The sequence below is a fragment of the Kribbella yunnanensis genome (genome assembly GCF_039529655.1).
Lineage (GTDB): Bacteria > Actinomycetota > Actinomycetes > Propionibacteriales > Kribbellaceae > Kribbella > Kribbella yunnanensis.
Map to the genome: position 1 here is coordinate 210,424 of NZ_BAAANF010000010.1, position 57,671 is coordinate 268,094.

The window sequence follows — 57,671 nt, forward strand, 5'->3', positions numbered from 1 at the left end:
GTGAAGGTCGGCTTTTCTTTGGCGACGAACGACGCGACCGCGTTCTTGTGATCCTCGGTGTCGCCGGTCAGCTGCATCTTCTCGGCTTCGAAGACGAGCGCCTCGGCCAGCGTGTGTGTCGCCGAGTAGGCGAGCGACTGGCGCACCGATGCGTAGGCAACCGTCGGCCCGACAGCGAGCTTCGCGGCGAGCTCAGCAGCGGCCGCCTCCAAGCCCTCAGCCGGCACCACCGACGTCGCCAGGCCAAGCTCGAGCGACTCCGCAGCCGGCACGGTCCGCGGGAAGTAGAGCAGCTCCAGAGCCTTCGCCTGACCGATCAGCCGCGGCAGCGTCCACGAGATCCCGGTGTCGCACGACAGCGCGATCCCGGTGAACGCGAGGTTGAACCCGGCCGTATCCGCCACGATCCGGAAGTCGCACGCGAACGCGATCGACGCGCCCGCCCCGGCCGCCACCCCGTTGATCGCAGCGATCACCGGCTTCGGCATCTCGGCCAGCGCGAGCGCGATCGGCGCGAAGTGATCCGGCACCGTGCTCCAGAGCGCGTCCGTGTCGTTCGCCTGCAGCAGCCCGATGTGCTCCTTCAGGTCCTGCCCGACGCAGAACGCCCGCCCGGTCCCCGTCAGCACCACGACCCGTACGGCGTCGTCCGCGGCCGCAGCCTGGATCGTGTCGCGCAGCAGCACCTTGGTCGGGGTGTCGAGCGCGTTCATCGCGTCCGGCCGATTCAGGGTGATGGTGGCGACACCTTCGGACACGCCGTACGTGACAGAGTCACTCATCGTGGTCAGCTCCTTGACGGTGGGTGAGGAAATTCAGTGCGTTGTCAGGCAGTCGTCGACGAAACGCCCGGCCGCGGGGCTGAGTCGTTCCGCGTGGAAATCGAAGTATGCGGCGGCCCGCGTGCCGGCCCAGCCGGCCGGCAACAGCTCGTCCGGCAGCCCCGGATCGAGGAAGAGGAACTTGCGCCACTCGTGCACCAGTTCGGAGCGGACGGCGAACGCCTGCTCGTCGGTCGTGCCGTCCCCGGCCGCGTCGACCAGGGCCTTGGCTTCGATCAGCCAGGCGTCGTACGACGCGCCGAGCTCGTCGAGTTTCCAGACCCGCCGGGCGAACTCGATCGCCGACGAGTCGACCGGCGCCCGGAAGCGGTCGGCGGTGATCCCTTCAACCTCCAGGATCTGGTCGACCTCGGTGTCGTTGCGCAATCCGACCCAGGCGCCGTCCGACAGCGGAGCCCAACCCAGGAAGGCGAGTTGGCTCGCCAGCTGATCACGGCGGCGGGCGTTCGGGACCTCGTGCAGGATGCCCAGATGCCAGTGCCGGTCCCATGCCTCGACACCGCCCGGTACGCCGTCCGGATGGGTGCCGTCGGCCCCGGTTCGGTAGATCCGCGCGGCCGCGTCGTCGAGGCGGCGGCGCGCCCGGGCCGACAACGCATATCCGGGTTGACCGTCGATCCGGACCGGCTCCAGCCAGGCCTGCCGGACCATCCGCGACACCGCGGTCCGGACAGCCGGGGGATGAACGCCCAGCGGTGCGAGCAGGCGCACGAGCGCGGCCACCGGTGCGCGCGCTCCACGCGCGCGCAGGTGGTCGCCGTACAGGTCGAAGAGGGCTGAACGGGCGTGCACAAAACCCGAGTCTGCCGTATGGTGCGCGCCTTCGGCCTGTGATCGGGGATAATGGGTCCGGATACACACTGCGATACGCGCCGACGGCGCATCACCGCACGGCGCCGGCGACGGTTGTCCGCGCGGTGTCGTCGCTCAACACCGAACTGGGAAGGGGTGCGCGCATGGCGGCGATGAAGCCGCGGACGGGCGATGGTCCGCTCGAGGTCACCAAGGAGGGCCGCGGGATCGTGATGCGGGTTCCGCTCGAAGGCGGCGGCCGGCTCGTGGTCGAGCTGAACGCCGACGAGGCGACCGAGCTCGGTAACGCACTGAAGGCCGTCGTCGGCTGACCGACTCTCCGGGGTGCCTTCCGCACCTCTGTCATTTCCTACGACCCCGGTGGGTGCCTTTTCTGGTACCGGCCGGGGTCGTTACGGTTGGCCAGCAGTTTCTTTGACACTTGACCAGTGAGGACCCTCCAGTGGCTCGCCGCACCAGCACCTCCGTGTACCCGACGATTCCGGCCGTGGATTGGCAGCCGGGCCTGCCGGTGCACGGCGCACCGACGTGGGTGGTCGTCGTCGGGTCGAGCGGGTTGCCGGCGGCGGCGAAGGAGGCGAGCGAGCGGCTCGGGGTCGACCTGACCCGACTGCTCGAGGTGCAGCAGGAGGCCGGCTTCAGCGCGTCGGCCGGTTCGACCGTGGCCTACCCGCTGCTGTCCGGCGAGGTCAGCGAGGTGCTGCTGGTCGGCGCCGGTGACGGGACCGCGAAGGAGCTGCGGCACGCCGGCGCGGCGATCGCCCGGTTCGGCCGCGGCAAGGACGAGCTCACCACGGTCGTTGCCGAGGGCATCGACGACCAGGCGCTGCAGGCCTTTGCCGAGGGCGTCGTACTCGGCTCGTTCAGCTACACCCTGAAGACGGTCGACAAGGGCAAGCCGGTAGCAGGCCGGGTCACTCTGACCGACGGCTCTACGGCCGAGCGGCAGGCCGTCCTCGACCGCGGCATCGTGATCGGCCGGACCGGCTGGCTCGCCCGCCAGTTCGCGATCACCCCCTCGAACGAGAAGGACCCGGCCTGGCTCGCCGCCCGCGCCACCGAGCTTGCCAACACCACCGGCCTCGAGGTGACGGTCTGGGACGAGAAGAAGCTCGCCGCCGACGGGTTCGGCGGCATCCTCGCGGTCGGCCAGGGCTCGACCCGCCCGCCCCGATTCATCCGGATGGACTACGTACCCGACGGTGCCACGGACAAGACGCCGTACGTCGTCCTGGTCGGTAAGGGCATCACCTACGACACCGGCGGCCTGTCGCTGAAGCCGCGCGAAGGCATGGTGTCGATGAAGCGTGACATGACCGGCGGCGGCTCGGTGATCGCGACCCTGTCGGCGCTCCGCGAGCTGGGCGCGAAGGTCCGGGTCACCGGCCTGATCTGCTCGGCCGAGAACATGCCGTCCGGTTCGGCGTACCGCCCCGACGACGTGATTCGCCACTACGGCGGCCGCACCACCGAGGTGAAGAACACCGACGCCGAAGGCCGCCTGGTGATGGCCGACGGCCTCGCGTACGCCGTACAGGAACTGAAGCCCGACGTCGTCGTCGACATCTCCACCCTCACCGGCGCGATCAAGGTCTCCCTCGGCGCCATGCTGTACGGCGGCCTGTTCGCCACCGACGACGCCCTCGCCGACAACCTCACCGAAGCCGGCCGCGTCTCCGGCGAAGAGCTCTGGCGAATGCCCCTGGCCGACCAGTACCAGGACCTCATCGCCACCCCCATCGCCGACGCCGTCAACTCCTCCAAGGGCCCCGGCTCCATCACCGCCGCCCTCTTCCTCAAAGCCTTCACCGGCACCACCCCCTGGGCCCACCTCGACCTCTCCTCCATCGCCGAATCCCCCGCCGACCGCCACGAATACTCCGCCGGCGCCACCGGCGCCGGCGCCCGCCTCCTAACCACCTGGCTAACCACCAACTCCCCCACCGCCGGCATCGCCTAACCCCCACCCACCTCGCCCGCTCCCCCCGAGCTACCCCATCTGATGGGTAGACCCATCGCATGGCGGGTTGGCCAACGAGAATCCGATTGGCCAACCCACCATCTCGTGGGTATACCCATCGGAGTTATCCACAGGCGGCGGGAAGGGGGAGCGCTGGGCGGGATGGACGGGTGATGCTGGGGTGGTGAACCCAGAGTTGAGAAGGATCGCCGACCAGCAAGGCGGGGTCGTCAGCAGCCGGCAGGCGGCGCAGGCCGGGTACACCCGCGAGCAGATCCGTGAGCGGCTGGCCGATGGGCGCTGGAGGCGTGTGCGGTACGGGCAGTACGCCGATCGCGTCGACCTCGGTGACATGCCGCCATGGGAACGTCAGTTGTTCCATCACAAGCAACTCGTTCATGCTGCCATCAACTCGATGCGCTCGGATTCTGCGGTCGTCTCGCATCACTCCGCCTTGGTGCTGCACGGCGTACCTGTGTGGGGAGTAGACCTGTCCGAGGTTCAGCTGACGCGGACGACGCTCCGCACTGGATCGAACGCTGGAGTTCGGCACCACCGTGGTCTGTTCGACCCGGCCGATCTGACCGAGGTCGATGGCCTGATGGGGAGCACAGTCGCGCGTGCTGTTGCCGAATCGGCGGCCTGTACGTCGTTGGAGTCCGGCGTGGTCAGTGTGGATGCCGCCCTACGGGACGGTCGGATCGCGCCCGGTGAGCTCGACCGCCTCGTGGAGCAGACCGAGTTCTGGCCGGGTGGGCCGGCGATCCGGGCTGCCTTCGCGTTTGCGAATCCGCTGTCCGAGTCAGTCGGTGAGTCGAGGATGCGGGTGCTGATGCACAATCAGGGTCTGCCGCCGCCGATTCTGCAGGCGACGTTCGAGAACGAGGACGGCTTCATCGGCAGGACTGACTTCTTCTTCGTCGAAGAGGGCACCATCGTCGAATTCGATGGCCTGCAGAAGTACGCCGACGGATCGCGGGAAGGCCTGATCCGCGAAAAGGTTCGGGAAGATCGTCTCCGTGCTCTCGGGTTCGAGGTCGTCCGGACCACCTGGGCCGACCTGAACCAACCGCCCCGAACGGCGCGACGCATCCGGGAGGGCTTCGCACGAGCCAGGGCGATGCGTCGCGCTGGTTGACCCGCCTGAAGGTGGGTTGGCCAACGAGAATCCGGTTGGCCAACCCACCCTGCGATGGGTCTACCCACCAGATGGGGAGGGTTACGGGGTCCAGGTGCGGAGGATTTGGGGGTAGGCGGTGTGGGCGGTGCCGAAGTGGTTTACGGGGCCCATGGAGTGGGTGGTGACGGTGGCGCGGAGGGTGGTGGCGCAGGCGGGGGCGTTGGTGGGGACTACGTCGGTGTCTTTGGTGCCGGTGTAGAAGTGGATGGGGGCGGGGGTGGTCCAGTTGTGGCAGATCTGGTCGGCGTCCTGGAGGGCTTGGCGGAAGTGGGCGGTGGGGTGTTTGAGCTTGGCCAGGAACTGGTTGGTGAAGAGCTTCGCCGGAGTGTCGGGGAGGCCTGCGACGATTTCTCCCTCGGTGTGGGTGCCGTCGAGGAGGCCTTCGACGGTGTCGGCGTACGGCGGGCGGAAGGCTTCGCGCGGGTTGTTGTAGAGGCCGACGGTGCGATCCCAGGCGGTGGTGAAGTAGGCGAGGTACATGGTGGCGACGTGGGGCTCGACCTCGCCGGTGAAGACTGCGGGGAGCTCGACGTCGAGGAGATCGTAGGGGCCGGCTACGCCGCGGATTTCGCCCAGGCGGAAGGAGCCTGCTTCGCCGCGGGTGAGGGCTCGGCCGACGCCCAGGGTGGCGCGGCCGCCCTGGGAGAAGCCGGTGACCAGTACGTCGCGTTTGAGGGCGACGCCGTGTCGGGCGGTGAAGGTGCGGGCCGCGAGCAACAGGTCGATCGAGGCGCTGGTCTCGGTGTTGGTGTCGATGTAGGGGTGCTTGCCCGGGCCGAGGCCGAGGCCGAGGTAATCGGGGGCGATGGCTGCCAGGCCAGTGCCGGCGAAGAGGGCGGTGATGAGGCGGTCGGTGGACTCGGGGTCCACGGAGGCGGCGTAGGCCTTGGTGGCGGTGGTGCCGTGCAGGTACTCCGCGACGGTCAGTGCGCCGTGCCGGCCGTCCGGCAGTACGACGATGCCGCTGGCGGTCGTCGGCCGGCCGTTGGGGTCGATGGTGCGGTAGATGAGCCGGTAGACGGTGACGTCGTACCGGGATTTCGGTGTGCCGACGAAACCGGCGTCGGTGGCGGCCGCGTCGAGGTCGGCGGCTTTGAGCTTGGCGACCTCGACTGCGGAGACGAGCGAACCGCGCACCGCCGTCCGCTCGGCAAGGGCGGCCTGGGCGACGGCGGCCTGGGCCAGGGACGGCTGGGTGACGGCGAACGCCGTGAGTGGCGCCGCGAGCAGCGCGCCGATGGCGAGCGTGGCGGGGATGATGCGGATCGCACGGGATGTCATGCATCCAGCCAACCGTCAGCGGTCGCTCGCCACCATCAGGCCAACCCCCGAATCAGGGTAGGGATATCCCTACCCTGCCAAGGAGTTGTACAGCTCGACCGTTCGCTCGGCGACCGCGTCCCAGCCGAACTGCGACACCGCGCGTTCGCGACCTGCCTTGCCCATCGCCGCGGCCTTGGACGGGTTGGCGACCAACTCGTTGATGCCGTCGGCGAGTTCGCGCTCGAACGTGTCGATGTCGTTCTCGTCGTACCGGACGAGCGTCCCGGTGACCCCGTCGTCGACGACCTCCGGGATACCGCCGACCGCGCTGGCGACGACGGCTGTCTCGCAGGCCATCGCCTCGAGGTTGACGATGCCGAGCGGCTCGTAGATCGACGGGCAGCAGAAGGCGAGCGCGTGCGTGAGCACCTGGCGGACGTCTTCGCGCGGCAGCATCTCGGACACCACGAAGACGCCGTCACGCGCAGCCTTCAGGTCGTCGATCAGCGCGTCAGTCTCGGCCTTCAGCTCGACAGTGTCGGCCGCACCGGCCAGCAGCACCAGCTGCACCGACGGGTCCAGCCGCAGCCCTGCACGGAGCAGATGCGGCACACCCTTCTGCCGAGTGATCCGGCCGACGAACGTCACGTACGGCCGGCTCAGGTCGACCCCGAGCCGCTCCAGCACGTGCGTCGACGGGTCCGGGTGGTAGAAGTCGGCGTCGATCCCGTTCGAGATCACATGCACCTTGGCCGGGTCGATCGACGGGTAGCAGGCCAGCACGTCGTCCCGCATCCCGCGGCTGACCGCCACCACCGCATCAGCAGCCTCGTACGCCGTTTGCTCGGCCCAGCTCGACAGCCGGTAGCCACCGCCGAGCTGCTCGGCCTTCCACGGCCGGCGCGGTTCCAGCGAGTGAGCGGTCACCACGTGCGGGACGCCGTACAGGAGCTTGGCCCAGTGGCCGGCCATGTTGGCGTACCAGGTGTGCGAGTGCACGAGCTGTGCCGCGCCGACCGCCGCAGTCATGGTCAGGTCGGTGGAGAGGATCCGCAGCGCCGCATTGGCGTGGGGGATCCGTGGGTCGTCCTCGGAGTGCGCAGTCGCGCCCAGACGTGGCTCACCCATGCAGTGCACGTCGACATCGAGCAACCGGCGCAACTCGCGCACCAGGAAGTCGACATGCACCCCCGCCCCGCCGTACACGTCCGGAGGAAACTCACGCGTCAGAATGGCGACCTTCATAAAGTCCGACGATAAGTCATCAGGACGTGTGTGTAGCGACCCAGAACCGCAGCTTCCCGTGTCGCTCGTCCTCCAGCTCCCCACCGGCCGCCTGGATGACCTTCCGCGACGCCAGGTTGCCCGCGTCGCAGGTGACCAGCGCTGGGTCGATGCCGAGCCCGGCGACGAAGGGCAGCGACTGGACCAGCATCTCGGTCGCGTAACCGCGGCGCCGGGCAGACGGGCGGACGCAGTACCCGATGTGGCCGCCGAGCTCGAGCAGCGGCGGAGTCAGCTCGTGCCGGATGGACATCCGGCCCAGCCACTCGTCGCCGTCGACGAACCACAGAATCGAGTGCGGAACGATGCCAGGTGCCAGTACGGCGTCCGAATCCGCAGCGGCCCGGGCCTCGGCGACGAACCGCTCGAACTCGGCCGGATCCACCAGGTCCTCGCGGGACCAGGTCTCCTCCTCGCCGCCGATGTACGTCCGCGCACCCATCCACCGGCCCTGCAGCTCAGGCTCCAGCTCGTCCCACGCCTCCAGGAACGACCTGTGGACGGTGACTGTGGGTTCGACGAGCGTTGGCATCCGTCCAGTGTCACTCACACCCGGTGAGGAACGAGTGGTGAACGGGGGCGGTCGGGGTGGTGAGCTTCGGCATGCTTCAGTCTCGCGACACTCGCACCCGCTTATGTGTCGGGGCTGCCGGGGCTAAGGTGCGCACATGGCAAAGGCGCCCAGAGTTCTCGGAATCGTACTGGCCGGTGGTGAGGGGAAGCGGCTGATGCCGCTGACGGCGGACCGGGCCAAACCGGCTGTGCCCTTCGGCGGCAGTTATCGGTTGATCGACTTCGTGCTGTCCAACCTGGTGAACGCAGGGATCCGAAGTCTGTGCGTACTGACGCAGTACAAGTCGCACTCGCTGGACCGGCACGTGACGATCACCTGGCGGATGTCGACGTTCCTGGGCAACTACGTCACCTGTGTGCCGGCTCAGCAGCGTCTGGGCCCGCAGTGGTACCAGGGCAGTGCGGATGCGATCTACCAGTCGATGAACCTGATCAACGACGCCAAGCCCGACATCATCGTGGTGTTCGGCGCGGACCACGTGTACCGGATGGACGCCTCCCAGATGGTGGCCGACCACATAGCCCGGGGTAACGGCGTCACCGTCGCGGGCATCCGGGTGCCGCGGGCCGAGGCATCGGAGTTCGGCGTCATCAAGACGGCTGACGACGGCCACACGATTGCAGAGTTCCTGGAGAAGCCCGCTGACCCGCCTGGGCTGCCGGACTCGCCGGACGAGACGTTCGCGTCGATGGGTAACTACGTGTTCAGCGCCGATGTACTGGTGGAGGCCCTGCGCAAGGACGCGGCCAATCCGGCGTCCCGGCACGACATGGGCGGCGACATCGTCCCGATGCTCGTTGCCGAGGGCAAGGCCGGGGTCTACGACTTCAAGGACAACGACGTGCCCGGGGCGCTCGACCGGGACCGCTCCTACTGGCGGGACGTCGGTTCGCTGGACTCGTACCACGAGGCGCACATGGATCTGGTGTCGATCCAGCCGGTGTTCAACCTGTACAACTCCGACTGGCCGATCTTCACCTCGCACCCGCAGCTGCCCGGTGCGAAGTTCACCGACAACGCGACCGTCAGCGAGTCGATCATCTGCCAGGGCTCGATCGTGTCCGGTGCGACCGTCGACCACTCCGTGCTGGGCTCCAACGTGAAGGTCGGCGCCGGTGCGAAGGTGGAGCGTGCGGTCATCATGGACAACTGCACGATCGGCGCCGGTGCGGTGCTGAAGAACGTCATCCTGGACAAGAACGTGGTGATCCCGCCAGGTGTCGAGATCGGCATCGACCAGGACTATGACCGGCAGCGTGGCTTCACCGTCTCCAAGGGCGGCGTCACGGTGCTCGGAAAGGGCCAGGTGGTCGACCCACCCGCCGTACGGGCTGTTGCGGAGCCGGAGGTCGCCGAGGCATGAGCCGGGAGGCGGAGGCACACGCACTGGACGCCGCCGACCCGGGACACCGGGAGCTCTTCGACATCCCACCGGTGCACGAGGGTCCCTACCCCGAGGTCGCGTACTTCGCGGGGAACTCGCTCGGGCTGCGGCCGAAGGCGACGCGCACCGAGCTGCTCGCGGACCTGGACTCGTGGGCTGCTCTCGGCGTCGAGGGCCATCTGGAGGGTGAGCGGCCCTGGCTGCCGTACCACGAGCTCCTGACCGGACCGGCGGCCCGACTCGTCGGTGCGCTGCCGAGCGAGACCGTGGTGATGAACTCGCTGACGGTCAACCTGCACCTGCTGATGGTGTCGTTCTACCGCCCGACAGCCACGCGGTACCGGATCCTCATCGAGGACTCGGCCTTCCCGTCGGACAGCTACGCCGTACAGTCCCAAGCACGCTTCCACGGGTACGACGACGCTGTCGTCCGTCTGAAGCCCAGACCGGGCGAGGACTGCCTCCGTACGGCGGATGTCGTCGAACAGCTCGGTGATGACGTGGCACTGGTGCTGCTCGGCGGTGTGAACTACCTGACCGGTGAGCTGATGGACATCCCCGCCATCACCGCGGCCGGACAGTCAGCTGGTGCAGTGGTTGGCTGGGACCTCGCTCACGCGGTCGGCAACGTACCGCTGGAGCTGCACGAGTGGGGCGTCGACTTTGCGGCCTGGTGCTCGTACAAGTACCTCAACTCGGGCCCCGGCTCGCTGGCCGGAGTGTTCGTGCACGAGCGGCACCTGGGTGGCGACCTGCCGCGGTTCGAGGGCTGGTGGAGCACGGAGGCCGCTACGCGCTTCGAGATGACGCCGTACTCGCGACCGCCGCAGTCTGCGGACGCCTGGCAGGTGTCGAACCCGCCGATCTTCTCGATGAGTCCGGTACGTACCTCCCTGGAGATCTTCGACCGGGTGGGCATCACTGCACTGCGTGAGCGCAGTCTGCGGCTGACCGCGTACTTGGAGACGCTGCTCGACGTCCCGATCATCACTCCGACCGACCCGGCGCGCCGAGGCGCACAGCTGTCGCTGCGGATCGGCGGTGCGCTGACTGCCGGTGGGCTGGCCAAGCGGCTACGGTTCGAGTACGGCGTGATCGCGGACGCACGCGAACCAGATGTGCTGCGCCTGGCGCCGGTGCCGCTGTATTCGACGTACCACGACTGCTGGCGCGCGGCGGCAGCGCTGGCCGAGGTGATACCGGGATGAAGGTTGCGATCGTCGGAGCCGGGCTGACCGGCAGTCTGCTGGCCTGCTACCTGGCCAAGCGTGGGCTGACGGTGACCCTGTACGAGCGTCGGCCGGATCCGCGCGTGGCCACGGCCGAGCGTGGCCGGTCGATCAACCTGGCCATCTCCGAGCGCGGATTGGATGCGCTGCGCCGGATCGGGCTGGATGCGACGGTAATGGCCGATGCGCTGCCGATGAAGGGCCGGATGATCCACCCGGTCGCTGGAGCGCTCGACTTCCAGCAGTACTCGGCCAGTGGCGACCGGGCGATCAACTCGATCAGCCGGGGCGCGTTGAACAACGCGCTGCTGACGGCCGCTACGGCGGCTGGCGGCGTGACGGTGGAGTTCGAGCATCGGTTGTGTGAGCTGGACTCGGCAGCCGGGCGGATGGTGTTCCAGACGCCGTCCGGGAAGGTGTCGGTCGCGGCTGACGTGGTGCTGGGTGCGGACGGCGCCGGCTCGGCAGTGCGCGAGCAGTTGCTGACCGAGGGCATTGTTGCCGAGGACGTCGACTTCCTGGACTACGGCTACAAGGAGCTGTCGATTCCGGCAGTGGACGGGGAGTTCGCGCTGGACCCAGGTGCGTTGCACATCTGGCCGCGTGGGACGTCGATGATGATCGCCCTGCCGAATCCGGACCGCTCGTTCACGTGCACGCTGTTCTGGCCGGCCGGGTCGTTCGACGCGCTCACCACGGCAGAGGCGATCATCGGGTACTTCGGTGAGCACTACCCGGATGTGCTGCCGTTGGCGCCGGATCTGGTCGACGACTACCTGCACAACCCGGTCGGTGTGCTCGGCACTGTTCACACGCTGCCCTGGCAGGCGCACGGGCGGACCGGTCTGATCGGCGACGCAGCACACGCCATCGTGCCGTTCTACGGCCAGGGCGCGAACTGTGCGTTCGAGGACGTCGTCGAGCTGGACCGCTGCCTGGACGACACAGGTGGTTCGTGGGCCCGCGCACTCCCGCTCTTCGAGGCACGCCGTCGCGAGAACACCGAAGCCATCGCGGACATGGCTCTGAACAACTTCATCGAGATGCGCGACAAGGTCGCCTCCCCGGTCTTCCGCCTCACCAAACAGGTGGAACACACGCTGGAACGCCTACTGCCGGGCCGCTACGTCTCCCGCTACGAACTCGTCTCCTTCAGCACCACGCCGTACGCCGAGGTCCAGCGAAGAGTGCACCGCCAACACCAGTACGTCGGTCTGGCGGCGGCGGGTCTCGTACTGGTCGTACTGAGGTTGTTGAGGAGGCGCAGGTGACGCTTTGGACGCCTGAGCTGCTCACTGGCCAGCCGACCTCGGTGGGGCTCCTTCGGCACTTCGTCGGCGGCTCCTTCGTCGAGAGCTCCCGCAGGTTTGCCAAGGTGAGTCCGGTGACGGGGGAGCAGATCTTCGAGGTGTGCGAGGCGGACGAGTCCACCGTGGATGCGGCGGTGGAGGCGGCTCGTGCGGCTCTTAAGGGCCCGTGGGGCCGGATGTCGGAGCAGGAGCGGGCTAACGTCCTGCGGCGGGTGGCGGACGAGCTGGAGCGGCGGTTCGACGACCTGGTCGCGGCTGAGGTTGGTGACACCGGCAAGTCGATCAGCCAGGCGCGCACGCTCGACATCCCGCGTGGGGCGGCCAACTTCCGTGCCTTTGCGGACTTCGCGACGACGACACCCACCGAGTCCTACACGACCACGCTGGCGGACGGACGCCGGGCGCTCAACTACGCGGTCCGCAAACCGGTCGGTGTCGTGGCGATCGTCGTACCGTGGAATCTTCCGCTCCTCCTGCTGACCTGGAAGGTCGCACCGGCGCTTGCCTGCGGCAACGCGGTGATCGTCAAGCCATCCGAGGAGACACCGTCGTCGGCCACTGTTCTCGCCGAGGTGATGGCGGCGGCCGGCGTACCGGACGGGGTTTTCAACCTCGTGCACGGCCTCGGCCCGGCGTCCGCGGGGGAGTACCTGACCCGCCATCCGGGGATCGACGCGATCACCTTCACCGGCGAGTCCGCGACCGGTACGGCGATCGCCAAGGTGGCCGCGGAGCGGGTGAAGTCGGTCTCGTTCGAGCTGGGCGGTAAGAACGCCGGCGTGATCTTCGCCGACGCCGACCTGGAGGCGGCGGTCGAGGGTTCGGTCCGCTCGACCTTCACGAACGGCGGCCAGGTCTGCCTCTGCACAGAGCGCCTGTACGTCGAACGCCCCGTGTACGACGAGTTCTGCGCCAGGCTCGCGTCCCGCGCCGGCGAACTCACCTACGGCTGGCCCTCCGATGAGGCCACGGTGAACATGCCGCTGATCTCCAAACAGCACCGCGACAAAGTCCTCTCGTACTACGACCTCGCGCGTGCCGAAGGTGCCGACGTACTCGCGGGTGGCGGGGTACCGTCGTTCGGTGATGCCCGCGACGGTGGTTGCTATGTGCAACCGACGGTTGTGACTGGATTGCCCGCGGATGCCCGGACGAACCGCGAGGAGGTGTTCGGGCCGATCTGCCATATCGCGCCGTTCGACACCGAGGACGAGGCGTTCGCGCTGGCCAACGACAGCGATTACGGGCTCGCGGCAACGGTCTGGACGCGGGACGTCGGGCGCGCGCATCGAGCCGGTGCGGCGCTTGAGGTCGGTCTGGTCTGGGTCAACACTTGGTTCGTGCGCGATCTGCGAACGCCGTTCGGCGGGATGAAGTTGTCCGGGGTCGGGCGTGAGGGCGGACGGCATTCGTTCGACTTCTACTCCGAACCGACCAACGTCTGCGTGGAGCTGTCATGACAGTTGTTGCAGGTAAGGCGAAACCGCGCGGACGGTTCCCGCATGTGAAGGTCAGCAACGGTTTCGCGTTCGTGTCCGGTACGTCGAGCCGGCGGCCGGACAACACGATCGCGGGGGCGTCGGTCGACGAGCTCGGCACGACGACACTCGACATTCGCGAGCAGACGCGCGCCGTACTGGAGAACATCCGCGACATCCTCAAGGCGGTCGACGCGGACCTCACTGACCTGGTGAGTGTGACGACGTACCTGGTGTCGATGAACGACTTCGGTGGGTACAACGAGGTCTACGGTGAGTACTTCGACGAGAACGGTCCATCGCGCACAACTGTTGCGGTGCATCAGTTGCCGCATCCCCAGTTGCTGATCGAGATTCAAGCCATAGCGGCGATCCCGGCTAAGGAGTGAACTATGAAGGCGACCAACTTTCCGGAGTGGATCGAGGAGAACAAGCATCTGCTGAAGCCGCCGGTCGGCAACAAGCAGATGTTCCCGACCGGTGACGACTTCATCACGATGGTGGTCGGCGGGCCGAACCAGCGCACCGACTTCCACGTCGACCCGTACGAGGAGTTCTTCTACCAGATCAAGGGTGAGCTGCGGGTCAACGTGATGACCGAGGACGGTCCGGCGACCGTCGAGGTCAACGCGGGCGAGATGTGGGTGCTGCCGCGCAACATGCCGCATTCACCGCAGCGCGGTCCGGACTCGATCGGCCTGGTGATCGAGCGAGTCCGGGAACAGGGCACGCTGGAGAAGTTCCGCTGGTACTGCGGTGAGTGCAGCGCGATCGTGCACGAGGTCGAGCTCCAGGTGACCGACATCGTCGCCGATCTGCCGCCGGTCTTCGCCGCGTTCTACGAAAGCGAAGAAGCCCGCACCTGCCCTTCGTGTGGTGCCGTCCATCCTGGTAAGGCGTAAGTGGCCGTAGACGTCCACACCCACCTGGTCCCCAAGGGCTGGCCCGATCTCGCGGTCGCCTGTGGGGGCGAGGGGTGGCCATGGCTGCGGGTGGACTCCGAGCGGGCCGCGATGATCATGGTCGGCGAGACCGAGTTCCGCCCGGTCGGCCCGCAGGCCTGGGACACCGCCGTACGGCGTGCCGATATGGATGCCGATGGCATCGATCTGCAGGTGGTGTCGCCGACCCCGGTCTTCTTCGGCTACGACCGGCCGGCCGCGCAGGCGGTCAAGCTGGCAAGGATTTTCAACGACCGCACGCTGGAAACACTAGCCGGTGATGAGCGGTTCGTCCCGTTCTGTCAGGTGCCGCTGCAGGATCCGGACGCGGCCTGTGCCGAGCTGAACCGTTGTCTGGATGCCGGTCACGTTGGGGTGGAGATCGGCAACCACGTCGGCGACAAGGATCTCGACGACGCCGGGATCGTTGCCTTCCTCAAGCACTGCGCCGAGACCGGTACGCCGGTTCTCGTGCACCCGTGGGATATGCCGGGAGGGCCGAGACTCGACCGCTGGATGGCGCGCTGGCTGACCGGAATGCCCGCCGAGACGCATCTGTCGATCATCGCGATGATCCTGGGCGGGGCGTTCGACGTACTGCCGGAGTCGTTGCGGATCTGTTTCGCCCACGGGGGCGGGAGTTTCGCGTTCTGGCTCGGGCGGTTGGAGAACGCCTGGCATCGGCGTGGCGACATCGTGCGTGGTTGCTCAGAGCATCCACCCTCGCACTATCTGAATCGGTTCTTCGTCGACACAGTGGTGTTCGAATCAGCGCCTTTACGGCTACTTGTCGATACCTTGGGAGAAGACCGGGTACTGGTCGGCAGTGACTATCCCTATCCACTGGGTGAGCGACCGGTCGGGGAGGTGGTGCGGAAAGCCGGCTTCCTGACCGTGGAGCAGCAGCAGAAGCTGTTGTCGACGAACGCGAAGCGTTACCTCGGGAGGCCCTGAATGAGCGAGGACCGATCGGTTCTGACCCGCTCCGCCCGTGAGCCTGACGAAGAGCTCCGGTACGGCGACCACGCGGACCACGTGATCGACCACTGGCACGCGAAGAACCCGCGCCCGCTGGTTGTCTACATCCACGGTGGATTCTGGCGCCCGGAGTACGACCGCATGCACGCCCGCTCACTGGGCGCCGCTCTCGCCGACCTCGGCTGGCCGGTCGCCTCCCTCGAATACCGCCGCGTGCCCGGTGAACCCGACGTCACGACCTCAGACATCCGTACGGCGCTCGACCGGCTCCCGGACTTGGTCGACGTACAGTCCGGCTACGTGCTGGTCGGCCACTCCGCAGGCGGTCAGCTGGCGCTCTGGGCCGCCGCCACGCTCAACCCGGTCCGCCTGCGTGGCGTGGTCGCTCTAGCCCCGGTCGCCGACCTGCTCCTGGCTGACCAGCTGATGCTCGACAACGGCGCCGTACAGGACTTCATCGGTAGCGGTGTTCGCAACGACCTGGACCCGGTCCACCTCCCCGCCCCGATCGCCTCAGTGTCCATCCTGCACGGCGTCAACGACTCCGTCGTACCCCTCCAGGTAGCGGAGTCCTACTTCACCGCCCACCCCACCTCCCGCTTCAACCGAGTCCCAGACTGCGGCCACTACGAGCTGATAGACCCCGAAACAGACCCGTTCAACGACCTGACCACCGAACTGGCCCGCCTCACGACGTAGTGACCTGGTTGCTGGATAGGTTCGTTTTAGGACTAGTCCACAACTCGGGAGAATCTGAATGCGCAAGTTGATCGCTGCCCTCTGCCTTGGCGCTGCCGCCGTAGCCGTCGCCCCTGCCGCACCGGCTCTCGCGCAGGTGCAGGGAGCGCCGCAGCATCGCGGCCACTTCGTACTTGAGTCGGAGTGCATCCGCGAGGGCAACCGGATCCTGCAGACCAGCCCGCGGGCCGAGACCTACGAGTGCAGGCCGTTCGCGCTGGGCGGCTTCGACCTGTACGTGACCTACCGCTGACGTCAGCTCTTCGAACGCGCCGCCGGGTCTCCCGTGCGGCGCGTTTGTCAGTTCAGGCGCTTGGTGGCGGTGAGGAGGCCTTCGGAGGTGGGGAGGAGTGCGGAGACCAGGTCGTCGTCTTCCCGGACTGCGCGGATGAGGTCGCGCAGGGCGGTGGTCTCGGGGTCTCGGTGGGCCGGGTCGGGGACTCGGCCACCGGTGAGGATGCCTGCGAAGACGACGATGCCGCCGGGGCGCAGGAGACGGAGGGCCTCGTGCAGGTAGGCGGTGTTCTCGCGGCGGTCGGCGTCGCAGAAGACCAGGTCGTAGTGGCCGTCGGTGAGGCGGGTGACCACGTCCAGGGCCGCACCCGCGATCAGGCGGAAGCGGTTCGAGGTGATGCCGGCGTCCAGGAAGGTCTTGCGGGCCAGGCGCTGGTTCTCGGCGTCCAGATCGACCGTGGTCAGGGTGCCGTCGGTGCGCATGCCGCGGAGCAGGGCCAGGCCGGAGACGCCGGTGCCGGTGCCGATCTCGACGACGGCTTTGGCGCCGACGGTGGCGGCCAGCAGGCTGAGTGCGGTCGCCGAACCGGAGCCGATCGCGCCCACACCACTGTCCGCGGCGCTCGCCCGGGCACCGGTGACGACCTCGTCGTCTCCGATGTAGTCCTCGGCGTACGCCCAGGAGCTCGGGTCGATGCCGCTGGCGATGATGCCCTCCCGTGGGTCTGCGGGGTAATCCGCTGCTGCGCTGCTCATGCTGCCGAGAAGCCTAGCGGCACCGGGTCCGGTTTCCCCGCCTCCCGCGCGGAGATTGCGCAGAACTGCTCATTACAACAAGCCCGCAATCAGATATGATCGCCCTAGACAGGGCGGAGCTCTCCCCAGGACAGGAGGTACGGCGAGATGCGGCTAAGCGCGGATGACGTCGATGCCGGCTTCCTTGAAGACGGTCAGCTGGCTCTCGTCGGCCTGGGCGTCGGTGACCAGGGTGTCGATCTCGCTCAGTTCGCAGATCCGGGCGAAGGCGCGCTGGCCGAGTTTCGAGGAGTCGGCGACCACGACGACCTTGGCGGCCCGGCTGACGATCAGCTGGTTGATGTTCGCCTCGCCCTCGTGGTGGGCGGTGGCGCCGGTCTCGTCGATGCCGTCGACACCGATGAAGGCGATGTCCAGCGACAGGTCGGCGAGGATCCGGTGCGACAGCGGCCCGATCATCTCGTAGGACTGTGGCCGGGCGACGCCGCCGGTGAGCACCATCTTCACGTGCGGCCGGACGATCAGCTCGTTGGCGATGTTCAGCGCGTTGGTGACGAGGGTGAACGCGGGCTCGCCGTGCTCGGCGGACAGCTCCGGGCGGGTGGCCAGCGTGCGCGCCACCTCGGAGATCGTCGTGCCGCCGTTCATCCCGATCACCATGCCGCGCCGGACCAGCGTGGCCGCGGCCTGCGCGATCCGCTGCTTCTCGGACGCGAAACGCGCAGTCTTGTAGCGCAGCGGCAGGTCGTAGGACACCGCGTTGGCGACGGCGCCACCCCGGGTCCGGGTGAGGAGCTGCTGCTTGCCCAGGTGGTCGAGGTCGCGCCGAATCGTCGCCGCGGACACGTGCAACTGCTCGGCGAGTTCGTCGACGTCGATGGCGCCCTTCTCGGCGAGCGACTCGAGCAAGGTGTTGAGGCGTTCATAACGCTTCACCCTGGGCTCCTCCTTCACACAATCGGTCAGCCGGATGGCGGCCGGTTGGCACCATTCGATCACGTTCGAGCAGTTTCGACCATCAGAAGTGCGGAGACGACATGACCCAGACGCCCGATGAGAGCCCTTTCGTGACCGCTGAGATCGCCACCCAGCCTGCGCTTTGGCGCCAGGTCGGCAGCGGTTTCGCGCAGTACGGTGACGCGTTGCCGAAGGCCGGCCAGCGTGTCGCAGCGGTCGGTTGTGGCACCTCATGGTTCATGGCGATGGCGTACGCCGCCCTGCGTGAGGACCTCGGTCAGGGCGAGACGGACGCGTTCGCCGGTTCGGAATTCCCCAAGGACCGCCAGTACGACGTCGTGGTCGTGATCAGCCGGTCCGGTACGACGACCGAGGTGCTCGACCTGATCCGGTCGACCGACCTGCCGACCGTGGCGATCACCGCGACCCCGGGTTCGCCGATCGTCGAGCTGGCCGATCACGTGATCATGCTGGACTTCGCCGATGAGCAGTCCGTTGTTCAAACCCGGTTCGCGACCACCACGCTGGCGCTGTTGCGCGCATCCCTCGGCCAGGATCTCGAGCAGGCCGCTGCGGATGCGGAGACCGCTCTGAGCATCGACGTCGACGAACTGGCCAAGCTCGAGCAGGTCACGTATGTCGGGACCCGCTGGACCGTCGGCCTGGCCCACGAAGCGGCCCTGAAGCAGCGCGAGGCGGCCTCTGCGTGGACCGAGGCCTACCCGGCGATGGACTACCGGCACGGCCCGATCGCGATCGCGCAGCCCGGCCGTGGCGTGTGGATCTTCGGTGAGGCGCCGGTCGGCCTGCTCGACGATGTCGCCGCCACTGGCGCCATGATCGTGCACCACGCCGAGCTGGACCCGCTGGCCTCGCTGGTCGTCGCCCAGCGCGTGGCGGTTGCGAAGGCGCTCGCGCTCGGCCTGAACCCGGACCAGCCGCGCAGTCTGACCCGCTCGGTGATCTTGTCCTGAACAGTGCACGGATCTTCGCGGCCCGCCGTTGACCCAGGGTAGTCGAGTGATTACCTTGGGCGCCGTGGGCCGCCTTACCACCGAGTAGGCCGGTGGTGGACAGGCGGTTCAGCCGCCCGTTCCACCGAAGGAGTTGCCGTGCGCGCATTCCGCCGTCGTCCGCTGCAGATCTTCCTCGCCACGCTGTTCGCCGCCGCCGTACTGACCCCAACCACCGGGCATGCGGCCGCCAATCCGTACGAGCGCGGTCCCGACCCGACCAACGCCAGTATCGAAGCACCGCAAGGCCCGTTCGCCACCGCGACAGTGACCGTTCCGCCGTCCGGGGCGCGCGGTTTCGGCGGCGGCACGATCTACTACCCGACCAGCACCAGCGAAGGCACCTTTGGTGCGGTCGCCATCTCACCCGGTTTCACGGCGACTCAGTCGAGCGTTGCCTGGCTAGGACCACGGCTGGCCTCGCAGGGCTTCGTGATCATCACGATCGACACCCTGTCCCGCTTCGACTCACCGGCCAGCCGTGGTGACCAGTTGCTGGCAGCGCTGGACTACCTGACCACCAGCAGCTCGGTCCGGACGCGGATCGACGCGAGCCGCCTCGGCGCGATGGGGCACTCGATGGGCGGCGGGGGCTCTCTGGAGGCTGCCAAGGACCGGCCGGCACTCCAGGCCATCGTCCCGCTGGCCGGCTGGAACACCACGAAGAACTGGTCACAGGTCGCCGTGCCGACCCTGGTCGTCGGGGCCGAGAGCGACACCACCGCCCCGGTCAGCAGCCACTCCGAACCGTTCTACACCAGCCTGCCGGCCACCCTCGACAAGGCGTACCTGGAGCTGAACAACGCAAGTCACTCCGCTCCGACCTCGCCGAACACGACGGTCGCGAAGTACAGCATTTCCTGGCTGAAGCGCTTCGTCGACGACGACACCCGCTACGAGCAGTTCATCTGCCCCGGACCTGGGGCGAGCACAACTGTCGAGGAGTACCGCTCGACCTGCCCGTTCTGATCTGGCCCGGCCCGGCCGCACGAGGCGGCCGGGCCTTGCCGGCTAGAACCAGGCGTGGCTGGTGACCGCGTGCTTGAGCTGGGCCTCGCTCAACGGCGGCTGCGGCGACAGGTTGGGACCGCCCTTGCGGCCGTAGGTGTAGGCCATGACCGTGATTTCGTAGTGGTCCTTGGTGATCAGCGTGGCCGAGTTGGCCTTGCCGCCGCCGTCCACTGCGGGCTCCTCGCCACGTGTCGACACCAGGAAAGTCCCGTCCGGGCGCTCAGTACAGATGACCGCACGACGGGTGGCGCTCGCCGCGTCGACGCGGATCTCCTCGCAGCGCTCGGCCGGGGTGCCGCGGTAGGCGTCGAACATGGCACTGACGAGGAAGCCATCCCACAGGAAGTGCGCGATCTGGGCCTGCTTGCCGTCGTCGATGATCCGGCCGGTGCGCTTCTCGGCCTGGGTGATCTTGCCGGGGAAGATGTGGGCGAAGGCGCCGGGCAGGTTCGCGGCTTTGACCGGGATGTCGGCCTCCGCTGGTGGTGGGGGCAGGGGCTTGTCGCTTGGCTTGCCCTTGGGTGGGACCGCGGTCGCCTTCGTGCTGGTGACGGCGGGCGCCGGGGCGCCTGCTGGTGCGATCCCGTTGCCGCTGGTGCTGGTGGCGAGGGGCAGTGCGACGCCCACGATGCCGGCCACGCCGACGGCTGCGGCGAACGCCGTACCGATGGTGTGCAGCCGGTGTTTGGCCCGGCCGCGGGCGATGCCGCCGCGGACCAGTTCCGCGACGTCCACCTCGACGTCTGCCGTGGTGTCGTGGAACAGCGTCGTGACGCGGTCGTCAGCGGCTGTCTTGTCGTCGTACATGTCAGTCCTTCCCGATTCTCAGTGAGTCGTCGGCCAGCCCGCGGATCCGTTCGAGTGCGCGCATACTGCGGTTGCGCACCGCGCCCGGTGAGGCGCCCATCCGGTCGGCGACCTCGTCGACACTGAGGTCCTCGAGGTAGCGCAGTACCAGCACCACGCGGTCAGCAGACGGCAGCTCGGCCAGCAGTGCCCGGAGCGCCAGCCGGACGTCCGCCTTGGCCGCCGGATCGTCGACCAGTTGCTCCGGTACGTCGGCGTACGGCTTCTCGCCGCTGCTCCGAAGCCGCCTCCCGCCGAGGAACGTCCGAGTCAGCGTGGTCTGCGCATAGGCAGCTGGATTGTCGATCCGGCCGAACGGCCGTCGCCACCGTGCGTAGAGCTTGGCGAGCGTCTCCTGGACGAGGTCCTCCGCCTGGTGGTGACTACCGCACAGCAACCACGCCGAGCGGTAGAGCTGAGCAGCCCGCGCTTGCGCGAACTCCTCGAACTCCTGCTCCGTTGTCGACCCACTGCGATTCGGCATCGTTCTCCTCGGTTGGCGTCACCCCTTTCGATGCGATGCCGTCCCTGAATGTCACACCGATCCGGGTCAGTCGCAGTGGACGGCCGTGAAAAGCCCGATCACCGCGCTCGACGTGTCACCGCCGGGCAGCGGGTTGTACGACAACGTGGCGTGCGTGGAACCCGAGTGAGTCGAGTACGTCGTGTAGCCCAGAATCTGCCCGCTGTGTCCCTCGACGGAGGTCCCGCAGGGTAGTCGGAACCGCTGCAGACCCAGCCCGTACTCGAACAGGTCAGTTGCGGGGACATAGCGCCGCATCTCGGCCAGTGCGGCTTTGCTGGTCAGCCTCGCTGCGAAGAGCGCCTCGAAGAACCGGTTGACGTCAGCCGTCGTGGAGATCATCTCGCCGGCCGCCCAGTCCAGCGACGGGTTCATCAGCGTCGCGTCGACCAGCCTGCCGTCGACCGAGGCGTAACCGGGTGCATGCGGTGACGGCAGACCAGGCCGATCGCCGGGCAGGCTCGTCTGCGTCAACCGCAGCGGTCTCAGGATCCGTCTGCTGATCTCCGCGCCGTACGAGCGGCCGGTGACCCGCTCGATCAGCAATCCGGCCACGATGTAGTTCGTGTTCGAGTAGTGCCACCCGGCGCCGGGCTCGAAGTACGGCGGGTGACTGAATGCGACCTCCAGCAGCTCCGAAGGTTCGTAGTGCCGGAAGCGATCAGCACCCCGCCAGCGATTGGTCGACCACCCAGGATCGTGCGCGTAGTCGTAGATCCCGCTGGTGTGGTCGAGTACCTGCCGCACGGTGATGCGCTCACCGTTCGGCACGACGCCAGGCAGGTATCGCGCGATCGGATCGTCGAGCCGCACCCGTTTCTCGTCGACCAGTTGCAGGACCACCGTGGCCACGAAGGTCTTGGTCACGCTCCCGATCCGGAAATACGCCTGAGGGGCAACCGGTCCGGCAGATCCGGATTGCGCACCTACGCGCAGCACGGCGGTGGCGGCCCCGCCGGAATCGACGATCTGTTGCAGCTGAGGGGCAGGGAAAGTGGGGGAGACGGCCAGTACGGCGCTGGCCAGGAAGGCGGTGAGGTTCATGGCCAGAACGCTATGAAAATAAGGACTTTGGCGACATCCGGCTAACCCCCGAACCTCGCCGGGGGATAACCCCACCTGCCACGCCGAGTGCGGCGGCTGACACCAAGGTCCCCGCAATCACGAGCAGCATCGCGCGAGTTCCGAGCACCGGAATCAGCAGCCCGGCGGCAGCCTGGCCGAGAGCGGACGTGCCGACGCGCAGACTGGCCGCGGTGGTCCCGACGCGACCCTGCAGAGCGGCCGGGCTGTACTGCTGCCGTGCCGCGAACATGGCCGGCAGCAGCGGTCCTTCGATCGCACCCGTCAGCACCGCCAGCACCAGCAACACGGCGAATGAGCCTGCCAGCGGCCAGAACGCGAACGCGACACCGTAGGCGGCAGCCGCGGCCATCACGAGGTGCTCCGGCCGCCAGCGGGTCTGGAGGCGAGTCGACAACAACGCCGTACAGACGCTGCCCACTTCAAGGGCAGTCCACAGGTAGCCGGCCGCCGACCGTGGTGCGTGCAGCGTGGGCACATGCAGCGGCAATGCGATCAGCAACATGCCCATTGCACCCGCGAGCACCGTGGTGGTGATGGTGGAAGCGCGCAGCCGCGGTGTGCGGACCAGATGCCGCAACCCCGCGACCGCAGAGCTGAGCAACGGCTCCTGAGCACCTGCTGGCAGAGCCGGAAGGCGGGTGATCGCAACGATGCTCGCCATCGCTGTGACGGCAATGGCCACTCCCGCGACCTCGACCGACAGCGTGGCCGCCAGGGTCGCCGCTAGGGCAGGTCCCGCGATTGTCGCCGTACCGAAGCTCGCGGCCTCGAAGGAGTTGGCCCGCGGGAGCTGCTCCGCGGGCACCAGTCGCGGCAGCATGCTGGTGAAGCCACCGGACACCATCGGCAGCGTCGCTCCGGCGACCGCAGCCAGCGCAGGTGTCACCCAAGCCAGCGTGTGGCCCACTGCGGCGAGCAGCGCGATCATCACCACGACCAGCACGCCCTGGTTCGTGGCAAGCGCCGTACGGCGGTAGGGCGTCCGATCGAGCCATGCGCCGAGCAGCGGACCGGTCACGACCGCAGGCAACGCATACGCAGCTCCGGTCGCCCCAGCCAGTACGGCGCTGCCGGTGCGGTCCAGCACGAGTAACACCAGCGTGAACGCCACCATGTCGTCGCCGAGGCGAGCCAACGTGGCGGCGGTGAAGTAGGAGCGCATGTAACGCAAAGTATCCTGATACGCGTTACTCAAACAATCGCGTTACAGTGAGGCCTGTGGACACCCTGCTCACTCCTGATCGGCTGGTCTGCATCGCCGTCGACCTGGTCAACACGCGGACGGCCGAGCCCGAGCGGCTGACCTCGGTGGCAGCGCTGCACGACTTCCTCGTGGCACACGCCGAGCCCACGCCGATCGACGTGGACGAGCGCGACCTGGCCGAGGTCCGCGCGGTGCGTGAGCGGCTACGCCCGGTGTTCGGGGCGCCGGCGCCGGATGCCGCCCGGCTGCTGAACGACCTGCTGCGCGAGTACGCCGTACGGCCCTATCTGACCGAGCATGGCGAGACGCCGTGGCACCTGCATGTGTCGCAACCAGACGCGCGCTGGGCGGAGTGGCTGGCTGCCGGAGCGGCTCTGGCGCTGGCCGGTTTCGCGGCCGGGCATGGCTTCGGGGCGCTGTCAGTGTGTGCGGCGGGTGACTGTGAGCGAGTGTTCGTCAACGCTGCAGCCAAGCGACCACGCCGGTTCTGTACGCCGACCTGTTCGAGCCGGACCCGGGTCGCGTCGTACCGCGCCCGGCGGGCGTCCGGCGGCGCAGCCTAGGATCAGGGTGGGCAAGACTCAACCAGAACAGTCCCTGGCGCGTCTTGTTGAGTGAAGGCACTGGCCGGGAACTTTCCGGGTAGGGCACCGCGTTGAGCCGTCGTACCAGCATCTCAGGGTCGAACCCGGGTGTTCCCGACGTGCGCAGAGGACGGTGACCGAGGCACCATGGCCTTCACGCTCATTGCCGAGAGGACCCAGGGAGGCGTTGCGGTGAAGCCGCTCGACACCTCGGTGGCGCCCACGCGTCAGCCGGTGCCGGAGACGCTGCCGTCGTGGGACGAGATCGTCCGCACGCACTCCGCCCGGGTCTACCGGCTGGCCTACCGCCTGACCGGGAACAAGCACGACGCGGAGGACCTCACCCAGGAGGTCTTCGTCCGGGTCTTCCGGTCGCTGTCGTCGTACACCCCCGGCACCTTCGAGGGCTGGCTGTACCGGATCACTACCAACCTGTTCCTGGACGGTGCCCGCCGCAAGCAGCGGATCCGGTTCGACGGCCTGCCGGAGGACGCGCACGACCGGCTGCCGGCCAAGGGTGACGGCCCGGCGGACAAGCTCAACTCGGAGCTGTTCGACCACGACGTGCAGGGCGCCCTGGACTCGTTGCCGGAGGACTTCCGCGCCGCGGTGGTGCTCTGCGACATCGAGGGCATGACGTACGACGAGATCGCCGACGTGCTGGACGTGAAGCTCGGGACGGTCCGCAGCCGGATCCACCGCGGCCGCTCGATGTTGCGCAAGCATCTGGAGCACCGGGCCCCGCGGCCCGGTCAGACCCGGATCAGTGGTCCGTCCACGGACGGACTGCTCGGTGAGAGTTCCGGAGGTGAGTACCGGTGACCCTTCAGCACCCGATGGACAAGCTCAGTGCCGTCGTCGACGGCCAACTCGACCATGACTCGCGGGACAAGGTCCTGAGTCACCTGGTCGGCTGCGACACCTGCCGCGCCGAGGTGGACGCCCAGCGCCGGCTGAAGGCGCGGATGGCCGCCCTGGAGGCGCCGGAGCCGTCCACCGACCTGATGCAGCGGCTGATGGGTGTCTCCTCATTCGCCACCGAGCCGCGTGAAGAGGTCCGCCCGGTCCTGACACCGGTCCCGTCGCTCTTCCCACAGCGCTCCGCCTTCCCGGCGGCCCGCACCGGCGCCAGCCGCCCGGGGACGGGAACCCCCCGCACGACCCGCTCCCGCCGCCGTACCGGCGTGCTGGGTGCGGCCGGCTCCGCAGCCGCAGTGGCCTCATTGCTCGGTACGGCGTTCGTCGTCGGGGACCCGGCCCGGTCGGAGCAGCCGCCGTCGCTGCAGCCGCCGATGACCAGCTTCTCGTCCGATCACGCCAGCACCACGGGCGGGACGCCGTTCGCGGACCCGGTGGCCGTGCTCAACTCGTACAACGGGTCCGGATACGTCGGGTTCAGCTCGACGCTGCAGCCGGTGGCCCTGACCGGACGCTGATCCCGTGAGCCTCAACCGGCTCGCCGTCCTGGTCAGCACCGCCCTGATCGGTATCGGCCTGCCCTTGCCCGCCACCGCGGTCCCGGCGCTCGACCGCGAGGACTCGCCGCAGGCCGTCAGCTGGCTCGAGCGCGCCGCGGCGGCGCCGAACCGGGTTTCGTACCACGGCACCCAGATCATCACCGCCTGGGGACCGCAGGGCGCCAGCTCGGCGATGCTCGACATCGTGCACGCGGCGTCCCAGGGCTCGGAGATCAGTGTCATCGGCTCACCGTCCTCGCCGGGCGCCAAGGCCTTCGTGCAGCGCGCGACCAGCACCGAGGCGTCCATTGACGGCGGTCCACTCTCGCTACTGCAGGCGACGTACAAGCTGGTCTACAAGTGCTGCACCGACCTGATCGGGCGGACAGCAGTGCTGGTCGAGGCGCTCCGCGACGACCAGACTCTCGCTGCGCGGTTCTGGATCGACAAGGCGACCGGGCTGCTGCTGCAGCGGCAGCTGTTCGGTGTGGACGGCAAGACGATGGTCCGGGCGACCGTGTTCACCGAGCTCGAGATCGAGGACTCGCAGTTCATCAGGCACCTGCCGCCGATGACTCCGAACGGCGTGGAGCCGCTGGGACTCGGCAAGGTCGACAGCCTGCGTTCAGAGGGCTGGGTCTGCACACCGGAGCTCCCGGCCGCCCTCAAGCTGTACGACGTCCACCAGGACACCACCAACGACTCACTCCAGTTCTCGTACTCCGACGGTCTGTTCAACGTCTCGGTCTTTGAGCAGCGCGGCGCCCTCGACCCGGCCGCCGTGGCCGGCTTCACACCGACGCAGACACCCGGCGTCTACGTCCGCTACGGCATGCCGTCGTACGTCGTCTGGTCGTCCGGCGGGATCGTCTACACGCTGATCGGGGATGTGCCGCCGGACGCGCTCGGGAAGGTGATCGAGGCCTTCCCGCACGAGCTGCCGGTGCACCTGAGCACGGTGCAGCGGATCGGCAGCGGACTGGCCAAAATCGCGACGTGGCTCACGCCGATGGGTGCGCTTTCCCCCAAGCTGGGATAATCGAATGCGGATGGTTCTCCCGGCTACGCTCGGGAGTGGCTCCGGCCGACGTTCCCGACCACGAGTGAGGCGATCACGTGAGCACCAACGACGCCGAACCGAGCACCCCGGCTGCGCCCAGTGGCGCCCCGCTGACGGGCTTGACGCCGCCTGCGCCCGGGACCGGGACCACACCGCTCACATCCCCGCGCAGTGACTCGGCCTACCGCCAAACGGCCAGTACGCCGTCGCCTGCGCTCCCACAGCCTCCGCTGCAGCCGCCGGCCGCAGGTCAGCAGCCGATGCGGTCAGTCACGCAGCGCAGCTTCGGCGCGCAGGCGCCGACCTTCCGCCCGGTCTACCCGGGCCAGGCCTGGCCGACCGAGCGCCCCGGCTACCAGGGCCCTGTGCCTCCGCCGCCGCTGGACTGGCATCAGCAGCAGGCCCGCGCGTACACACCGGGGCAGCCGCCCAAGAAGCTCGACAACCGCGTCATGCTGATCGCCGCGATCGTTGCGCTCGTCATCGGCCTGCTGGCCGGGGGCGGTGCCGCCGTGACCGTGGTCGCGCTCAACGACGGCAACGGCCCGATCACCAAGCAGCCGGAGGTGCCGGTCGGGACCGGCACCGACCCGAAGATCCGCAGTGGCTCGGTCTCCGCGGTGGCCGGCAGTTTGCTGCCGAGCGTGGTCCAGCTCCGCGTCGAGGGTTCGGACAACTCGCAGTCGACCGGTTCGGGGTTCGTCATCGACAACGCCGGTCACGTGCTGACCAACAACCACGTGGTCGCGTCCGCCGCCAAGGGCGGTTCGATCCAGATCATCACCGAGAAGGGCAAGTCCCAGACCGCCCGCCTGGTCGGCCGCTCACCGGCGTACGACCTGGCCGTCGTACAGGTGATCGGGCTGGACGCGCCGTCGGTGCAGTTCGGCCGGTCGGACCTCGCGATCGTCGGGCAGGACGTGGTCGCGATCGGCTCACCGCTCGGGCTGGCCGGGACTGTCACGTCGGGCATCATCTCGGCGAAGAACCGGCCGGTGACGGCTGGGGACAGCACGGACCAGGCGTCGTACATCAACGCCCTGCAGACCGACGCGGCGATCAACCCGGGCAACTCGGGTGGTCCGCTGGTCGACATGAACGCGCGAGTGATCGGCGTGAACTCGGCGATCGCCGCCGTGCGTGGTGCGCAAGAGGGGCAGACCGGCAACATCGGGCTCGGGTTCGCGATCCCGATCGACCAGGCCCGCCGTACCGCGCAACAGCTGATCGCGAACGGCAGAGCGACGTACCCGGTGATCGGCGCGACCATCGACATGCAGTTCGAGGGTGGTGCCCGGGTCAGCTCGGTCGCCGCCGGATCCCCGGCCGCCCGGGCAGGGCTGCGGGTCGGCGATGTGATCACCGAAATTAACCAGCAGTTGGTCGACACCGCCGAGTCTTTGATCGTGGCGATCCGCACGCATCAGCCCGGCGAGAGCGTCCGCCTGGTCTACGAACGCAGCGGCCGGCCGCGCGAAGCGACCGTGACGCTCGGCCAGCAGATCGGCTGACACACGCTCAGGTACGCTGTGCCGGGGAACGAGAAGTGAGGTGAACGCATGTTCGGCATTGGGCCGCTCGAGCTGGTCGTGATCGCGATCGTCGCCGTACTCGTCTTCGGCCCGGAACGGCTGCCGGAGTTCGCGCGCACCGCCGGCAACCTGCTCCGCCAGGTCCGCCGGATGGTCTCCAACGCGCAGAACGACCTGCGCAGTGAGCTCGGTCCGGAGTTCGCCGACCTCGAGCTGCAGGACCTCAATCCGCGCAACTTCGTCCGCAAACACCTCCTCGAAGGTGGCGACGACTTCGACGACGACAAGCCCGTCTCCACGGACTTCGCCGACGCCCCCCAACGCCTCCCAGCCGGCGCCAAGCCCCCCTACGACCCCGAGTCCACCTGATCATCGCTGTGGCCTTGAACACGGCTCCTAGGTGAGGTGGCGGTAGGCGCGTTGCGCGGCTGACGATGCCGCGTCGACCCACTGGAGTTCCCAGACGTCGCTGTTGACGTTGAACTTCCGGTCGATGCCGACCCAGCGTCCGGTCATGGCCTTACCCATCGGGTCAACGACCAGCTGAATGGCGCCGTGATATTCGCGACCGCGGTAGTAGCCGTCAACGCTGGTGCGTTCTGACCAGGTGCCGGTCGCGACCGTTCCTCGCAATGTCAGCTCGAGTCGCAGGACCGAGTCGTTGCGGGCCGGCACATTCTCGCCGACGAGCCGATTGCCCTGCTGACGAAGAACCACGTAATGCTCGCAGGAGAGTTGGCTCTCGCGGCCGGTCGAGTAATAGAAGTACCGCGAGTGCCAGATGCCGCCCAGGTCGTGCTCGCCGGCCGGGCTGGGAGCCGACTCCTCCTCGGCGGCCGCGGCGATCCCCGGGGTGGCGGCGGCCAACGCAAGCGCTGCGGAGAGTTTGGTGAGCAGCCGACGGCGCCCAAGTCTGGGGTCCGCCTTGCTCAGCCACGCCGCAACGGTGCGCCCCAGGACCTCTGCGCTGGTGTTCTCCACCTCGTCCGCAGCACGCCGTACGGCGTCCTCGTCGGCAGCCGCGGAGAGCCCTGCCTTCAGGTTCACCAGTTGCGACGTGACACGATGGTTCGCGTCGGCTCCGCGGAAGTCGGCACAGTCGGCGACGAGATCGGCGATCGAGCAGTCGTACAACTCAGCCAACCGGGCCAGTACGTCGAGGGACGGCGCATAGCCGCTGGACGACGGCCACTGCTCCCAGTACGAGAAGTTCTTGAACGTCTTCGGATCCGAAGGCCAGCGCTCGCTCCACCGCTCCGCCGCCTCACGCTGGCTCCAGTCGTGGGCCATCCGAAGAGCGACTCGAAGGTTGACGGCGTACCGATCGGCGAACGCCGAGGCGATCTCCACCCAGGTGCGGTGCTGACCTCGCAGCTCAGCAGCCCACTGGCGCCGCTCTTGGCGCAAGCTCGTTCCACTCGTAACGCCCCGAGGCGGTGGATCTGTGGTCACCCTCCTCGTGGTGCCAGAAAAGCTCCCTGCGGCACGGGGAGGAGTGTCGCGAATGGTCACTGACTGTCTCGGTGGTTCCGCAGGGTCATTGGCAGCAGAGTTCTGGTGAGGTCAGGGCGGCAGGTGAGCTCGAGCGCGTAGCCGGTGCGCGGTTCTCTCCTGCCCTGTCGCCCTGGCCGTTCCACAACGGCGCAATCACCTACGGGGCAACGATGATCGACGAACTGACGTGGTGGCAGCTGCGGCCTGGCGATCGCGTCAAGCACTTCGAGTACGGCGCCGGGACGGTCGACGGCTCTGGACCGGTCTGGATCTACGTCACCTGGGACAATCCCGATGAACCGTTCAGTCATCACACGGCCGCGATCGCGCGCTACCTCACGCGATGCGGCGTGTCAGCGGACGGTAGGGCTGAGGCCAACTCGCTGGTCGGATCCTCCGACGGACAGGACGTATACGTCCACTGGACCACCCGGCCGGCCTGGGCCGAGCGTGGTCGCGACGCCAAGTAGGCCTATACGTCCTGTTCTTCGGCGGATGATGACCGCTCGTAGATGACGAGGGTGTCGGGGCCGGTGGCCAGTTTGTAGTTGTCCGGTTCGGTTCGTAGCAGGCGGAAGCCGGCTCGCTCGGCGGTACGGCGGGCTGCGCGGTTGGTGCTCGCGGTTTTGATCAGCAGTTGCCGGCCGCCGTACTCGTCGAAGAACCAGCGGGTTACCCGTTCGAGTGCTTCGACGATGATGCCGCGGCCCTGTGCGTCGGGGTGGAGCCAGTAGCCGAGCTCGGCAGTGCCGTTCTCGATCCGGAAGAGGGTGAGGTTGCCGAGGCCGAGATTGCTCTCGGCGTCGGCAACGCACCAGTTGTAGCGGGTGCCGGCGGTGCGTTGGTCGGCTAGGTCACGCAGCCAGAAGCGGGCGTCTTCGGCCGCGAAGGACTGCGGGATGAAGGGTAGGACGTGGGCGGTCGCCTGGTTGGTTCGTGCGGTGGTGATGCGGTCGACTTCGTCCTCGCGCCAGAGCCGCAGTTGGAGCCGCGGGGTGGTCAGGAGGGCGTCAGCGGCCGGCGGGGCTGAGGCCTAGCTGGCGGCCGAGGAGGCCTCGGGGTTTGCCGCCGAGTTTGTCGGCGATGGTCTTGAGGACCTGGGCGGCGGGGGTGTCGGGGTCGGCCATGGCAAGGGGTTGGCCGAGGTCGCCGCCGCTGCGGAGGCGTTCGTCGAGGGGGATCTCGCCGAGCAGTGGGATGGGGTAGCCGAGGCGGGCTGAGAGGGTTTCGGCGACTCGGGTGCCGCCGCCGGTGCCGAAGATCTCGATGCGGTGCTCGGGGCCGCAGTGCGGGCAGGGGAGGAAGGACATGTTCTCGATGACGCCGGCCACGCGCTGGTGGACCATCTGCGCCATCGTGCCGGCCCGCTCGGCCACCTCGGCGGCGGCTTCCTGCGGGGTGGTCACGACGATGACCTCGGCGCTGGTCAGCCGCTGGCCGACCGAGATCGCGATGTCGCCGGTGCCCGGCGGCAGGTCGAGGAGCAGGACGTCGAGGTCGCCCCAGTAGACGTCGGCGAGCATCTGCACGAGGGCGCGGTCCAGGATCGGGCCGCGCCAGGCGACCACCTGGTCGCGCTTCGGCTTCAGCATGCCGATCGAGATCACCTTCACGCCGTGCGCGGGCACCGGCATGATCATGTCGTCGACCGCGGTCGGCCGCTCGTCGGCGACACCGAACATGGCCGGGATCGAGTGGCCGTAGATGTCCGCGTCCAGTACGCCGACCGACAGGCCCTGGCGGGCCATCGCGACGGCGAGGTTCACGGTCACCGAGGACTTGCCGACGCCGCCCTTGCCGGAGGCGATCGCGAACACCTTGGTCAGCGAGTCGGCCCGGGAGAACGGGATCTCCTTCTCGGCCACGCCACCGCGCAGCTGCGTCTGCAGCGCACTCCGCTGCTCGGCCGACATCACGCCGAGGTCGATCTCGACCCCGGTGACGCCCTCGAGCTTGCTCACCGCGGCCGTCGTGTCGCGCCGCAGCGTGTCCTTCATCGGACAGCCGGCGACCGTCAGCAGGATCCGGACCGCGACCACGCCGTCCTCGCGCACGACGACGGACTCGACCATGCCCAGATCGGTGATCGGTTTCTTGATCTCCGGATCGAGCACGCCACCGAGAGCTTCGGTCACCTGATCAGCAGTGGGAGCCATACCCCCAAGGCTACGTGCTCGACGGAAACCCGCGGACCACGGTCCCTGTGACCTAGGTCCGGCAAGGCGACCCTTAGTTCAGCCCTGCCGGAAGGGCTGGCAACGTTGTCAGCACCCCGTTACCGTGAGGCCTCAAGGATCCGCCCGTCCTCGAGGAGATCGCATGAGACTCCGACCCTCCCGTCAGACCACCCTCAGCCTGCTCGCGGCCCTCGCCGTCGCGGGTGTCGCCGGGCTCGCCACCACCGCGATGGCCCAACCCGCCGTACCGCGAACCACCGTGATCAACGCGACCGATGTCGACGGCGACGCGTTACCGCACGACTGGGAACGCAATGGGTACGACGCCAATGGTGACGGCATCGTCGATGTCGACCTACCGGCCATGGGCGCGAGCCCGGACCAGAAGGACCTCTTCGTGGAGGTCGACCACATGGCCGGCTTTCTCGGACCGATCAAGGCGTTCGACCGAGCTGTCGAGGTCTACGCGAACGCGCCGGTGTCGAACCCGAACGGCAGCACCGGTATCCGGCTGCACGTCGACCTCGGTCCGGCCGGCGGTACGAAGTACAACCTCGGCGGTGGGAACGAGGTGCCCTACGCCGCGAGCCTCGACACGTCGCAGGTGTTCGCAACCAAGGCCACTCACCAGACCGCGGCCCGAGCAGCGGTCTTCCACTACTTCCTCTACATGGACCGCTACAACAACGGCTGCGGTGGCTACGCCTTCGGAATACCAGGGGATCTGGCCGTCGTGGCGATGAGCCCGGTCTGCACCAACCCGACCGAGAACACCTGGACCGGCGTCTTCATCCACGAGTTCGGACACCTGCTCGGGTTGCATCACGGCGGCCAGGACGCCACCAACTTCAAACCGAACTACCTGAGCGTGATGAACTACGCCTTCAGTAACCGCGGCGTACTGCGCTCTGACGGAAGCAGCCCGTACTTCGGCTACCAGGAGTCCGCGCTGCCGCCCTTGAACGAAACCAGCCTGTCCGAACCGCGCGGTCTCGGCACACCGTCAGCCGACGAGTGGCGCACGATCTACGAGTGCCCGAGCGGAACCCAGACCACCAGCGGACCGGCCGGCCAGCCGATCGACTGGAACTGCGACGGCGACACCACCGACACCGCCGCCCAGGTCGACCTCAACAACGACGGCCAACTCACCCAGCTCAACAGCTACGCCGACTGGTACGCCCTGAAGTTCGGCGGTGGCGCGGTCGGCGACCCGGTCGGAACCGCGCCGCGAGCGATTCAGAGGCCGGGAGCGCCGTAAACGGGGAACCAGCGCGCGAGGTCGGATTCGAGCCGCAGATCGGTCCCGAGCAGGGACTTGATCTGCAGCTCGGATGCGTTGTCCCGACGATCCGCGCCGACCGGGACGAACGGGTACCAGGAGCCGCGTTTGTAGAGGTAGACCAGCCCGAGTGACTTCGACCCATTGCTGAAGTTCACCAGAGTGCACAGCAGCGAGGGCCCGAAACCCGCGTCGACGAGAGACGTGTTCACCCCGTGCAGGTCGGTGACGAGGCCCTCGAGGTTGTCCGGTGTGGTCTCGCGGACCAGCCAGGTGAAGCCGTAGGAGTCCGTGACGGACGAGAACTTACCGTTGTCGAGGGCAAGTAACTTGTCGACCTCCGCACGCAACGCGGTGAACCCACCGCCCTCCGCCGACTTGAAGCAGACCGAACCCACACCGGTCGCGTGATACCCGCCGGCCGTCTCCAGAGTGATCGCGGCCGACGGCAATGAGAACAGCTGGTCGAGATTTGGCGGCACCGCTTTGCTGCGCCCGAGCAAGATATCGAGGAAACCCATGGCCCTAAGCCTGCTCGCCCAGCTCGCGAGACAGTGCACCGAGCTTGTCGAGGCGTGTCTCCAGCGGTGGGTGGGTCGAGAACAGCGACGACAGCGAGACGCCCTTGCCGGAGATCGCCGGGGCGAAGAAGAACGCGTTGAACGCCTCCGCCTGGCGCAGGTCGCGCGACGGTATTCGCGCGATGTCCCCACTGATCTTCGTCAACGCCGAAGCCAAGGCTGATGGACGACCGGTCAGTATGGCGCCCGCCCGATCTGCGGCCAGTTCGCGGTACCGCGAGAGCGCGCGGGTCAGCAGGAACGAGATCGCGTAGACCGCGGCCGAGATCGCGACGATGGTCAGCACGATGACGGCCGTGTTCTGGTCACGCCGCCCACCGAGCCCGCTGTAGAGCCCGAAGCGGGTGATCAATCCAGCCAGTACGCCGAGGAACGACGCGACCGTCATCACCGCCACATCGCGGTGCGCGACGTGGGACAGCTCGTGCGAGAGCACGCCCTCGAGCTCATCGGCATCGAGCCGGCGCATGATCCCGGTCGTCACGCAGACCACCGCGTTCTTCGGATTCCGCCCGGTGGCGAACGCATTCGGCAGGTCGACATCGGCGATCGCGATCCGCGGCTTCGGCATGTCCGCCAATGCGCACAGCCGGTCGATCGCGCCGTGCAGTTGCGGTGCCTCTTCCGGCGTGACGATCTTGCCGCCCATCGCGTAGAGCGCGATCTTGTCGGAGAAGAAGTACTGCACGAACAGCGCGCCACCGGCGATCACGATCGCGATCACCGCGCTGTCGGTCACCGCGATCAGGGCCGCGATGAAGCCGACGTACAGCAGCCCCAGCAGGAAGCTCGTCACGAGCATCCGGCGGTTCAGCTTCTTGTCGGGAGCGAATCTGGTCTTCATCGGCGGCACCCTTTCTCACCTGCCACCGAGATTAGCGCGGCCCCAAAGGCGCTTCGCGGTCCAGCTCCGCGAGCAGGGACTTCAGTTCGGAACGCAGGAAGTCGCGGGTGGCGACCTCGCCGACGGCCATCCGCAGCGACGCCATCTCGCGGGCCAGGAACTCCATGTCGGCGCGGGTCCGGGTGTCGATGTCGCGATCACGCTCGTACTGGACGCGGTCGCGGGCCTCCTGCCGGTTCTGGGCGAGCAGGATCAGCGGAGCGGCGTACGACGCCTGCAGGCTGAGCGCGAGGGTCAGGAAGATGAACGGATAGGTGTCGAACCGCAGACCCTCCGGCGCGAAGATGTTCCAGACCACCCAGAACACGATCGTCGCGGTCATGTAGACCAGGAACTGCCCGGTGCCGAGGAACCGCGCGATCCGCTCCGACAACCGCCCGAACGCATCGGCGTCGTACACGGGGACGAACGTCCGCCGCCAGTCCTTCGGTATGTCCAGCCGAGCAGTGGTGGTGCGAGGCGTACTGCGGTCGTCACGAGGCATCGTGGTCCACCTCCTGCGTTTGGTCGGATTCGCGCCAGTCGTCGGGCAGCAGATGGTCCAGTACGTCGTCCACGGTGACCGCGCCGAGCAGTCGCCCCTCGTCGTCGAGCACCGGCGCCGCCACGAGGTTGTACGTCGCCAGGTACTTGCTGACCGCGGTCAGGCTGTCATCCGGCCGCAGTCCGTCCAGGTCGGTGTCCAGAGCGGCGGACACGAGCTCTGAGGGCGGTTCGCGGAGCAGACGCTGGATGTGGCCGACTCCGATGAACCGTCCGGTCGGAGTCTCCAGTGGTGGCCGGCAGACGTAGATCATCGCGGCCAGTGCCGGACTGAGCTCGGCGTTGCGGACGTGGGCCAATGCGTCGGCCACTGTCGCGTCCACGGGCAGGATGACTGGCTCTGACGTCATCAGACCACCAGCAGTGCGCTCCTCGTAGGTGAGCAGCCGCCGTACGTCCTCGGCCTCGTCCGGCTCCATCAGCGTCAGCAGCCGCTCTGCGGTCTCTGTCGGCAGCTCGGCGATCAGGTCGGCCGCATCGTCCGGTGACATCTCCTCCAGCACGTCAGCAGCGCGCTCGGTGTCCAGACCGGCCAAGATCTCGACCTGGTCGTCGTCTGGCAGTTCCTCGAGTACGTCGGCAAGCCGCTCGTCGTTGAGTGCCGCAGCGATCTCCTTGCGCCGCTTGGGCGACAGGTCATGCAGTACGGCGGCCAGGTCGGCAGCACGCATCGAGTCGAACGCAGCCAGGATGTGCGTAGCCCCCTGACCCTCCTCGACGTGAGCGAACCCGCTCACCTCGGACCAGTCGAGTACATGCGACTGACCGCGGCGCCGGAACCGCTTGCTGCCTTCGCGGACCGCCACCTTCGACAGCACCCAGTCCTTGGTCCGCCACTGCTCCATGGCCATGTCGAAGACCACACCGGTCGTCTCGGTCTCCCGAACGGTGACAGTGCGGTCCAGCATCTCGCCCAGCACCAGGATCTCGGTCGCGCGCTGTTCGAAGCGCCGCATGTTCACCAGACCGGTCGTGATCACGTGTCCGACGTCGACCGAGGTCACCCGCGTCATCGGCACGAAGATGCGCCGCCGGGCGAACACCTCCACCACCAGCCCGAGCACCCGCGGCGGCTGCGTCCCCTGCCGCAGCATCGCGACCACATCCCGCACCTTGCCGACCTGGTCGCCATTCGGGTCATAAACAGGCAGACCAGCCAGCCGTGCGACATAAACACGCGTAGGCCCACTCATGTTCGAAGGCTAACCCGCAGCGCCTCAGCTCAACTTGCGACGCCGACGGACGCGCCGGTGCAGCGTGATCGGCTTAGGACCGCGCGTGGTGGCCGGAGTCCCAGCCGGTGTCTCGTACGGCGAGGCTCCGTCGAAGCCGGTGATCTCCCCAGTGGGCTCCAACACCAGCAGGTCCGCCTCAGAGCGCCACCGCTCGAGCTGAGTGTCCAGTCCGGCCGCATTGAGCCGCTCAGTCCGCAGCACCAACGCGGCAGCCGTCCACTCCTCGGTCCCCGGCTGCAACCGCCGTACGGTCGCCTTCCAGCTAGCCAGCCGGGTCGTGGCGGGCTTAGCCGGTACGACGACCTCCGCCGTCCCCGCCGCGGCCAACCCCGGCAACGGCTGCTCCGCACTACCGTCAGCATCCGCCAGTACGACGTACTGGCCGTCCACCGTGGCGAACCACGCCGGTGCAGGCCGCCTGCCGTCCCAGGCCAGCCAAACGAGCCCAGCCTTCTTCATGACAGTGGCGATCTCTGTCACAGCGTCCTCGCGAGTCACCGCACCAGAGTGTCACAGTGAGCGATGTCACCGGGCACGCTGCGGACGTTTCGCCGTACGCTGCCGGTGACCGGTGAGTAACCAAGGAGGTCGGCACATGTCTGAACAGGTCCTGCGGAGCAGAAGGTCGTGTCTGGCCACCCCGGGGTCGAACCCGCGGTTCCTGGCCAAGGCGAAGGGACTGGATGCCGACCAGGTGTTCCTCGACCTGGAGGATTCGGTCGCGCCGATCGCCAAGGTGGACGCCCGCAAGAACATCGTGGCGGCGCTGAACGAGGGCGGTTGGGGTAACAAGGTCCGCGTGGTCCGGGTGAACGACTGGACCACCGAGTGGACCTACGCGGACGTGATCGAGGTCGTCGGCGGCGCCGGGGCGAACCTGGACTGCATCATGCTGCCGAAGGTGCAGACCGCCGAGCAGGTGGTCGCTCTGGACCTGCTGCTCACGCAGATCGAGAAGGTGCACGGCTACGAGCCGGGCAAGATCGGTATCGAGGCGCAGATCGAGAACGCCCTCGGCCTGACCAACGTGAACGCGATCGCGGACGCATCACCGCGGGTCGAGACGATCATTTTCGGCCCGGCCGACTTCATGGCCTCGATCAACATGAAGTCGCTCGTGGTCGGTGAGCAGCCGCCCGGGTACGACGTCGGCGACGCCTACCACTACATCCTGATGCAGATCCTGATGGCGGCACGCGCCTACGGCAAGCAGGCCATCGACGGTCCGTACCTGCAGATCAAGGACGTCGACGGGTTCCGCCGGGTCGCCGGCCGCTCGGCCGCGCTCGGTTTCGACGGCAAGTGGGTGCTGCACCCGGACCAGATCGCCGCCGCGAACGAGGTCTACTCGCCGCGCCAGGAGGACTACGACCACTCCGAGAACATCCTCGACGCCTACGACCACTACACCTCGGCCGCTGGTGGCGCTCGCGGTGCGGTGATGCTCGGCGACGAGATGATCGACGAGGCCTCCCGCAAGATGGCCCTCGTCATCTCCGCCAAGGGCCGCGCAGCCGGCATGACCCGCACGCAGGTCTGGAAGCCCGAAGACTAGACCTGCGCCATCAGCGCCAGCAGGTGACCATCGGGGTCGGGGAAGAACGCCATCCATTCCTCGACCCCGTTGTCGTGTTTGTGGATCAGGTGCGGGGCGCTCTCGAACTCCACGCCGCGCGCCAGCAGTTCGTCGTACGCCGATTGGATGTCGTCGACCCGGAAGTAGAGCACCGACGGCTCGGCGGCGGTCTCCTCGCTCGCGCTCAGGAACAGCCGGGTGCCGCCGCAGTCGAAGAAGGCGAGATCGCCGAACGTGTAGAGATGCGGGAGGCCGAGGACTTCGCCGTACCAGTGCACGGCGGTCGGGATGTCGCTCACCGGGCGCGAGATCTGCCCGATGACGCCTAGCTGAAGTGCCATGTCGGAGACTCCTTGTCGCGAGGCGCGCAATGCGCTGCCAACCGGTACACCGCGCCAGCTGCGCAGCTCGGCCCGGCGAGCGAGGCCGAGCTTCTGCAGTGCGTTGGCCACGTGGAACTTGACCGCGTCGACGCTGATGCCGCGGCGGGTGGCGATCTCCCGGTTCGACATCCCGTGCCGGACCGCGTCCACCACCCGCCACTCGGCAGGAGTCAGTACGTCGGGGTGTCGCGGGCGGCCACGTTTGCTGGTCACACCCTCAAGCTAGCCCCGGAACTACCCGAATTACCCTCCCCTGAGCGATCAGCCCAGGGTGAGGACCTTGTGGATCCGGATCGGGCGGACCGGCGGGCCGTCCTGGTCGGGGTCGGCGATACCGGCCTTGACCATCCGGTCGAACGTCGGCATGCCGGCGATCACCTGGCCGAGCACGGTGTAGTTCGGCGAGATCTTGGCGAACGAGTGCACGACGAAGAATTCGCTGCCGTTCGTCCCCGGTCCCTGGTTGCCGTAGGCAACGGTTCCGCGCGGGTAGGTCTCCTTGCCGGTGACCTCGTCGGCGAACTTGTACCCCGGACCGCCCTCCTCCTGGCGGTAGATGTCACCGCACTGCAGGACGCCGAGGCGGGCCGAGTTGGTCAGCCGGAAGCACTGGGTGAAGTCGTAGAACCGGCTCCGCACCAGGTGCGCGAAGTTGTGCACTCCGCACGGTGCGTTCGCCCGGTCCATCCGGACCACGAACGAGCCGTAGTTGGTGAAGAAAAGCACGTCGACGGTGCCGTGCGCCTTGGCGGTGGCGCGTGGGATCCGGACCGGCTTGGCGGCCGGGTTCTCCGGCGTCGGGGTGAACTCGCACTGAACAGTTGGCTTCGGGCGGGTAAGTGGTGCTGCCGAAGCGGTGGTGGTGAACGTCGTGGCTAGCAGGGTGGCCGCGATCACAGCGGCAAACGTTCGCTTCATGAGCACACGGTAATACTCCGGCAAGGATTCAGGCGTGGACTCGATCTGATCGCCGTGGCCGCCTAAGGTAAGGCGGTCCGCTGCGGAAGGTGTGTTTGTGAACGGCGAGGTACTGGCAGGGCGCTACCGGTTACTCACCCTGTTGGGTCGAGGTGGCGCAGGTGAGGTCTGGCAGGGCGAGGACCTCGTTCTGGACCGGCAGGTGGCGGTCAAACTGCTCCGGAGTCTCGACGGCGACCCCATGGACGCGGTGGCGCGGTTCCAGGCCGAGGCGCAGGCGGCAGCCCGCCTGATGCATCCGAACGTCGTCGCGACGTACGACGTCGGTGCGGCCGACGACCGCGTCTTCCTGGTGATGGAGCTGGTCTCCGGACCGGACCTGGCCCAGCTGATGCGTACGGCGGGGCTGCCGAGCGCGAAGCTGGTTGCGGACATCGCTGTCCAGGGTGCACGCGCACTGGACGCCGCCCACGCGGCCGGCATCGTGCACCGCGACGTGAAGCCGGGGAACCTGCTGCTGGCGCCGGACGGCACCCTGAAGATGACCGACTTCGGTATCGCCAAGCGGGCGGGTAACGAGACCACCGGGCTCGGAGTCCTGCTCGGCACCGCGTCGTACGTGTCCCCGGAGCAGGTGCGCGGCGGAGCGGCCACACCGGCCAGCGACTGGTACTCACTCGGCTGCGTCCTCTACGAACTGCTCGCCGGTACGCCGCCCTTCACCGGAGCGACCGTGGAAACGGTCATGCGGCAGCACCTGGAGTCGCCGCCGGCGCCGATCATGCGCAACGACGTCACACCGGAGCTGGCGGCCCTGGTGATGCGACTGCTCGCCAAGAACCCCGCAGACCGCCCAGCCTCAGCCACTGAGGTCACAGCCCTTCTGAGCTCCACCGCAAACAACCAGACGCAAGCAATCGCCCTCCCACCAGTCAGCAACAGCACCCAGGTGCTGCCGTTGCCGGCCGCCGCAGCTGTGGTCGGGGGGAATTGGGAGGAGTCGGAGCCTGCCCCCGATGAGAGCGAGCCAGCCCCTCGTCGCAAGCGCTCGTTCCCGTTTGCTCAGGTGATTGCGGCGGTGGCTGTCGTCGCGGCTGCTGCTGTTGGTGTGGCGTTGCTGCAGGAGGGTGTGAAGGGTGACCCGTCCGCTCAGGCCGGTGGGACGCCGTCGGCGCCTGCCGCCAAGGTGACTGCGTCGGCCAAGCCGAAGCCCACTGCGACGCCCACACCGACCCCGACGCCCACGAAGACGCCGTCGAAGACACCGACCAAGAAGCCGACGAAGAAGCCGGACCAGTACCCGCACGTTGTCGCGCAGCTGCGGCAGCTGGCGAACAAGGTCCGCGCGAGCGGCCAGAACCAGCAGCAGTGGCCCGGTCAGAACCAGCCGAAGAGCAAGGCGCCCGGCCTGGCTGCGCGCGACCTGGAGCAGGCGGCCGAGCAGCTGTCCCGTGGTGACGTCGACGCGGCCCGGAACAACTACGACGACGCCAAGGAGCGCCTGGTCAACGCGCAGCGGGAGCACCGCTGGCAGCCGACCGCCGAGATCTACATCGGCTTCGCCCAGCTCGACCGCACCATGCCCCAAGGCGACGGCGACGGGGACGAGTGAGGTAGGCGACGCTCAACGGGTGGCCGGTGTCACAGCGGGTGTCGGCGCTGTGCCGGGATGCTGAAAGCCGCAATACTCACGGGTAAGGACTGACGCGAGGAGCCGGCGTAATGAGCAGACTGCAGCAGACGGAAGGGCTGACCGATATTCAGGAGGAGATCCTGAAGACGGTCCGCGCGTTCGTCGAGTCGGAGATCCTCCCGGTCGCCACCGAGCTGGAACACAAGGACGAGTACCCGACGAAGATCGTCGAGGGGCTCAAGGAGCTCGGCCTGTTCGGCCTGATGATCCCCGAGGAGTACGGCGGTCTGGGCGAGTCGCTGCTCACCTACGCGCTGTGTGTCGAGGAGATCGCGCGCGGCTGGATGAGCGTGTCCGGCATCATCAACACACACTTCATCGTCGCGTACATGCTGCTCCAGCACGGGACCGACGAGCAGAAGCAGAAGTACCTGCCGCGGATGGCGACCGGCGACGTGCGGGGCGCGTTCTCGATGTCCGAGCCGGGCTGTGGCTCCGACGTCGCCGCGATCAAGACCAAGGCCGTCCGCACTGAGTCGGCTGAAGGGGCAGACCTCTACACGATCAACGGCCAGAAGATGTGGCTGACGAACGGCGGCTCGTCGAATCTGGTCGCGGTTCTCACCAAGACCGATGAAGGCCAGGACTCGGTCTACAAGAACATGACCACGTTCCTGATCGAGAAGGAGCCGGGCTTCGGCGAGGTCGACAAGGGCCTCACGGTGCCGGGCAAGATCGAGAAGATGGGCTACAAGGGCGTCGACACGACCGAGCTGATCTTCGACGGCTACTCGATCGGCGCGGACCAGATCCTGGGTGGCGTTCCTGGCAAGGGCTTCTACCAGATGATGGACGGCGTCGAGGTCGGCCGCGTGAACGTCGCCGCCCGCGGTTGCGGCGTGGCCCGGCGTGCGTTCGAGCTGGGCATCGCCTACGCGCAGCAGCGGGAGACGTTCGGCAAGAAGATCGCCGACCACCAGGCGGTGCTGTTCCGGCTGGCCGACATGGCGGTCAAGGTCGAGGCTGCGCACGAGCTGATGGTGAAGGCGGCCCGCAAGAAGGACAGCGGCTCCCGCAACGACTTCGAGGCCGGTGTCGCGAAGTACCTGGCCAGCGAGTACTGCTCACAGGTGGTGGAGGACTCGTTCCGCATCCACGGCGGCTATGGCTTCTCCAAGGAGTACGAGATCGAGCGGCTCTACCGGGAGGCGCCGATGCTGCTGATCGGTGAAGGCACGGCTGACATCCAGCGGATGATCATCGGCCGCCGGTTGCTCGAGGACTACAAGCTCTAGTTGAGTCGCTCCGGGTCCTGCAGGAAGCCACCGGTCAGCACGGCCTTCCCTAGCAGAGTCAGGTCGTGTTGAACGGCCTGACCGGCTCGACGAGTGGTGATCAGGCCGGCGTCACGCAGGATGCCGGCCTGGCGGCTCGCACCGGCCAGGGAGATCTGGCAGCGCTCGGCCAGCACAGTCGTGGTGCAGCCGCCGGCAATAGCCTCCAGCGCGGCCGCTCTCGTCGTACCGAGTAGGGCTGCCAGTGGTTGGGAGCGGCTCTCGGTCGTAATCCGCCGCAGTGTCCCAGGAATGTGCTGCACCGGATAGACCAGTACTGGCTGCAGTTCTGGGTCATGCAGTTTGGTCGGAGTCATCCAGCAGAAGACCGCTGGCTGCAGTCGGAGGCCACGGCCGTCCAGATAGACGTCCCGGTCCGCGAAGCCAGAGATCTCCAGCACTGGTGAGTTCCAGCGCACAGACGGGTGCAGGCGACCCAGTAGCTGCTCAACCCCGGCCCCAGACAGGTGACCGACCTGCTGCTGATGGTCCGCCCTGACCAGCGCCCGGATAGAGGCCCAGTACGGCGCTATGGCCTGCTGGTGGTAGTTCCGCAGCGCCTGGCCGAGGCCGTGGATGGCGTTGGCCCGGCCGGACGCCAGGTCTCGGGTCCACGTGGTCCGTGGCCGGCGTACTGCGAGCAGCTCGAGCTCTTCCCGCAGACGGGTCGGTGAGGTGGACATGACGCGCTCGACGCCACTCTCGAAGCTGGTGGTCGGCTCGGCCGGAGTCAGGAAGTCGGGGGAGTAGCCGTGCGGAGGCGCCAACTGGAGGAGACCGGCGGCAGACCGCGGCAGGACCCGGCGCGCACGCTCGCGCCAGGTGCCGTAGTGGGCCATCCCGTCCCGCCCCTGCAGCTGGTGCAGGCTGAGCAGGACCTCCCACATGGGATCCGGCTCATCGGCGAGCGTCGTCCGCACCATGTCCTGGCCGGTGAAGTGAATGCGCAACAAGGCGACCGCCTCCCCCTTTCTACACCGCCTCATAGTGCAGATCAGCCCCTGTCACAACCCTGTCAACGAGCGCACTGTCCCCTCCCAGCGGTACCGTTTGTGCACCTGGGAGTGGGAGGCCGATGACTGAGCGTGGTGGGGGTGGGGCGGTCGAGGTCCGGCTGCTCGGTGCCGTGTCGGTGCGGATCGACGGTCGTCTGGTGGAGCTGGGCGGTGACCGCGTCCGGGCGCTGCTGGCCGTCCTGGCGCTGGCCCGGGGTGAAGCGGTCAGTACGCCGGTGCTGGCGGAGCGGATCTGGGGTGACGAGCCACCGGCCAATATCGGGCCGAGCCTGCACACGCTGATGACGCGGTTGCGCCGGGCGATCGGCGCCGACCTGGTCGCGACCGGTCCGGCCGGCTACAGCTTGCGGCTGGCTGCCGAGCAGGTCGACGTGCACCGGTTCACCTGCCTCCTGCGCACTGCTGCCCAGACCGACGATCCGACAGTCGAGTACGACGCTGTCCTGGCAGCGCTGGCGCTGTGGGGTGGCAGACCGTTCGACGGCGCCCGGTCCGGCTGGTTGGACGACTTCGAGGCGCCGCGACTCGTTGAGCAGTATCTGGCGGCTGTTGAGCGCCGAGCCGATCTACGTGTCGAGGACCGAGACTATGGCGAGGTTCTGGCCCTGCTGCGAGAGCTGGCGGCGGCCAATCCGCTCCGCGAGTCCCTGTGGCTGCGACTGCTTCGGCTGCTGGCCAGAGCGGGCCGCACTGCCGAGGCACTCGAGCTCTACGAGTCAGTCCGGCTGAGCATCGCGGACGAGCTCGGCGTGGACCCAGGTGCCGAGCTGCGCGCGCTGTACGCCGAGCTGCTGACCGGTGCGCCGGAAGAGGCCGAGGTGCCGCGCAACGTCGTACCGCGTCAGCTCCCGGCCGATCTGCCAACCTTCACTGGTCGGCGCAGCGCACTGACGTTCCTGGACGACGTGCTCGCCGCAGGCGGGTCCGAGCAGTCCGCAGTGATCGTTGCGATCGACGGGACCGGAGGCGCGGGGAAGACCGCGCTGGCGGTCCACTGGGCGCATCACGCCCGCACAAACTTCCCAGACGGCCAGCTGTACCTCAATCTGCGCGGCTACAGCGCAGGCGGTCTGGTCGAGCCGCACGACGCCTTGCAGTCGCTGCTGCTCGGTCTTGGCGTGCAGAACGATCAGATCCCCGGCGCTCTGGAGGCACGGTCGGCGCTGCTGCGCACACTGCTCGCCGAGAAGCAGCTGTTGCTCGTACTCGACAACGCGCGCAACGTGGCACAGGTCCGTCCGTTGCTGCCAGGCGCCGGTGGATTCGTCATCGTGACAAGCCGAAACCAGCTCCGCGGTCTGGTCGCGCGAGAAGGCGCCCGCCGCCTCAGCCTCGGCCAGATGAGCCCAGAGGAGTCCACCGAGCTACTGGCGCGCGTGGTCTCCGGTCGTCCGTACGACGTCGCCCAGCTGGCCGGGTTCGCGGAGCTGTGCGGGCGGTTGCCGCTTGCCCTGGTTGTCGGTGCGGAGCGGGCGAGCCGCAGCCGGAGCGCTGACATCACCAAGCAACTGGCTGATGCCGGTGATCGCTTGAGCGCGCTGGAGATCGGTGACGACGAGTTGAGCAGTGTCCGGGCCGTGCTGTCCTGGTCGTACCAGGCGCTGCCGTCCGATGCGGCCCGGCTGTTCCGGATGCTCGGTGTCTATCCAGGAGCCGTTTTCGAACCACCCGCGGTAGCTGCGCTGGCCGGACTCGACGAGGTGGAGGTCGACCACCTGCTCGACGTACTGGTCGAGGCGAATCTCCTGGAGCAGGCGTCCACCTCGTCGTACCAGCTGCATGATTTGGTCCGGCTGTACGCCGCCGGCCTCGAAGAGCCGTCGGAAAGCCAGCAGGCACTGGCCCGCCTGCTCGACTGGCTAGCTCAAACCGCACAAGCTGCCAAGCTAGCCCGAGGCGGCTCGAACCGGTTCCGCCTGCTGCGCAAACCGCTGGAGGACGTGCGGCCCCTCACCTTCGACTCGGATGCCGAGGCGCTGGTGTGGTTCCGCAAGGAGTGGGCGACTCTGGTCGCCGCTGTCGTCCACGGGGCCGAGCGCGGGCACCACTGGCTCGCGGCAACGCTGGCGAGCGGCCTGTGGGACTACATCGAGCAGGAGCGGTCGCCTACGCCCGCCGCGCTGAACGCATCAGAGACCGCGGTGCGGTCCGCACGAGCCATCGATGAGCCCCTGCTGGAAGCAGTCGTCGGCAACCAGCTCGCGGTCAGCTACGGACTGCTGCGGCGGATCGACGACTCGCTGGCGCAGTTTCTTCGGTCACTCGAGCTGATGGAGGCCGTGGAGCACCGGTCCGGGCTGAGCATGCTGCACAGCAACATCGGGATGACCTACCGGCGGATGGGGAAGCTGGACCAGGCGCTCCGGCACCTTGAGCAAGCACTTGAGTACAGCGACGAGGACCGCGCGTACGGCGCCGTCCTGAACAACCTGGCGCACACGCTCAGCGATCTCGGCCGGAACGACGAGGCCATCGAGTGTGCGCTCGCAGCGGTCGAACGGCACCGGCGGGACAGCTACCACCGCGGGGTGGCCTACGCGCTCGACACAGCCGGACTGGCGTACGGGCGGGTCGGTGACCACGCGCAGGCGATCGTCTGCCTCACCGAGGCGGCGCGCTTGTGCCGGGAGCTGGAGCTGGGTGCGGCCGAGGTCCCGACGCTGGTCAGCCTCGGCGAGGCGTACCAGGCGGCCGGTCGGTACGACGAGGCGCGGGAAATCTGGCAGCAAGCCCTGATCCTGGTGGACCATCGAGGGCCGTCCCAGCACTACGACCGTGACGAGATCATCAAGCGCCTGGACGCCTCGCAGGCCACGCTCGCCAACGACGGGTGAGCGCCTGCGCCGGCGGCGCGCTGGGTCGACGGGCGGGGCGGAGCCAGTCGACCCAGCGCGCGGCGCGGGGCAGGCGTTGCGGAGTGCCTCAGGCGGTCAGGCGGGGCACTGATTGGGGGTGCGGGTGCCGGGTGTTGCCGGAGCCGTAGCCCGACAGCAGCCAGATGCCCAGCTGGGTGATCTCGTGCCGCACCGACGCGCCGGCCCGGCGGGTGGTGATCAGGCCCGCCTCGCGCAGCACGGTCGCCTGGTGGCTGGCGGCGGCAGGGGAGATCTTGCAGCGCTTGGCCAGCTCGGTCGTCGTACAGCCCGCCACTGCCGCTTCCAGAGCGGCCGCGCGGGTTGAGCCGAGCAGTGAACCCAGCGGGTCGCTGGAGGTGATCTGGTCCATCGACGCCTGCCGCAGAATGCCCGGCGCGTGCTGGATCGGGTACACCAGGATCGGCTTCAGCTCCGGGTCGCGCAGCTTGGTCGGCACCTGCCAGCAGAACGCCGACGGCTGCAGCTCGATGCCACGCCCGTCGAGGTAGAGGTCGCGGTCGTTCATGTCGAGCACCTGCAGCACCGGTGCGACCCAGCGCACCCGTGGGTGCAGGGACGAGAGCAGCCGGTCCACACCGTGCCGGGCCAGCGCCTCACCGCGGTGGGCGTGGTCGGCCGAGATGTGCGTCCCGATCGACTTCCAGTACGGCGCGATCGCGGCCGCGTGGTACGTCCGGAGCGCCCGGCCCAGCTTGTGCAGCGACCCGCGCTCGCCCTGGGCGAGCTCCCGGGTCCACGGCGAGGCGGGACGGTACTTGGAGAGCAGGTCGAGCTGGCCGCGGATCTGCTGGCGTGGTGTGGCCAGTGCGATCTCCAGCGCAGCCTCGAAGTCCGGCGCGGACTCGGCCGGGGTGAGGAAGTCGGGGGAGTACCCCTTCGGCGGGGTGAGCTCCAGCAACAGCCGCATCTGGTCCGGTGCGACCGACGTCCGGACGTGCCGGCGCCAGTCCTCGAAGATCAGCCGGCCGTCGGAGTGCTGCAGCATGTGCAGACTGAGCAGCACCTCCCACAGCGGAGCCGGTCTGGTCGCGACCGTCACGCGCGTCAAATCGCGCGGCGTGAAGTGAATTCTGAGCACGGCAACGCCCTCCCAGCGGCAAAACTGTCACGACATCCCCCGATGCCGTCGGTCGCAGATTGTGGCGGCCTGCTGACCGAACGCGATGCGACGCAGTAAATCAAGCCCTTCGATCGCCGCACAACTGTTTGATCCATCCAACCGGCAGTGAGTCCCGGCCATGGCAGAAGGCTGCCACCTCTGGCCGGACGGGCCACGGTCGTGGTATTAGGCGTATTTGATCAAAGCCAGTGGTTGCGCTTGAACAATCGGTGAAGTCCGACGCACGCCACCAGCATCACGCCGAGCACGACGAAGTACCCGTACTTCGTGCGCAGCTCCGGCATGTAGTCGAAGTTCATCCCGTAGATCCCGGCGATCATCGTCGGTACGGCGAGGATCGCCACCCACGACGAGATCCGCCGCATGTCCTCGTTCTCGGCCACCTGGACCTGGGCCAGCCCGGCCTGCAGGATCGAACTGAGCAGCTCGTCGAACGAGATCACCTGCTCCTTCACCCGCAGCAAGTGGTCGTCGACGTCGCGGAAGTAGTTCCGGGTCTCGTCGGCGATCAGCGGGTGCCGCAGTGTCGACAGCGCCCGCATCGGCCCGGTCAGCGGGGCCACTGCTCGTTTCAGCTCGAGCACTTCACGCTTGAGCTGGTAGACCCGGTCGATGTTGCGCCAGCCGCGCGGTGTGAACATCTCGGACTCGATCAGGTCCATATCCGCCTGGACCGCGTCCGCGACCTCCAGGTAGCGGTCGACCACATGGTCCGCGATGGCATGCAGTACGACGCCCGGTCCGACCGCCAGCCGCTCCGGCTCGGCCTCCAGGTCCTGCCGGAGCCCGGTCAGCTCACTGTGCTCGCCGTGTCGGACGGTGACCACGAAGCCCGGTCCGCAGAACACCATCACCTCACCGGTCGCCACCACCTCACTCGTGGCGGTCAGATCCTGATGCGGCACATAGCTGACAGTCTTGAGCACTGCGAACAGAGTGTCGTCGTACCGCTCGAGCTTCGGCCGCTGGTGCGCCTCCGAGGCGTCCTCCAGAGCCAGTGCGTGCAGACCGAACTCGGCACCGATGATCGCGAGCTGGTGGTCGGTCGGCTGGAACAGGCCGATCCAGACGAACCCCTGGCCGCGCTTGGCCCGCCCGAGCGCCTCTGTATAGGAGTTGATCCGCTTGTCGCGGTGACCGTCGCGATAGAAGGCCCAGTCGACCAGTGCGCCGTCGAGTTTGCCGCTCGCGACCAGGTCCGGACGGCTCGGCCCGTCACCCAGTTGCCGGCGGGCGAACAGCTGTCCCATCCGGCGTGTCGCGCCCAGGTCCCAGCGTCGTCCGGTCATCACCGGCGAGGCTATCAAGACGCGGTAACCAGCCGTCGGCAATGATGGGGGTGAAAGCACGTGGAGAGGAACGACGATGACGCAAGGCATGCCCTTGATGGACCCGCGGCCGAGCGGTCTGACGATCGGGACGTATGACACCTACCGGGAGGCGCAGCGCGCTGTCGACTACCTCTCGGACGAGAAGTTCCCGGTCGAGCACACGACCATCGTCGGCAACAACCTGCGCCAGGTGGAGAAGATCACCGGCCGCCTGACCTGGGGACGGGCGCTGGGCACCGGTCTGGCCAGCGGTGCCTGGTTCGGTCTGTTCGTGGGCATCCTGCTGGGCGCCGTCACCAATGCGAACTGGCTGGCCGCACTGCTCACCGGTGTGGTGCTGGGCGCCTTCTTCGGCCTGGTGTTCGGCGGTCTGAGCTACGCCCAGTCGGCGGGACGCCGCGACTTCACCTCCCGCACCGCGGTGGTGGCGACGACGTACGACGTCCTGTGCGACTTCAAGTTCGCCGAGGAGGCCCGCAACCACCTGGCCAAGCTGGCGCTGAAGGGTGAGGTCACCCCGCGACTGCCCGACCACACCGTCCCGCAGCAGCCCCCGGTCCAGCAGCAGCCCCCGCAGGCCTGAGTGTCCGGGCGGAGTGACACACGTCTCTCCGCCCGGTGAGAGCCAGACCACGGCCGCCGGTGGTCCGATCCGCCAGCATGGGGGTCCACACCCCGAGGAGGAACCGGCATGCAGTTCGGGCGCAGCTACGAGGAGTTCGAGGTCGGTGCGGTCTACAAGCACTGGCCCGGCAAGACAGTGACCGAGTACGACGACCATCTGTTCTGCCTGCTCACCATGAACCACCACCCGCTGCACCTGGACTCGAACTACGCCGCGGAGACCACCCAGTTCGGCCAGAACGTTGTGGTGGGCAACTACATCTACTCGATCCTGCTCGGCATGTCGGTCCCCGACGTCAGCGGTAAGGCGATCGCGAACCTCGAGATCGAGTCCCTCCGCCACATCGCCCCCACCTTCCACGGCGACACGATCTACGGCGAGACGGTCGTCCTGGACAAGTGGGAGTCCAAGTCCAAGGACGACCGCGGCGTCGTCCACGTCGAGACCAAGGGCTACAAACAGGACGGCACCGTCGTCTGCCTGTTCCGCCGCAAGGTGATGGTCCCGAAGAACTCCTACCTCGAAGCCCGCGGCGGCGAACAACCCGGCCGCCCGACGCCGGCATCCTGAGCAGACCATTCGTCCGACGTCGAAGGTCCGGGGTCGGCAATCGAAATCCGTTCCACGGCCGTCGAACACGTTGTCAGCCCCTGAGGCCGAGCTGACATTGAGCTCTCCATCTCTAGGGGAGGTTCGATGTCACGAGGTGTGCTGCGGCGTGCCTGGGCCGTTGTGCTCGGAGCAACGCTCATCGCCGGTCTGCATCCGCCGGGCGCAACCGCTGCTCCGGCCCAGCAGGATGAGGAACCCGCCTTCAAGGGGGCCAAGGTCAAACCGGTGCGTGGGACCGACTACAAGGTCAAGCCGCGGACACCGGATCTCGATGTCGATCTCGTGAAGACACCGGCTGTGCAGTGGCCGGCGACCGGGTCGGCCGCGGTGTCCCTGCCCGCGGCCGGCTGGTCGACCCAGCTGTCCGGCGTGCTCCCGAAGAAGGCTGCCGGCACGTTGCCCGTCGCGGTCGGGCCGGCGAGTGCGGACGGCACGGCTCCGAGCGGTGTGCGGGTCGACCTCCTCGGCCGGCAGGACGCCCAGATGCTGGTCAAGCTGACCAGCACCGACAAGAGCAAGGCCGCCAGCGGCAAGGTCCGGCTGGAGCTGAACTACCAGGCGTTCCGGCACGCGTACGGCGGTGACTGGGCGACCCGGCTGCGGCTGGTCCACCTCCCCTCCGGTACGCCGGTCAAGACGCAGAACGTCGGTGCCGGCACGCTGAGCGCCGACGTACCGGCGACCGGCCTCTACGCCATGGAGGCAGCGGCCGCGGGTAACAGCGGTGACTACGGCAACACTTCCCTGTCACCGTCGGCCTCCTGGTCGGTGGGTGGCTCGTCGGGTGACTTCAACTGGCAGTACCCGTTCCGCGCGCCACCGGGCACTGGCGGACCGATCCCGACGATGGCCCTTGGTTACTCCTCGGGCAGTGTCGACGGCCGGACCTCTGGCACCAACAACCAAACCTCCTGGGCCGGTGAGGGGTTCGATCTGTCACCTGGCGGATCGATCGAACGCCGCTACGCCTCGTGCTCGTCGAAGCCCGAGAAGACCGGCAACAACGGCACCCGCGCGGTCGGTGACCTGTGTTTCGCCACCGACAACGCAACCTTCAGCCTGAACGGCAAGGGCGGTGAGCTCGTCCTGGACGACACCACCAAGCAGTGGCGGCCGAAGTCCGACGACGGTACCAAGGTCGAGCGCCTGTGGGGCGCTCCCAACGGTGACCAGGGCAGTGACGGCAAGCCGCAGGAGCAGGGTGAGTACTGGGTCATCACCACCAAGGACGGCACCAAGTACTACTTCGGCCAGAACAAGCTCCCCGGCGCCACCACCGAGACGACCAACTCGGCGCTCACGGTTCCGGTGGCCGGCAACCACGCCGGTGAGCAGTGCAACAAGGCCGCGTACGCCGACTCGTTCTGCCAGCAGGTCTACCGCTGGATGCTCGACTACGTCGTCGACCCGCACGGCAACACCATGTCGCTGTTCTACGACGTGGAGAAGAACAACTACGCCTACAACGGCACCCAGACCACGGTGAAGAGCTACGACCGCGCCGGCAACATCAAGCGCATCGAGTACGGCCAGACCGACGGTCAGGTGTTCTCCGAGAAGCCCGTGGCCCGCGTGCACTTCGACACCACCGAGCGATGCTTGGCGGGCGCGAACTGTGCTCCGGCCGACTACTTCGACACTCCGCTGGATCAGGAGTGCACCAGTACCACGAAGTGCACGCAGACCGGTCCGAGTTTCTGGACGAAGAAGAAACTGAGCAAGGTCCGCACGGAGGTCTGGCGTGGTACGGCGTTCGACGCCGTCGACACGTGGACTCTGCGCCATTCGTTCCCGAACCCTGGTGACAACACCGGCGCGCGGTTGTGGCTGGAGGCGATTACGCACATCGGTGAAGCCGGGACCGGCGCGGTCTCCATCCCCGAGGTGAACTTCGACAAGATTGCCCTCGACAACCGCGTCGCCGACGGAACCACGCGTCCGCTGCTGCAGTGGTTCCGGATCCGCGGAATCCACTACGGCACCGGTGGCGAGCTCGCCGTCACGTACTCCGACAAGGACTGCAGTCTGCCCGGCAACGTCCCGCCGGTGGACCGCAACGACCGCCGCTGTCACCCGCTGAAGTGGACTCCACCGGGCGAGGTCGACGAGCGCCAGGACTGGTTCCACAAGTACGTCGTCACCTCTGTCTCCGAGTTCGACCGGGTCAGCGGGATGGTCCCGGTGCAGACCACCGTCAGCTATCCGGGGAAGCCGGCCTGGCGGCACGACGACGAAGACGGACTCGTCGAGATCGGCCGCAAGACCTGGTCCCAATGGCGCGGCTACGACCGGGTCATCGTCACCAAGGGCCACCCGGACGGTCCGCAGACCGTCACCGAGAGCCGCTACTTCCAGGGCATGGACGGCGACAAGCTCGCCGACGGCTCGGTCAAGGACGTCAAGGTGACCGACTCGACCGGTGCGCAGGTCGAGGACGTGAACGCCCTGTCCGGGCAGGTCCGCGAGACCAGCAAGCTGGTCAACGGCGCCATCGTCGAACGCACCATCAACGACAACTGGGTGTCAGGCGCCACCTCGACCCGGGTCCGTGACTGGGGAACGACGAGCGCATTCAAGATCGAGCAGGAGGCGACGAAGCAGTGGGAAGCCAAGCAAGGCGGCGGCTTCCGGCAGACCTCCTCCAAGAACGACTACTCGCCAACGGGCGTGCTGCTCTCCGCCTCGAACGCGAACGACCTCGCCACGACCGCTGACGACACCTGTGTGCGCTACGAGTACGCAAGCAACGCGGCCAAGGGCATCGCTGAGCTGCCGACTCGCACCCAGACCGTCGCCAAGGCCTGCGACCAGCCGTGGACGAAGGATGACGTCCTGTCGGACACGAAGCAGTCGTACGCCGGTGGCGCGACGCCGGAGAATGCGAAGCCGATCGCGGCGCAGCGGCTCACCGGATTTACCAGCGCCGGCGAACCGACGTACGAGACGACGGCGACGCTGGCGTACGACGACCACGGGCGGAAGAAGTCCGAGACGGACTCGAAGAATCGCACCACGACCTTCGGGTACCTGCCTGCCGACGGACCCGTTACCCAGACGACGGTGACGCTGGCGAACGGCCACACCACGAGCACCGTGCTGGATCCGGCCTGGGGCCAGTCGACCAAGGTCACCGATGTCGGCGGCCGGACCACGACGTCCGAGCGGGACCCGCTCGGCCGGGTCGCGAAGGTGTGGCTGCCAGGCCGTGCCGAGTCGGACACCCCGAACGTCGAGCACATCTACACGGCCGGCATCGATCAGCCGGGCGTCGTACAGACCAAGTCCCTGCAGGCCGACGGCACGGTCGACACGACCTTCGAGATCCTCGACGGTCTGCAGCGTAAGCGGCAGGTCCAGCGGGCGGCGTCGGACGGTATCGGCCGCGTGATCACCGACTTCGAGTACGACTCGCGAGGTCTGCAGGTGATCGAGAACAACCCGTACTACAACGACGCGCCGCCTGGTGGCCAGGTTTTCGACGCGGTCGAGGAGGAGCTGCCGGCCCGCAAGGCGACGGCCTACGACCAGCTCGAGCGGCCGATGACGGAGGCGTTCTGGTCGAACAACGTGCAGAAATGGGTCACCACGCACAGCCACCAGCCAGGTGTGCAGACGGTCGACCCGCCGAACGGCGAGCAGGCCCTGACCCGGATCAGCGACGCGCAGGGCCGGCTGGTCGAGACACGCACGTACAACACCCCGGGGGTCAGCGCCGACTACGACAAGACGACGTACACCTACACGAAGGGCGGGCAGGTGGAGTCCGTCACCGACCCGGCGGGCAACGTCTGGCGGTACGAGTACGACCTGCGTGGGCGCCGGACGAAGGTCGTCGAGCCCGACCGTGGCACGAGCACCTACACCTACACCGAGCGCGACCTGGTGGAGACGTCGACCGACGCGCTCGGCAAGAAGCTGTTCTACAGCTACGACGCCATCGGCCGTCAGACCTCGATCCGGGAGAACTCGGCTGACGGTACGGTGCTGACCGAACGCACCTACGACAGTCTTGCCAAGGGGTCGCCGACCACGTCGACCAGGTACGTCAACGGCAACGCCTACAAGACCGAGGTGACCGGCTACGACCCGAGTGGACACCCGCTGGGGACGAAGGTCACGCTGCCGGGCTCCGAGGGTGGCCTGGCCAAGACCTACACCACCGAGAGCACCTACACGGCCAGCGGCCAGCCCGCGAGTCTGAAGGTTCCCGAGGTCGGTGGTTTGCCGGCGGAGACGCTGACGACGACGTACGACACCAACGATCTGCCCAAGACGATGTCGAGTGAGGCGGGGACGTACGTCACCGACTCGCAGTTCAACGCCTTCGGCGACCTCACGTTCCTCGAGGTGCGGCCGACCGGCGGGAAGTACCTGCGGCACAACTACGTGTACGACGAGGCGACGCGCCGGTTGAACCGGTCGTTCGTCCAGCGGCAGACACTTGGGCCGCAGCGGGTGCTGGATCAGAGCTACGAGTACGACGAGGCCGGCAACGTCACGAAGATCATCGACGCGCCGGCGAGTGGCAGCACCGAGCCGAAGGACGTGCAGTGCTTCGGGTACGACCAGTCCCGCCGGCTGACCCAGGCGTGGACCCCGGCGGACGAGAACTGTGCGGCACAGCCGACGGCTGCAAGTCAGTTGGGCGGACCGGCGCCGTACTGGCATCAGTGGACGTTCGACAAGATCGGCAACCGTAAGACCGAGAAGCGGACCACGACAGCCGGTGTGACGACGAGCAACTATGAGTACCCGGCGGCGGGTCAGGCTCAGCCGCACGGCGTGCAGAAGATCACCACGACCGGTCCGGACGGGACGAGCAAGGTCAGCAGCTACGGGTACGACGCTGCCGGCAACCAGACCAGCCGGACGATCGCCGGTGCCGGTGAGACGTTCGAGTGGAACGCCGAGGGCAAGCTGGCCAAGGTCAAGAAGGGTGGCCAGGGGACCGAGTACATCTACGATGCCGACGGCAACAGATTGCTGCGGAAGGACAACACCGGTACGACGCTGTACCTCGGTGACACCGAGGTCCTGCTGATGCCGGACGGTTCCCAGCTGGGTACCAGGTACTACCGGTTCGGCAAGCAGACCATCGGCGTTCGGGTCGGTACCAAGCTGACCTGGCTCGGGTCGGACCACCACGGTTCGGCGACCGTGACGGTCGACTCCCAGACCCAGGCGTACCAGCGGAAGCGGATCACGCCGTACGGCGAGGTGCGCGGACCGATCCCGTCCGCCTGGCCGGGGCAGAAGGACTTCGTCGGTGGAACGCGCGACGACTCCACCGGGCTGGTCCACCTCGGGGCACGCGAGTACGACCCGATCACCGGGAGGTTCATCTCGGTCGACCCGGTCGTCGACGCGGCTGATCCACAGCAGCTGAACGGGTACGCCTACGCGAACAACAGTCCGGTCAGCTTCATCGATGCCGATGGCAAGCGCTACGTGACCCAGACGATCACCGAGACCAAGACGATCATTCGCGAGCATGTGAAGCGGATCAAGGAGGTGCAGCGGGAGGTCATCACGATCTACGTGAAGATCGTGGTGCTCTCGGTGATCGCGATGTTCGCCAACGCGTTCGGACTGCATCAGTTCGCGCAGAACATCACCGCCCTGGTGGCCCGCCAGGTGGAGACCTTCAAGACGACGATCAAGACGCTCCGATATCACACCTCGGAAGTGATCCGGATCGTCACGAAGAAACTCGTCTACATCCCCGAGTTGCAACAGGCGCTCAACCTCGCCCATGCCACCAACAACAGCGTCTCGGGTATGGAGTCGCAGGTCGACGGGCTCGACAAGATCGCCCAGCGGATCGCCGAGCAGGCAAAGGCCGGGCTGGAGGCGCAGCACAAGGCGGCCGCGCTGGCCGCGGAGCAGAAGAAGAAGGATGACGAGAACGCCAAGAAGTGTGGTGTCTGTCAGAAGGATCCGGACGACGATCCGATCGGCAAGATCGGCTACAACGCCGGCACCGGGGCTGCGATCGGGGTGGTGGGCGGAGTGCTCGTCTGCGTTGTGGGCGCAGCCATCACTGCGGGAATGTCGTGCGCTGCCGGCGCGGCCTTGGCAGCGGGTGCCGTAGGCGGGGTCGCGATAGGCGGCCTGACATTTGGCGCCGGACTGGGCTGGAACTGCCTCAACGGGCCGCCCAACTCCTGTGCCATGAACGACCCGAACCGGTCGTCTCCGGCGCAGCGGCACTCGGATCTGTGTAAGACGCCGGGTGCGCAGGAAGCCTGCAAGTGGTCGGGGCCGAGGTGACGCGGCGATGAGGAAGCAGCCCAGTATGCGGCGCGTGGCCGGGCTGATGGCCGGGTTGCTGGCGGTGCCGTTGGCTGCGGTAGCTGGTGCGGGTACGGCGGTTTCCGCCGTGCCCGCCCCGGCGGCACCGCAGGCTCAGAAGCAGACGCAGCGGGTGGAGCTGGAGCACCTGCGGAACGAGACCACGCAGGTGTTCCGGGAGCCCTCGGGCCTGCACACGATGGAACAGTTCGCGTACCCGGTCCGGGCCCGGAAGGGCTCGGGGTGGGTGCCCATCGACACGAAACTGACGCTTCGGCCCGACGGGTCGATCCGGCCGGGCGCGATCGTCACCGACCTGCGGCTGTCCGGTGGTGGCGACGGGAAACTCGTTGCCCTGGGCAAAGCGGACAAGCAGGTCCGGATGGACTGGAAGGGGAAGCTCCCGAAGCCGGTGCTGGCCGGCGACACAGCGACGTACCCGGAGGTGTTACCTGGTGTCGACCTGCAGGTGCGGGTCGAGGCCACCGGATTCCAGCATCTGCTGGTGGTGAAGAACCGGGCGGCGGCGAGCAATCCGGCGTTGAGGCAATTGCGGTTCCCGATCAGCGGTACCGGTCTGAAGCTGGCCGCCAAGCCGGACGGTACGACGGTCGCCACCGCGGCCGGCAAGACCGTCTTCACGGCCGGTCAGGCGGTCATGTGGGACAGCCCAGGTGCCGGACCGCGGTCCCGGCACGCGAGCATCCCGACCACCCGGTCGGGAAACGAGCTCGTCATCACGCCTGACCAGAAGTTGCTCACGGCACCGACTACCCGCTATCCGGTCACGATCGATCCGACCTGGTCGGTCAACAACTCGCTGTGGACCCATGTCAGCCTCGAGCACGCCGACGACTCGTACTGGGAGTTCGACCGCGACGAAGGGGCGAAGGTCGGTCGCTCCTACGACAACGTGATCACCTACCGGTCGTTCTTCCAGTTCGGCGCCGGTGACATGGCCGGGGCGAAGATCGTCAAGGGCAAGTTCGAGATCTGGCTGGACCACAGCTCCTCCAACGGGCCGACTCCGGTCCACCTGTACGCGACGAACAGCATCCGGCGTGATCAGAAGGTCACCTGGAACAACACCGCCGGGCACTGGCGGGCGTTCATGGGCGAGCTCAGCGGCAACGCCCGGACCGCCGCCGGTCAGCCGGACATGTTGATGGGTTGGGAGAACGCGGCGACGAAGGCGGAGTTCCAGCGCGCGGCCACGGACCGGGACGAGACGGTCACCTTCGGGCTGCGGGCTCCGGACGAGTGGGACATCGCACTGTGGAAGAGGTTCCACGGCGGGTCCGCGCGGATCGTGGTCACCTACAACAACGCGCCGTATGCGCCGGAGCGGGTGAACTTCAGCCGGGCCCGGCCGTGCGGTACGGCGGCGAATCCGACGGTGGTCAGCTGGCCGTTGTCGGGGTACTCGTTCTCGGCGAAGGCGACCGACAAGGACGGTGACAACCTGGTCACCCGCCTGACCGTCAAGCGGGTGTCGGACAACGT

At 67.7% G+C, this 57,671-nt stretch carries 53 protein-coding genes and 1 pseudogene (1 of these 54 running past the window's edge); 30 read left to right on the forward strand and 24 right to left on the reverse strand.

Annotated elements, in window-relative coordinates; all coding sequences use genetic code 11:
• Together ABD231_RS16615 and ABD231_RS16620 are read right to left on the reverse strand one after the other, a co-directional pair.
• Positions 1-782 (reverse strand): enoyl-CoA hydratase/isomerase family protein (locus ABD231_RS16615; protein WP_344151900.1); only part of this gene is annotated, 782 nt, incomplete at its 3' end.
• Positions 783-815: 33 nt separating this feature from the next.
• Positions 816-1,634 (reverse strand): PaaX family transcriptional regulator, encoded by an 819-nt coding sequence (locus ABD231_RS16620; RefSeq protein WP_344151903.1) that lies wholly within the window; start codon positions 1,632-1,634, stop codon positions 816-818.
• Between the two features lie 164 nt (positions 1,635-1,798).
• Between ABD231_RS16620 and ABD231_RS16625 the strand changes: the two genes are divergently transcribed.
• From ABD231_RS16625 to ABD231_RS16635, 3 genes are all read left to right on the forward strand, one after another.
• The gene (locus ABD231_RS16625; protein ID WP_012923066.1) at positions 1,799-1,966 is read left to right on the forward strand and encodes a DUF3117 domain-containing protein; all 168 of its coding nucleotides are present in this window, start codon (positions 1,799-1,801) and stop codon (positions 1,964-1,966) included.
• Between the two features lie 131 nt (positions 1,967-2,097).
• On the forward strand, positions 2,098-3,615 hold the full coding sequence (locus tag ABD231_RS16630; protein WP_344151906.1) for a leucyl aminopeptidase family protein: 1,518 nt from the start codon (positions 2,098-2,100) through the stop codon (positions 3,613-3,615).
• Between the two features lie 184 nt (positions 3,616-3,799).
• Complete coding sequence (locus ABD231_RS16635; protein WP_344151909.1) at positions 3,800-4,753, forward strand: type IV toxin-antitoxin system AbiEi family antitoxin domain-containing protein; 954 nt, start codon at positions 3,800-3,802, stop codon at positions 4,751-4,753.
• A gap of 81 nt (positions 4,754-4,834) precedes the next feature.
• On the opposite strand, the gene ABD231_RS16640 is transcribed toward ABD231_RS16635, so the two are convergent.
• The 3 genes from ABD231_RS16640 to ABD231_RS16650 form a co-directional block, all read right to left on the reverse strand.
• Positions 4,835-6,076: an alpha/beta hydrolase gene (locus ABD231_RS16640; protein ID WP_344151913.1), complete on the reverse strand. Its 1,242-nt coding sequence runs from the start codon at positions 6,074-6,076 to the stop codon at positions 4,835-4,837.
• 69 nt (positions 6,077-6,145) lie between these two features.
• On the reverse strand, positions 6,146-7,303 hold the full coding sequence (glgA, locus tag ABD231_RS16645) for a glycogen synthase (RefSeq protein ID WP_344151916.1): 1,158 nt from the start codon (positions 7,301-7,303) through the stop codon (positions 6,146-6,148).
• Positions 7,304-7,322: 19 nt separating this feature from the next.
• Positions 7,323-7,874, reverse strand: a complete 552-nt coding sequence (locus ABD231_RS16650) for a GNAT family N-acetyltransferase (protein ID WP_344151919.1) — start codon at positions 7,872-7,874, stop codon at positions 7,323-7,325.
• A 136-nt stretch (positions 7,875-8,010) separates the two neighbouring features.
• On the opposite strand from ABD231_RS16650, the gene glgC reads away from it, so the two are divergent.
• From glgC to ABD231_RS16695, 9 genes are read left to right on the forward strand one after another with little or no spacing between them, the layout of a single operon-like run.
• Complete coding sequence (gene glgC, locus ABD231_RS16655) at positions 8,011-9,279, forward strand: glucose-1-phosphate adenylyltransferase (protein ID WP_344151922.1); 1,269 nt, start codon at positions 8,011-8,013, stop codon at positions 9,277-9,279.
• Entirely contained in the window at positions 9,276-10,508 is a 1,233-nt protein-coding gene (gene kynU / locus ABD231_RS16660) for a kynureninase (RefSeq protein ID WP_344151925.1), read from the forward strand. Before glgC ends, kynU begins: the two co-directional genes overlap by 4 nt.
• Entirely contained in the window at positions 10,505-11,800 is a 1,296-nt protein-coding gene (locus tag ABD231_RS16665; protein ID WP_344151928.1) for an FAD-dependent oxidoreductase, read from the forward strand. Before kynU ends, ABD231_RS16665 begins: the two co-directional genes overlap by 4 nt.
• Positions 11,797-13,299: a 2-hydroxymuconic semialdehyde dehydrogenase gene (locus ABD231_RS16670; protein WP_344151930.1), complete on the forward strand. Its 1,503-nt coding sequence runs from the start codon at positions 11,797-11,799 to the stop codon at positions 13,297-13,299. The genes ABD231_RS16665 and ABD231_RS16670 overlap by 4 nt, the downstream gene beginning before the upstream one ends.
• Positions 13,296-13,706, forward strand: coding sequence for a RidA family protein (locus ABD231_RS16675; protein ID WP_344151933.1), 411 nt, complete (start codon positions 13,296-13,298; stop codon positions 13,704-13,706). The genes ABD231_RS16670 and ABD231_RS16675 overlap by 4 nt, the downstream gene beginning before the upstream one ends.
• Before the next feature lie 3 nt (positions 13,707-13,709).
• A complete protein-coding gene (locus tag ABD231_RS16680) occupies positions 13,710-14,219 on the forward strand; it encodes a 3-hydroxyanthranilate 3,4-dioxygenase (protein WP_344151936.1) in 510 nt (169 codons plus the stop codon).
• The gene (locus ABD231_RS16685) at positions 14,220-15,212 is read left to right on the forward strand and encodes an amidohydrolase family protein (RefSeq protein WP_344151939.1); all 993 of its coding nucleotides are present in this window, start codon (positions 14,220-14,222) and stop codon (positions 15,210-15,212) included.
• Complete coding sequence (locus ABD231_RS16690) at positions 15,213-15,935, forward strand: alpha/beta hydrolase family protein (protein WP_344151942.1); 723 nt, start codon at positions 15,213-15,215, stop codon at positions 15,933-15,935. It abuts the gene before it with no gap.
• A gap of 58 nt (positions 15,936-15,993) precedes the next feature.
• On the forward strand, positions 15,994-16,227 hold the full coding sequence (locus ABD231_RS16695; protein ID WP_344151945.1) for a hypothetical protein: 234 nt from the start codon (positions 15,994-15,996) through the stop codon (positions 16,225-16,227).
• 47 nt (positions 16,228-16,274) lie between these two features.
• On the opposite strand, the gene ABD231_RS16700 is transcribed toward ABD231_RS16695, so the two are convergent.
• Together ABD231_RS16700 and ABD231_RS16705 are read right to left on the reverse strand one after the other, a co-directional pair.
• Positions 16,275-16,964: an O-methyltransferase gene (locus ABD231_RS16700; protein ID WP_344151948.1), complete on the reverse strand. Its 690-nt coding sequence runs from the start codon at positions 16,962-16,964 to the stop codon at positions 16,275-16,277.
• Between the two features lie 153 nt (positions 16,965-17,117).
• A complete protein-coding gene (locus ABD231_RS16705; protein ID WP_132410249.1) occupies positions 17,118-17,900 on the reverse strand; it encodes a DeoR/GlpR family DNA-binding transcription regulator in 783 nt (260 codons plus the stop codon).
• A 101-nt stretch (positions 17,901-18,001) separates the two neighbouring features.
• On the opposite strand from ABD231_RS16705, the gene ABD231_RS16710 reads away from it, so the two are divergent.
• On the forward strand, positions 18,002-18,895 hold the full coding sequence (locus ABD231_RS16710) for an SIS domain-containing protein (RefSeq protein WP_344151952.1): 894 nt from the start codon (positions 18,002-18,004) through the stop codon (positions 18,893-18,895).
• 138 nt (positions 18,896-19,033) lie between these two features.
• On the forward strand, positions 19,034-19,903 hold the full coding sequence (locus ABD231_RS16715) for a poly(ethylene terephthalate) hydrolase family protein (protein WP_344151955.1): 870 nt from the start codon (positions 19,034-19,036) through the stop codon (positions 19,901-19,903).
• Between the two features lie 42 nt (positions 19,904-19,945).
• Here the strand turns inward: ABD231_RS16715 and ABD231_RS16720 are convergent, their stop codons facing one another.
• From ABD231_RS16720 to ABD231_RS16735, 4 genes are all read right to left on the reverse strand, one after another.
• Entirely contained in the window at positions 19,946-20,752 is an 807-nt protein-coding gene (locus tag ABD231_RS16720; RefSeq protein WP_344151958.1) for a hypothetical protein, read from the reverse strand.
• A 1-nt stretch (position 20,753) separates the two neighbouring features.
• Complete coding sequence (locus ABD231_RS16725; RefSeq protein ID WP_344151961.1) at positions 20,754-21,275, reverse strand: SigE family RNA polymerase sigma factor; 522 nt, start codon at positions 21,273-21,275, stop codon at positions 20,754-20,756.
• A 66-nt stretch (positions 21,276-21,341) separates the two neighbouring features.
• Positions 21,342-22,358 carry a serine hydrolase domain-containing protein gene (locus ABD231_RS16730; RefSeq protein ID WP_344151964.1) on the reverse strand — a complete coding sequence of 339 codons (1,017 nt, stop codon included), beginning with the start codon at positions 22,356-22,358 and terminating at the stop codon, positions 21,342-21,344.
• Between the two features lie 10 nt (positions 22,359-22,368).
• Positions 22,369-23,562, reverse strand: coding sequence for an MFS transporter (locus ABD231_RS16735; protein WP_344151967.1), 1,194 nt, complete (start codon positions 23,560-23,562; stop codon positions 22,369-22,371).
• Positions 23,563-23,618: 56 nt separating this feature from the next.
• Between ABD231_RS16735 and ABD231_RS16740 the strand changes: the two genes are divergently transcribed.
• From ABD231_RS16740 to ABD231_RS16765, 6 genes are all read left to right on the forward strand, one after another.
• Entirely contained in the window at positions 23,619-24,167 is a 549-nt protein-coding gene (locus tag ABD231_RS16740) for a CGNR zinc finger domain-containing protein (protein ID WP_344151970.1), read from the forward strand.
• Positions 24,168-24,335: 168 nt separating this feature from the next.
• Positions 24,336-25,010, forward strand: a complete 675-nt coding sequence (gene sigE, locus ABD231_RS16745) for an RNA polymerase sigma factor SigE (RefSeq protein ID WP_344151973.1) — start codon at positions 24,336-24,338, stop codon at positions 25,008-25,010.
• Positions 25,007-25,624 (forward strand): anti-sigma factor family protein, encoded by a 618-nt coding sequence (locus ABD231_RS16750; RefSeq protein WP_344151976.1) that lies wholly within the window; start codon positions 25,007-25,009, stop codon positions 25,622-25,624. Before sigE ends, ABD231_RS16750 begins: the two co-directional genes overlap by 4 nt.
• Before the next feature lie 4 nt (positions 25,625-25,628).
• A complete protein-coding gene (locus ABD231_RS16755; RefSeq protein WP_344151979.1) occupies positions 25,629-26,684 on the forward strand; it encodes a sigma-E factor regulatory protein RseB domain-containing protein in 1,056 nt (351 codons plus the stop codon).
• Between the two features lie 77 nt (positions 26,685-26,761).
• Complete coding sequence (locus ABD231_RS16760) at positions 26,762-28,216, forward strand: S1C family serine protease (RefSeq protein WP_344151982.1); 1,455 nt, start codon at positions 26,762-26,764, stop codon at positions 28,214-28,216.
• A 48-nt stretch (positions 28,217-28,264) separates the two neighbouring features.
• On the forward strand, positions 28,265-28,606 hold the full coding sequence (locus ABD231_RS16765; RefSeq protein ID WP_344151985.1) for a sec-independent translocase: 342 nt from the start codon (positions 28,265-28,267) through the stop codon (positions 28,604-28,606).
• 27 nt (positions 28,607-28,633) lie between these two features.
• Here ABD231_RS16765 and ABD231_RS16770 read toward each other — a convergent pair whose 3' ends face one another.
• Positions 28,634-29,644, reverse strand: coding sequence for a helix-turn-helix domain-containing protein (locus ABD231_RS16770; RefSeq protein WP_344151988.1), 1,011 nt, complete (start codon positions 29,642-29,644; stop codon positions 28,634-28,636).
• 116 nt (positions 29,645-29,760) lie between these two features.
• Here ABD231_RS16770 and ABD231_RS16775 point away from each other — a divergent pair, with 116 nt between their 5' ends.
• Positions 29,761-30,201, forward strand: coding sequence for a hypothetical protein (locus ABD231_RS16775; RefSeq protein ID WP_344151991.1), 441 nt, complete (start codon positions 29,761-29,763; stop codon positions 30,199-30,201).
• Between the two features lie 2 nt (positions 30,202-30,203).
• Here ABD231_RS16775 and ABD231_RS16780 read toward each other — a convergent pair whose 3' ends face one another.
• Together ABD231_RS16780 and ABD231_RS16785 are read right to left on the reverse strand one after the other, a co-directional pair.
• Positions 30,204-30,734 (reverse strand): GNAT family N-acetyltransferase, encoded by a 531-nt coding sequence (locus ABD231_RS16780; protein ID WP_344152145.1) that lies wholly within the window; start codon positions 30,732-30,734, stop codon positions 30,204-30,206.
• A gap of 7 nt (positions 30,735-30,741) precedes the next feature.
• Entirely contained in the window at positions 30,742-31,887 is a 1,146-nt protein-coding gene (locus tag ABD231_RS16785) for an Mrp/NBP35 family ATP-binding protein (RefSeq protein ID WP_344151994.1), read from the reverse strand.
• 163 nt (positions 31,888-32,050) lie between these two features.
• Between ABD231_RS16785 and ABD231_RS16790 the strand changes: the two genes are divergently transcribed.
• Positions 32,051-33,169, forward strand: a complete 1,119-nt coding sequence (locus ABD231_RS16790; RefSeq protein WP_344151997.1) for a hypothetical protein — start codon at positions 32,051-32,053, stop codon at positions 33,167-33,169.
• On the opposite strand, the gene pspAB is transcribed toward ABD231_RS16790, so the two are convergent.
• The 5 genes from pspAB to ABD231_RS16815 are packed head-to-tail and all read right to left on the reverse strand — an operon-like array spanning position 33,148 to position 36,951.
• The gene (gene pspAB, locus ABD231_RS16795; RefSeq protein ID WP_344152000.1) at positions 33,148-33,711 is read right to left on the reverse strand and encodes a PspA-associated protein PspAB; all 564 of its coding nucleotides are present in this window, start codon (positions 33,709-33,711) and stop codon (positions 33,148-33,150) included. The genes ABD231_RS16790 and pspAB overlap by 22 nt on opposite strands.
• A gap of 4 nt (positions 33,712-33,715) precedes the next feature.
• Positions 33,716-34,615, reverse strand: coding sequence for a zinc metalloprotease HtpX (htpX, locus tag ABD231_RS16800; protein WP_344152003.1), 900 nt, complete (start codon positions 34,613-34,615; stop codon positions 33,716-33,718).
• A gap of 31 nt (positions 34,616-34,646) precedes the next feature.
• Positions 34,647-35,159, reverse strand: a complete 513-nt coding sequence (locus ABD231_RS16805; protein ID WP_344152006.1) for a DUF1003 domain-containing protein — start codon at positions 35,157-35,159, stop codon at positions 34,647-34,649.
• Positions 35,149-36,411 carry a magnesium transporter MgtE N-terminal domain-containing protein gene (locus ABD231_RS16810; RefSeq protein WP_344152009.1) on the reverse strand — a complete coding sequence of 421 codons (1,263 nt, stop codon included), beginning with the start codon at positions 36,409-36,411 and terminating at the stop codon, positions 35,149-35,151. Before ABD231_RS16810 ends, ABD231_RS16805 begins: the two co-directional genes overlap by 11 nt.
• Before the next feature lie 24 nt (positions 36,412-36,435).
• Positions 36,436-36,951, reverse strand: coding sequence for a hypothetical protein (locus ABD231_RS16815; RefSeq protein WP_344152012.1), 516 nt, complete (start codon positions 36,949-36,951; stop codon positions 36,436-36,438).
• 97 nt (positions 36,952-37,048) lie between these two features.
• On the opposite strand from ABD231_RS16815, the gene ABD231_RS16820 reads away from it, so the two are divergent.
• Positions 37,049-38,008, forward strand: a complete 960-nt coding sequence (locus ABD231_RS16820) for an HpcH/HpaI aldolase/citrate lyase family protein (RefSeq protein ID WP_344152015.1) — start codon at positions 37,049-37,051, stop codon at positions 38,006-38,008.
• Here ABD231_RS16820 and ABD231_RS16825 read toward each other — a convergent pair.
• Positions 38,005-38,625, reverse strand: coding sequence for a VOC family protein (locus tag ABD231_RS16825; RefSeq protein WP_344152018.1), 621 nt, complete (start codon positions 38,623-38,625; stop codon positions 38,005-38,007). The two genes, ABD231_RS16820 and ABD231_RS16825, sit on opposite strands and share 4 nt — an antisense overlap.
• 48 nt (positions 38,626-38,673) lie before the next feature.
• Positions 38,674-39,330, reverse strand: coding sequence for a peptidylprolyl isomerase (locus ABD231_RS16830; protein ID WP_344152021.1), 657 nt, complete (start codon positions 39,328-39,330; stop codon positions 38,674-38,676).
• Between the two features lie 97 nt (positions 39,331-39,427).
• On the opposite strand from ABD231_RS16830, the gene ABD231_RS16835 reads away from it, so the two are divergent.
• On the forward strand, positions 39,428-40,942 hold the full coding sequence (locus ABD231_RS16835; RefSeq protein ID WP_344152024.1) for a serine/threonine-protein kinase: 1,515 nt from the start codon (positions 39,428-39,430) through the stop codon (positions 40,940-40,942).
• A 110-nt stretch (positions 40,943-41,052) separates the two neighbouring features.
• Entirely contained in the window at positions 41,053-42,258 is a 1,206-nt protein-coding gene (locus ABD231_RS16840) for an acyl-CoA dehydrogenase family protein (protein ID WP_344152027.1), read from the forward strand.
• On the opposite strand, the gene ABD231_RS16845 is transcribed toward ABD231_RS16840, so the two are convergent.
• Positions 42,255-43,283, reverse strand: a complete 1,029-nt coding sequence (locus ABD231_RS16845; RefSeq protein ID WP_344152030.1) for an ArsR/SmtB family transcription factor — start codon at positions 43,281-43,283, stop codon at positions 42,255-42,257. The genes ABD231_RS16840 and ABD231_RS16845 overlap by 4 nt on opposite strands.
• 89 nt (positions 43,284-43,372) lie before the next feature.
• Here ABD231_RS16845 and ABD231_RS16850 point away from each other — a divergent pair, with 89 nt between their 5' ends.
• Positions 43,373-46,147, forward strand: a complete 2,775-nt coding sequence (locus ABD231_RS16850) for an AfsR/SARP family transcriptional regulator (protein WP_344152033.1) — start codon at positions 43,373-43,375, stop codon at positions 46,145-46,147.
• A gap of 88 nt (positions 46,148-46,235) precedes the next feature.
• On the opposite strand, the gene ABD231_RS16855 is transcribed toward ABD231_RS16850, so the two are convergent.
• Together ABD231_RS16855 and ABD231_RS16860 are read right to left on the reverse strand one after the other, a co-directional pair.
• Positions 46,236-47,267, reverse strand: a complete 1,032-nt coding sequence (locus ABD231_RS16855) for a helix-turn-helix domain-containing protein (RefSeq protein ID WP_344152035.1) — start codon at positions 47,265-47,267, stop codon at positions 46,236-46,238.
• Between the two features lie 221 nt (positions 47,268-47,488).
• Complete coding sequence (locus tag ABD231_RS16860) at positions 47,489-48,598, reverse strand: magnesium and cobalt transport protein CorA (protein WP_344152038.1); 1,110 nt, start codon at positions 48,596-48,598, stop codon at positions 47,489-47,491.
• 76 nt (positions 48,599-48,674) lie between these two features.
• Here ABD231_RS16860 and ABD231_RS16865 point away from each other — a divergent pair, with 76 nt between their 5' ends.
• The 4 genes and pseudogenes from ABD231_RS16865 to ABD231_RS16880 all read left to right on the forward strand — a co-directional run.
• Positions 48,675-49,223: a YflT domain-containing protein gene (locus tag ABD231_RS16865; RefSeq protein ID WP_344152041.1), complete on the forward strand. Its 549-nt coding sequence runs from the start codon at positions 48,675-48,677 to the stop codon at positions 49,221-49,223.
• A gap of 72 nt (positions 49,224-49,295) precedes the next feature.
• A pseudogene (locus ABD231_RS16870) lies at positions 49,296-49,835 on the forward strand (MaoC family dehydratase); the annotation flags it as partial.
• 126 nt (positions 49,836-49,961) lie between these two features.
• Complete coding sequence (locus ABD231_RS16875; protein WP_344152044.1) at positions 49,962-56,147, forward strand: RHS repeat-associated core domain-containing protein; 6,186 nt, start codon at positions 49,962-49,964, stop codon at positions 56,145-56,147.
• A 7-nt stretch (positions 56,148-56,154) separates the two neighbouring features.
• A protein-coding gene (locus ABD231_RS16880) for an RICIN domain-containing protein (RefSeq protein ID WP_344152047.1) crosses the window boundary here: on the forward strand, positions 56,155-57,671 show its start. The gene runs 2,452 nt beyond the window's last position; 1,517 of the gene's 3,969 nt are visible here — the first part of the coding sequence; it begins with the start codon at positions 56,155-56,157; its stop codon lies off the right edge, out of view.

Coding starts and splice junctions, on each gene's coding strand:
- ABD231_RS16625 (WP_012923066.1), top strand. CDS start 1,799: ATGGCGGCGATGAAGCCGCGGACGGGCGATGGTCCGCTCGAGGTCACC.
- ABD231_RS16640 (WP_344151913.1), bottom strand. CDS start 6,076: ATGACATCCCGTGCGATCCGCATCATCCCCGCCACGCTCGCCATCGGC.
- glgA (WP_344151916.1), bottom strand. CDS start 7,303: ATGAAGGTCGCCATTCTGACGCGTGAGTTTCCTCCGGACGTGTACGGC.
- ABD231_RS16650 (WP_344151919.1), bottom strand. CDS start 7,874: ATGCCAACGCTCGTCGAACCCACAGTCACCGTCCACAGGTCGTTCCTG.
- glgC (WP_344151922.1), top strand. CDS start 8,011: ATGGCAAAGGCGCCCAGAGTTCTCGGAATCGTACTGGCCGGTGGTGAG.
- kynU (WP_344151925.1), top strand. CDS start 9,276: ATGAGCCGGGAGGCGGAGGCACACGCACTGGACGCCGCCGACCCGGGA.
- ABD231_RS16665 (WP_344151928.1), top strand. CDS start 10,505: ATGAAGGTTGCGATCGTCGGAGCCGGGCTGACCGGCAGTCTGCTGGCC.
- ABD231_RS16675 (WP_344151933.1), top strand. CDS start 13,296: ATGACAGTTGTTGCAGGTAAGGCGAAACCGCGCGGACGGTTCCCGCAT.
- ABD231_RS16680 (WP_344151936.1), top strand. CDS start 13,710: ATGAAGGCGACCAACTTTCCGGAGTGGATCGAGGAGAACAAGCATCTG.
- ABD231_RS16690 (WP_344151942.1), top strand. CDS start 15,213: ATGAGCGAGGACCGATCGGTTCTGACCCGCTCCGCCCGTGAGCCTGAC.
- ABD231_RS16695 (WP_344151945.1), top strand. CDS start 15,994: ATGCGCAAGTTGATCGCTGCCCTCTGCCTTGGCGCTGCCGCCGTAGCC.
- ABD231_RS16700 (WP_344151948.1), bottom strand. CDS start 16,964: ATGAGCAGCGCAGCAGCGGATTACCCCGCAGACCCACGGGAGGGCATC.
- ABD231_RS16710 (WP_344151952.1), top strand. CDS start 18,002: ATGACCCAGACGCCCGATGAGAGCCCTTTCGTGACCGCTGAGATCGCC.
- ABD231_RS16720 (WP_344151958.1), bottom strand. CDS start 20,752: ATGTACGACGACAAGACAGCCGCTGACGACCGCGTCACGACGCTGTTC.
- ABD231_RS16725 (WP_344151961.1), bottom strand. CDS start 21,275: ATGCCGAATCGCAGTGGGTCGACAACGGAGCAGGAGTTCGAGGAGTTC.
- ABD231_RS16730 (WP_344151964.1), bottom strand. CDS start 22,358: ATGAACCTCACCGCCTTCCTGGCCAGCGCCGTACTGGCCGTCTCCCCC.
- ABD231_RS16735 (WP_344151967.1), bottom strand. CDS start 23,562: ATGCGCTCCTACTTCACCGCCGCCACGTTGGCTCGCCTCGGCGACGAC.
- sigE (WP_344151973.1), top strand. CDS start 24,336: ATGGCCTTCACGCTCATTGCCGAGAGGACCCAGGGAGGCGTTGCGGTG.
- ABD231_RS16765 (WP_344151985.1), top strand. CDS start 28,265: ATGTTCGGCATTGGGCCGCTCGAGCTGGTCGTGATCGCGATCGTCGCC.
- ABD231_RS16785 (WP_344151994.1), bottom strand. CDS start 31,887: ATGGCTCCCACTGCTGATCAGGTGACCGAAGCTCTCGGTGGCGTGCTC.
- ABD231_RS16790 (WP_344151997.1), top strand. CDS start 32,051: ATGAGACTCCGACCCTCCCGTCAGACCACCCTCAGCCTGCTCGCGGCC.
- pspAB (WP_344152000.1), bottom strand. CDS start 33,711: ATGGGTTTCCTCGATATCTTGCTCGGGCGCAGCAAAGCGGTGCCGCCA.
- htpX (WP_344152003.1), bottom strand. CDS start 34,615: ATGAAGACCAGATTCGCTCCCGACAAGAAGCTGAACCGCCGGATGCTC.
- ABD231_RS16805 (WP_344152006.1), bottom strand. CDS start 35,159: ATGCCTCGTGACGACCGCAGTACGCCTCGCACCACCACTGCTCGGCTG.
- ABD231_RS16810 (WP_344152009.1), bottom strand. CDS start 36,411: ATGAGTGGGCCTACGCGTGTTTATGTCGCACGGCTGGCTGGTCTGCCT.
- ABD231_RS16820 (WP_344152015.1), top strand. CDS start 37,049: ATGTCTGAACAGGTCCTGCGGAGCAGAAGGTCGTGTCTGGCCACCCCG.
- ABD231_RS16830 (WP_344152021.1), bottom strand. CDS start 39,330: ATGAAGCGAACGTTTGCCGCTGTGATCGCGGCCACCCTGCTAGCCACG.
- ABD231_RS16840 (WP_344152027.1), top strand. CDS start 41,053: ATGAGCAGACTGCAGCAGACGGAAGGGCTGACCGATATTCAGGAGGAG.
- ABD231_RS16845 (WP_344152030.1), bottom strand. CDS start 43,283: ATGAGGCGGTGTAGAAAGGGGGAGGCGGTCGCCTTGTTGCGCATTCAC.
- ABD231_RS16850 (WP_344152033.1), top strand. CDS start 43,373: ATGACTGAGCGTGGTGGGGGTGGGGCGGTCGAGGTCCGGCTGCTCGGT.
- ABD231_RS16860 (WP_344152038.1), bottom strand. CDS start 48,598: ATGACCGGACGACGCTGGGACCTGGGCGCGACACGCCGGATGGGACAG.
- ABD231_RS16865 (WP_344152041.1), top strand. CDS start 48,675: ATGACGCAAGGCATGCCCTTGATGGACCCGCGGCCGAGCGGTCTGACG.
- ABD231_RS16875 (WP_344152044.1), top strand. CDS start 49,962: ATGTCACGAGGTGTGCTGCGGCGTGCCTGGGCCGTTGTGCTCGGAGCA.